This is a genomic window from Pseudogracilibacillus sp. SE30717A (assembly GCF_037071985.1).
Classification (GTDB): domain Bacteria; phylum Bacillota; class Bacilli; order Bacillales; family Amphibacillaceae; genus Pseudogracilibacillus.
The window spans coordinates 1-57,671 of sequence record NZ_JAXHDF010000013.1; the positions used below are offsets into that span (position 1 = coordinate 1).

The window sequence follows — 57,671 nt, forward strand, 5'->3', positions numbered from 1 at the left end:
AAATAGAGGATGGAATAATTACCTTCCATCCTCTACTTGTCGTTTTCGATAAAAAATTAATCTCACGTTTTATTGAAGTATTTTTAATAAAAATAACGAAACCTCCGGAACATATGTGATAATTAATAGTGCCAACAAGTTAAATCCTAAAAATGACAGTAAACCTGGTAGCATTTGTTTCATATTTGTATTCGTAATCGTTTGTGTAACAAATATATTTAGACCAAAAGGTGGAGTATACATGCCGATAGCAAGGTTAGAGATCATGATAATTCCTAAATGAATTGGATCAATACCTAATGCTATTGCCGCCGAAAATACAAGTGGTGCAACTACGATAATGGCTGCTACCCCTTCGATAAACATTCCTAAAACTAACAATAATAAGTTGAAAAACAATAAAAACATTACTGGAGTTGAAATGTTTTCAGCGATTAACGTAGCAATCATTTGTGGCACTTGTCCTCTTGTTAATAGCCAACCAAGAATTTGTGCTGCCGCCACCAAAACCAAAACTTGAGCAGTAGTGATCGCTGACTCGACACAAATTTGATAAAACTTTTTGATTGTCATTTCACGATAGACAAAGAAACTAATTATTAACGCATAAACAGCAGATACCCCTGCAGCTTCTGTTGGTGTAAAAATACCACTATAGATTCCGCCTAAAATGATAATCGGGATAAGTAATGCCCACCCTGCTTTTCGAGTTGTTTCCCATACTTCTCTTTTCGTTGCCTTTTTATCTTTTGGTATATTGTGTTTTCGAGCATAAATATAGATATATAGAATAGATGAAAGTCCAAATACTACCCCTGCGCCGATTCCTGCGACAAATAGACTACCAACAGATACTCCTGTTACCGAACCATAAATAATTAATGTGATACTAGGAGGAATAATTAGAGAAACTGCTCCAGCTGAAGCTAATAAACCTCCTGAGAATGATTTACTGTATCCTCCCCTTAATAATTCGGGGTACATAATTTTACCAATTGCAATAACTGTCGCAGGTCCAGAGCCTGACAGGGCTCCAAAAAACATACTAGAAACTTGTGTTGTCATTGCCACTCCACCAGATAAATGTCCAACAAGTGCTCTGGCAAAGCGCAAAATACGTTCAGACAAACCGCCTCCATCCATAATGTTGGCAGCTAGAATGAATAAAGGTAAGGCCATTAAAGCAAACTGGTCAAGTCCAGCAAATAAACGTTGAATTAACAACATAGCTTGAATATCACTAAAGAATAAAACGGCTATAAATGATGCTAAGCCAAGTGAAACATATATAGGCACGCTACAAAGTAAAAAGATTATAATTAATGCTATTAATGCGGTAATCATTGTTTTGTCTCCTTTCTAATCTAACTAGTTTTAAAATTTCGGATCATCTCATATGTTTGGATTACTAAATGTATGAGGGAAAGGAGTGCACCTATTGGTATCGCTAAATAGACCCAAAACATCTTAATTTGTAATGCTGGAGTTAATTGTCCTGAGTTCATACTGAACATTACTAGATCAGAACCATATTTTATTAAACAGATCATCAAAGCAATCGCCATAATATTAATGATAAGGCTTAATATCTTCTTACCTTTCTCAGGTAAGTAATCAATTAGTACATCAATTCCAACATGTATACCACGCCGGAAACAAATACTAGCCCCAATAAACGTTATCCAAATAATGGTGTATCTAACTAGTTCTTCAGTCCAAGATATCCCAGCACTAAAAAAGAAACGAAGTACTATATTTACAAATAATAGAAGTGTAACCGCCATCATACTTATGCCAACAAACGCTTCTTCTGTCTTATAGAATATTTTCATTAGACTTTTTCCTTTCTTTGAATGATGCTTAAATGAAAAATAAAACAAAAAAACAAGGAATTAGTCGCATAAAAGAAGTGAACTAACTCCTTGTATTTGATAAAGTTTCTAAAAAGGACTATTTGGATACTTCTTCGATCTTATCTTTGATTTTCTTAAGAATTTCAAGTTGTTCAGGAGTTCCATATGCTTCTTCTTGGAAAGGTACTGAAACCTCTCTGAATTTCTCAATTTCGTCATCTGTTAATTCATAGTAGTTTACGCCAGAATCAATAATTGATTGACGATATTCGTCTTCTGTTTCTGCAAGAACCTGTCTCGCTTCAGTTTTACCAGCTTCTTCCGCTTCCATGATCATTTCTTGCACATCTTCTGACAAGCCGTCATACCATGCCTTATTTGCCATAAATAAGTAAGACATGATTCCATGATAACTCTCAATGACATTATCCTGTACTTCTTGATAGTTATTTAAATAAATAGATTGAAGTGGGTTTTCATGTCCATCCACAACACCTTGCTGAAGTGAATTATAAACTTCCGCATATTCAATCATAGTTGGATTCGCACCCCATAATCTATATTGATCTTCTAAAAGTGGGGAAGACATAACACGAATATCCAAACCTTTAAAATCTTCAGGTGAATGAATTTCTGTTTTACCAGTAGTAAATAATTTAAATCCTCCTGGCCAAAATCCTAATCCTTTAAATCCACCAGCTTCTAACGTATCTAAAACTGCTTGTCCTGCATCACTATCTAATACTTCATATGTTTGCTCTGTATCAGCTGGCCATAGATATGGTAGATCAATTACTTTAACGTCATCAACAAAAGGAGTTACAAACGCTGTCGGTTGCATTGTAATATCGATTTCACCCATTTGAGTACCTTCGATTTGTTCCCTTAAGCTTCCAAGTTGAGAAGCAGGATAAATTTCAACAGTTACATTTCCTTCTGATTTTTCTTCAATAACTTCTTTAAACTTTTCAGCTCCTGCATGTTCAGGACTTTCAATTGGTTGGTTATGACTTAGACGAATAACAACTGATTCACCGCTTGAACCTGAATCAGCTTCACCGTCATCATTATTATCACTTTTTGATCCTCCACCACACGCTGCTAGTACAAGTACAACTAACATTGTCATTAATGCTAAAATTCTCTTGAAGTTCATACCAGTTTTCCCCCTAAGATGTTATAGATTTTTGTTCACATTGTAATCAAATAATAGATTAGACTATTTGAACTAATATGATCCTGATGCTAAATTACTATATGTTAAATCTAATTATAATTTATTTTCTGACGATTATAATAAGCCAATAAAACAATTTTATAGCCTTATTTTTGTCGATTTCGACTACGAGGAGCACTTTGCTTTATCTTCGCTTTGTCGTATAATCCATATTATTCCTGCTGGTATGTGAGGAGTTCAAAGGCTTTTAAGCCCAAATATAGATTCATTTTATCTTCTGTTTTTCTAAGATTTAGTCCTGTAATTTCTTCTATTCTATTCATCCGATATTTTAATGTATTTACATGAATGAAAAGTTCGCTAGCCGTTATCTTCAACGCCTCATTGTTAGCAAAATATACTCGTAATGTTTTAACAAATTCACCTTTCGGATCCTGATTCACAAGCTTTCCAATTGTCTCTTCATAAAAGTCATTCAATTGTGGTTTACCAATCAAAGGTCCAAGTAAACGGTATGCTCCAAGCTCACTATAATAAATAATTTGTATCGAGTCCTTGGCCATTTTTTTTAGTTTGAATGCTTGTTCAGCCTGAAAGAAACTTTTCCTTATTCCTTGAGGTCCTTCATAGACTTCCCCAATACCTGCACAAAGATCAAGCTCTTGACCGAATACATCTTTTACTTTCCTAAATATTTGCTTACAAGTCTTTTTAATCTCCCGATTCTCTACGGGTAAAATCATACATATTTTATTTCGGATAATACCTAATAACATTTTCGGCCAATCTTTCATTAACAATGAATTAATTTCTGCTTTTTCAATCACATTGTTAATATTTGCGAGATTGTCGACTCTTTCTCCAAGTAACATACAAAAATATTTCGTATCCTTCTTAATAAAATATTTTGAACCCCATTCAATCAGGTTCTCATCACTAATACTTACATTAAATATTAGTTCTCTCATAAAATCATTTTTGTACTGCTGCTCCATATCGTACTTAACTTTTACTTTTAAAAATTCTAAAGATAATAGCGTAGATGCTTTTTCCAATATCGCCAAATCAATAGTTAAATGTTTATTGTTTACCGCCCAACATGTAACATTACCAAAAAATTCACCGTCAACGATCAAAGGAGCTACAATACAAGGGATATCCTCATCACCGTACTGTCGTTCATACCTAATCGGTCGTTTTATAATTGACAGTTCATGTTTCTGATCCTTTGAAAGAGGTGAAATTGGCTTGTTCGGTTTTGGAACCTTAATATAAGTAAATTCACTTTCCACTGTTATAATATTTTTCATTATTGAGCTAACATTTTCAACAAAGACATCTAAGCCTTGCGAATTTAACGAGATTTCTTGTAGCACATTTGTGGCTTGCTCAATATCTTCCTGTAACACTACCTTTTCATTAAAGATATAGTGCATAACTGGAGAAAGAATATCTAAGTATTTAATATGGTTAGGTATCCATATTACCGGAAAACCAAGCTTATTTGCACTCTCAATAATCCCTTCAGGTATCTCACCCATCGATTCAAAAGGCTTAATTGCAAGTGCAGTTGCACCCGCATAATACAATCTCTGAATTAAAAGATTTTGAGCATCTTTATCATTTTTAATTGCAAAAAGAGAAGTTAATATTAACTCACGACCTTTAAGCCATTTTACGATATCAGGGACTTCCATTATCGTAATGTTTTCTATCATTCTATCCATTCCCTGATGACCAGCTACGACTTCACATTCACCAAATTTTCCAAGTTTCATTGAATTTTTTAACGATAGGCTCATCATCAAATCCCCCTAATAAATTACGTTAGTGAGTCACATTCAAAATTCGATATTTAAGTGACTCTAGTAATTAAAAAAGTTAGCCAGATAGCAAGCGTTCAATTTTGCCACCAACTAACAAGTAATATCTAAAATATGATAGAAACCTTTGTCGTGATGTTAAAATTATTAAGAGCTACTCCAAATAATAAAATTATAGCATAATTTGATGAAAATGATTAAAGAAAAACTTGCTTACAATAATGTTAAAATTTTCAAATAACAAGGAGCGTAAGAAAGGTGCTCTAGATGGAAGAGTGGCTCTCCGGTGCGAAAAAATGGTATGCCTCTAGTAGTCAACTCATCTCAGTGGGATAATGACGAATCTCGCTAAGGGGCTATATCTTGATAAAGATGTAACGGCCATTCACAGAAGAGTCGTTTCCCTTCGATAAATGGCCGCCATATACAACATAGTTGATTACCTTCTAAAAAGCATTTCACTTTTGATTTATATCTGATTTTCAACAGGAAGTTCGTCCTTAGCCTCCTCTTGCATTTGAGGTAAACGCTCATTTTGCTCTTTTGTAATTTTTCTAATGATAATAATTAGAAGAATTCCAGAAATTATTGAAAGTGGTTCAGTTAATAACGATAAGATTGCGTCTTTTTTATAAGCACCTATCGTATGATCAGAAAAAATATTTTGCGATGATAAGAGATTGGAGAAAATATATATTAACCACCATGTAAGGAGAATGCCACTTACAGATTTAGTTTTCCAATCTTCCGTTCCACGTGAATAAAAGGTTGCTTGCCAAATTTCTTTCATTACTTGATAAGGTTTAAAAAGGTGCGCAATCGGGATAAAATACCAACCAACTGCCCAGCCTGGAGAATGACCTAATCCTTTAACTTTTGCGATTTGCAAGTTTTTATATACCCGATACTTCCAGATCAAATAAAAAATAATAAAAAGTATATTAAAAAAAATCCATCCTAAACCTACTATTACGGTAAGCAAAATAAACATTGCTTCAAAGTCAGACATATATTCAACCGGCATATCACTACTATACATTGAATATATTTTTAGTTCGCCAACATTTAAAAACAGTGTCACCACAGAAAATAAAATCATCACACACATGAAAATAACGGATAAAACAGACAATGTTGAAATAGAAGCAAATTTCTTTTCCAATTTTTTTCGCCCTTTCTCCTGGTTCCTGCTTCCCTATTCGGCTTTATATTCATATACTATGAAAATTTGTATGTATGCACAACAGAAGAAAGTCTCAAATTTTAACATTTTATTATTCAAAGAAAGATAAAAGATAGTAATAAAGAACTCTTTTCCTTTCATAGTTCTTATACACCTAATTATTGTATAGTATAATTACGAATGATTTCTATTTGAGGTGCTTGAAATGAACAATTGGTTTTATAATCCAGAAGTAAAATTTCATATGTGGGGAGCTCCTCATCTGTTCACAATAATAATCTTGATCACCCTATTTTGCTCTATTTATCTATGTAGAAGGTTATTACTTCCTTATCGACGTAGAATACGACTCACTGTCGGCTGGGGATTAATTATTAGTCGCATCAGTTTGGACATATGGTATATCCAAACTGGTATGTGGGATATTAATTCTTCACTTCCTTTAGAACTTTGCAGTATTGCTTCTTTGGCATGTGCGATTATGCTACTTACAAAGAACCACTATATATTTGAAGCATTTTATTTTATTGCAATTGGAGGAGCGATCCAAGCAATTGCAACTCCGGATCTATATTTTGGATTTCCACAATATAGGTATATGCAATTTTTTATAGATCATTTTCTACTGATCCTTTCCCCTCTGATTATGATTTGGTTATATCAATTTACGATTACCTTAAGATCCTTATTAAGGGCATTTATCACAATCAATTGTATTGCAGTAATCGTATTTATAGTAAATATTGTCGCATCTGCAAATTATATGTTCTTAATACAAAAACCAAGCGGTAGTAGTTTATTAGATTTCTTAGGGCCGTATCCGTATTATCTACTATCACTTGAAGGAATTACACTTTTCATATTCTTTCTTTTATACTTACCGTTTACCTTTAAAAATAAAAGGATTATATAATTCCTTTAATTGCATCTATAAACTCATATACAAAGTAACTTGCAAAGCCTAATAGAATGATACCCGCAACGATTGATACCCATTTTATCATTGTCTGACTCATTACTTTCCGAGTGATTGAAACAATAGTAAGTAAACCAATATCGTGAAGAAGAATTCCTGTTAATATCCCTGTTCCTATCATTAAAAACGTAGATGGTTGAGTAATGTCGTAGGAATCAGAAAGCACCGCTCCAAACACGGAAATCCAAAACACTAAATTACCTGGAGAAATAGCTACCAATACTCCATTACGATAAGAAGCAAAAAAGGACTTTGTCGGTTTTTCTCCTGCTAATGTTATATCTTTATCTGCGTTTCTGATCGAGTCATATCCTACAAAAATTAAAAATACCGCCCCGATAATCCACATTGGTATTTGTACATATGGTATCGCTAAAAAAGAAGCAAGTCCTAAATATAATGCGGCTATTAATAGAAGGTCTATCGTCATCCCTCCCAATCCAACTGCCCAACCATGAATAAAACCATTTTTCAGTCCCTGTTTTGTCATCTCGATTGTAATTGCACCAACTGGCATTGCTATCGCCAGACCAGCAAGCATATATGTAAAAAACAACCCCACTATAACACTTCCCAACTAATAATTAATTTGCACTTTAGCAAAAGAACCGTTCATAATCGACAACATTTTTTAACACTCTCATATGGTTAACTTAATTTTTAAAAAGTTTTATTCTATTTTAACAGGGTATTTTAAACTTTACATTTCTTTCGTTCCCTGGATAAACAGAAAAATCGGTTAGGAGGCCTCTAAATGGCTGCAGTTCGCGAACAAAACATGAGTGTTGTAATCATTGAGAGTGTTTTCGACCGGTCAAATAGAGTTTCCACAACTTTGTATTTCAATTTGCCCCAAAACTAGGCAAGATACTGCGATACTGCATAAAGATCTTTTTAACCAAACAAAAAGTGCAAAGATTATAAATCAACTTGAGAATACTTCTAGAAATACTTATCCCAATCAAAAGGAGATTAAAATATGGTTTCAAATGATAAAGATAATAAAAGGAACGATTCTGAAGAAGAATCTCAACTACAGTCTGACCAAATGGAGAAATCAATGGGAAATAAATCAAAAAAAGATACAGACTCTAACGGAAACGTCAAAGAAAAATGAAATTTTCACTACTCCAGTAATATGAGACCAAACACCTTGGTCTCATGTTTTATTTAATTAAATTGTTTTTCAATAAGCTGGAAGGGTATCTAATAAATAAACAGGTAATACTAAAACCGATCCAATGATTTGAGGGAGGTATTTGAAATGGAGAGAAAAAAACAACATAAATTTGACGTATGCGAAGAAGTTATTAATGAAGAAGAAGATTCAGAGCAAGGATCTCAGTTGCAATCCAATGAGTTAGAAATATCGATGGGCAACAAGCAAGAAAAGGATTAATTACATGAACTATTTAAGCGAGAACCTATATAACTAGGCCTCGCTTTTCTACAAGGGAAATATTTCTATTCTTAATCAGGAAAATTTATTTAAGACACATCTTTAAGTGCCGTTTTTCTTTTTGTGACGGGCTTTAACTCCGCAATTAATATAGCAGCCATAATAAGTACTGCACCAATTACCATTCGGGCAGTTAGAAGTTCCTTTAAAAATAAAATGGATAAAACCATTCCAAAAAATGCTTCCGTTGATAAAATGATCGCTGCTCGGGTTGCTGTCGTATATTTAAATGCAATATTCTGTGATAAATAAGCAATCGTTGTCGAGAAAATTGCTAAGTAGATTAAAGAATAAATCGCTTCTTTTTCCATAGACATCGGAATATCCTGCCGAAAAATCAACACAACTATTCCGATAAAAGATGCCGTAATAAATTGAACGACTGTAAGCGAGATCGCGTCTTCCTTCTGAACGAAGAGATTCGTGTAAAAAATATCAAAAGCGAAACCAACCGCACAAGCAAGCGATAGGGCATCACCAATATTGATCGTGAAAGAACCTTGTAAAGATAAAAAACCGATCCCTACTAAAGCGATAATCGAACCGATCGCTTCATGCCGATCAATTCTCCGTTTATATATAAAATAAGCAATAATTGGCACAATAACTACATTGACAGCAGTTAAAAAAGCATTTTTAGACGGTGTCGTGTACTCCAAACCGACTGTCTGCAAAGCAAAAGCAATATATAAAATTGTACCTAAAACTGCTCCTTTCCAGATAACAGCAAAAGAAAAACTCTTAAATTTCTTACTAAAAAGAAGGGCAAGAATAATAGTAGCTAAAACAAATCTTCCTGCCATTAATTGATACGCAGTTAAATATTTTAATCCAATCGCTGTTACAACAAATCCGCTTCCCCAAACAAAAGCTGTAAGAAGAAGCATCCCATCCCCCATATATTGCTTTTTCATCGTGCCTTCCTCCCTCTATTAGAATAACACAAGAAGAAAGAGAGAAAGGCATTTATTGTCTTAAAATTACAAATTTATCTGTTATACAATTTTTACACCTAACTTTATTTATTCATGAACTCGTCATTTAATATGATGGTTAACTACCAAAATAACGTATAGCCACTATTTCTAATTGGTGTTACTCATTTGTTATTTCCACTAATCACAAGAGTCATATTCCATTTAATACGGACTAGTGATTCTTATAAAGAAGTTACTTAACTGTTTTAAAATACATGAGTTTAACAATAAGTATAGCTTGATGATTAATTTAAAAATCATTAATCATCAAGCTTATTTGTCATATCTAAATTTCTAAAAATAGCGATAAATTTTGTAGCTAAAACATTGACTTTATATAGTTAGCCTCTATTATCCCAACCAACCCAGTTTTTATAGAATTCCTCTCCCCCGCAAATATTCTAAGATGACCTCTACAGCTTCTTTCACAGTGAATTGATCTGTATTTATAATCAATTCTGGATTATTAGGCGGTTCGTAGGGAGAATCTATTCCAGTAAAATCTTGAATCTCTCCATTTCTTGCTTTTTTATAGAGTCCTTTAGGATCGCGATGTTCACAAATTTCAAATGGACAGTTTATAAATACTTCTATATACTCACCCTCTTCAAATAGATTCCTTATTTGTTCACGATCCTGTTTAAATGGCGAAATGAATGCAGTCATAACGATTTGCCCGCTCAAAACGAAGAGTTTTGCCACTTCTCCTATTCTTCTTATATTCTCGTGACGGTCTTCTGAGCTAAAGCCTAGGTCTTTATTTAACCCATGTCTGACATTATCACCATCTAAAAGATAACTTCTTATTCCTAATAAATATAATTGAGCGTCTAATTCATTAGCTATTGTGGATTTACCAGAACCAGAAAATCCAGTAAACCAAATCACACAACTTTTGTGATTGTTTAATCTATGCCGATCTAGCTTCGAAACTACTGTTGGATGCCAAATAAGATTTTGATTTCCCATTTTAATCCCCCATTTTAATTGGTGTTTTCGCCAATCCTTCAACTAGCTTCCTTGCGACTTCAGGGCGACTAAATTGTTTTGGTGGCATTTTCCCCTCTTTAAGCATCGCTCTAACTTTCGTACCAGATAAGGAGATTCGGGCTGCTTGATCATGTGGACAAGTCTTTGATGTCGCCATGTTTTCGCACTTTCTACAGTAAAAGCTGTTTTCAAAACAAAGGATTTTTATTCCGATTTCTTCTTCAGAAAAGGCTCGAAAAATGTGTTGAGCATCATACGTGCCATAATAATCTCCTACACCTGCATGATCACGGCCAACGATAAAGTGAGTACACCCATAATTTTTTCGAACTAATGCATGAAATATTGCTTCTTTAGGGCCTGCATATCGCATGGCGGCTGGAAATACAGATAATAATACTCGATTTGCAGGATAATAGTTTTTGAGTAACACTCGATAACAATCCATTCGAAGATTACTAGGGATATCACCTGGTTTCGTCTCCCCTACCAAAGGATGAACGAATAATCCATCAACCATTTCTAAGGCAGACTTTTGAATATATTCATGTGCGCGATGAATAGGATTTCTCGTTTGAAAGCCAACTGTTGTTTCCCATTTTAATTCTTTAAATAGAGCTCTTGTTTCTATAGGCGATAAATAGAACTCTTGAAAACAATCCTTTTTCGGAGCTTTTATTAACTTTATCGGCCCTCCTATATACGTATTAGCTCGTTCGAATAATTTTTTAACCCCGGGATGCTGAATATCTGTTGTTTGATAGATAGATTTTGCTTCTTCATATTTATTTGGTGTAAATATATCTTTTACTTTCATAACTCCGTAAGTGATTTTATCATAAACAAGATTAATCGTTTCGCCTACATTGATCTCTATAGCAACTTTTTCATCAACTGGCAATGTAATTGGAATACTCCAAGGAAGTCTATTGGCAAGCCTCATGGACTCTATAACGGATTGAAAATCTTTCTCCCCCATAAATCCTGTCAACGGACTGTATGCTCCATTTGCTAGTAATTCAAGATCACTGAGTGCCATTTTATCCATTACCACTTCTTTGTTATGCGAATTTATTTTCTCTTTACTATCTATTCGATTAACTAAATAGCCTCCATGCGGCTTAATCATTTACATTTCCTCCTGTTTTTTAAACAATACTTTTTCTTTATAAATCGGTAATTTCGAATAAGTTTTTTTATACCCCATCATATAAGCAATACCAACCAAGATAAATAAAGAAGTCAGCCAATACACTTCAAAATCAATAAACACTTTTACCAAATAATATGAAATTACTAAAGAACCAAGGGGGGAAATGACCCACGTCTTCAGTAATCTATTAATAATTGATTTTTTCCAGATTTCTTTTCCCTTTACGGATGCACCAACTCCTAAGATGCTACATGTTGTTACCTGTGTCTGTGGAACCGGGATACCCAATAGAGAAGCAATCATCACGAGCATGGCGCCAACTCCTGATACAGCGCTACCCTGTAATAAACTTAAATTGATAATTTTTTTACCGTTCGTTTCGATTACTCTAGTACCGAGTAGAATAGCTCCAAGTGCCACAAATACCCCTCCAACAAAGACACCTTGCCCTATGCTTATTAGCCCTGTTCCGACTAGAGGCCCCACTGAATTCGCTACGTTGTTCATTCCTGCCGAAACTGATTCCATAAAACCAGTTAATACAACTAAAAGGGCCAATAGTCGCGGCCACTTACCTTTTTTAAGAAATAATGCTTTTCTTTCTATTTTACTTACTAGTTTATCCGTGAAATATGCTACTAAAAATGCAATGAGTGGGGTTACAATCCAAAATAAAACGATAATTGATAGCTTTTTAATAAAAAGAACTTTAAATGCAATTCCTACTCCTACTAAAGAACCTACAGTTACTTCACTCGTCGATAATGGAATACCAGCCAAATTAGCAATAAACAGACATAAACAAGCAGAACTTATAATGATCAAAGCAATTTTAACGGTAATAATATTCTCAGGAATAATCTCCGATCCAAGTGTTTTAACTACTTTTCCTCCTCCTAAACTTGCACCGAGAAAAATACCGATTCCGCAAATCACTAACGCATTACTTCTTTTTTTTATAGCACCTGAACCATATGCAATTCCCATTGTAGCTGCTGCTCCACTTGCCCCAATATTTAAAGAAAAGAAGAAAACCATAATAAATAGTAACGTTATTATCATAAAAAACAGTCCTTATTTAACTTTGATGAAGACCACACTCTTGTTTGTCGAAGTTCGCCCATCGACCGGCTCGAAGATTTTCACTATCTATTATTGGAAGGGTGCACATTTCACAACCTATACTAGGGTAGCTTTTATTATGCAATTCATTGTAAGGTAAGTTGTTTAATCTGATATAATTCCACACCTCATCCCAGGTCCAATGTATTAAAGGACATATTTTAATCCGTTTAAATTTATTATCCTTGTTAATATACTCCGTGTTCTTTCGGCTAGAAGATTGTTCTCTTCTTATTCCGGAAAACCATGCATCTACATTAGCAAGTTCTTTTTTCAATGGCTCAATTTTCCTTATATAGCAACATAGGTTTGGATTTTTCTCCCACAAATTATCTCCATGGAGCTTAGCCTGTTCAGTCAATGTCAGCGTTGGTTGAACGATTTTAATTTGAAGTGCTGGATACCTTTGTTTAACTTTTTCAATCAGTGTATACGTTTCTGTAAAATGTAAGTCTGTATCTAAAAATACGATCTTGGCTTCCGAATTGACCTTTGAAATTAAATCAATTAAAACCATTGCTTCGGCGCCAAAACTGCAGGAATATATGATTCGATCTTCATATTTTTTAAAAGCCCATTTTATAACATCCATAAAATCAGCAAACATGCTATTCATCTCTTTTACTTTTAGACCATCCCAACATTCATAAGTGAGTTTATTTTTCATTTTACTCCCTGCTTCTTCTTTGTTTTGACAATTAAACCTATTCTTTAGAAAAAGGTATCTGTCTTTAGCCCAATGTATTCAATGCCAACTAAAATTGTTAAAGGTTAAACGCCTATATTTACTTAGGAAATATTCATTGTAACGAATATAGGATAGGCGAATATACTTTGTATTGATTACATGAATTAATTAGGAGAATATGACATGCATATCCAAATTTACCAGGGAAGTACAATTCCGACTGAACCAGTTTACACCACCATTGTCATTGACGTTATTCGTGCCTTTACCGTTGCTCATTATGCTTTTTTAAAAGGAATTAAACAAATTTACCTCGCTGCAACCGTTGAACAAGCATTTAAAATCAAATTCGACCATCCCGATTTTCTTTTAGCCGGTGAAGTTGAAGGTCTGCCAATCCGTGGTTTTGATTTAGATAATTCGCCTTATAACATAAGTAATAAAGATATAGTTGGTAAAACACTTATTCAGAAAACAACGAATGGTGTGGAGGCGACGCTAAATTGTTTATCATCTGATCATATTTTGGTCACGGGCTATACAAACGCAAAAACGACAGCAAATTTTGTAAAAGAAAAGCTCTTAAGTAATGAAAATAATACGATTCGTCTCGTTGCCTCCCATCCAAGTGGAGATGACGACCTTGCCTGTGCAGAATATATAAAAAGTATGATTGACGGAACTTCTATGATTAGTAATAAAGAAGTAATCGAACGAATAAAAAAATCCCATGTAGCTAAAAAGTTTTTTGATAAAAATAACAATTTTCTTCAAGAAGATATTGATTGTTGTATAAGGGAGTTGGATACGGATTTTGTCATGAAGGTGAATAAAGAAATGGAAATACCAATGATAGAGAGGATAAAAATACAATGAAAACAGATTTAATCCTTCCTTCTAGAACAAAAAAACCGAGAGAAAACGGCTTAACTATTTTAATCGACAACGGGGTGCCCTTACAGTTATTTAAGGATTCGATTAAAAGTGCTCACCCCTATATTGATTTTGTAAAATTTGGTTGGGGAACATCCATTGTCACTGATTGTCTACATGAAAAAATAGCTTGGTTAGGTGAACATACAGTCGATTTCTTTTTCGGTGGAACCTTATTCGAAAAATTTCTTAGTCAGGGTAAGATTGATTCCTTTTATGACTTTTGTAAAAGATCCAGTTGTAAATACGTAGAGATATCAAACGGAACATTATCAATTACAAATAAAGAAAAGTCTACATTTATTAAACAATTTTCAAGAGAGTTTATCGTCTTTAGTGAAGTAGGAAAAAAGGAGAACTCTTCTTCAGAAGAACAAGATTCATCTTCATGGCTTGATTCCATTGAGGAAGATTTTGAAGCCGGCGCTTCTAAAGTTATCTTGGAAGCAAGAGAAAGTGGTACAAGTGGAATATGCCAAATAGACGGGAACATTCGAAGAGATATTTTCGATTTTATAATAGAAGAAAAGATCCCTATCAATAAACTTCTCTTCGAAGCTCCAACTAAAAAATTACAAACATTTTTCATTAAGAAATTAGGAGCTGATGTTAACCTGGCAAATATAGCTTTTCAAAATATTATTTCCCTCGAAACGTTACGATTAGGTTTACGAGCCGACACCTTTAATGTATTTTTAATGGAGGATATAAAATGAGAGAAACAAATAAAGTGTTTCATCTAGCGATACCATGTAAAGAACTAGATGAAACAGCAGAATTTTATGCAAAATTAGGTTGCCGTTTGGCAAGAAGATATGATGATCGAGTCACCTTTGACTTTTTCGGAGACCAATTAGTTTGTCATTTAAGCCCCGAAAACATTGATCCTAAACCTAGCATGTATCCACGCCACTTTGGCATCACGTTTTTAAATAAAGAAGAGTACGATCAGACATTAACCTATGCATTAGAACAAGAACTTCCTCTCTTTAGCAAACCAATGACCCGATTTGAGGGTCGGCAAGAAGAGCATATGACATTTTTCTTAATCGACCCAGCTAATAATTTATTGGAATTTAAATACTATCATGATCCAGAAATGGCTTATTAATAGTAAGGCTCTGCATTTCCTTATGAAAGGAATACAGAGTTTTACTATATTTATTCTGTCTTCTATACTCCGATTTTTTCTAAGTAGGGATAGTTTTTATAATAAAGTAATAAGTTGATTGGAAATTTTAATTGATACATATTTACTAAATACATGATTTTTTGTTCCATTTCATCGTTTTTCATAAAATACTCCCAAATTATTTCCGGGGAAATAATTTAAATATCAACATATTTAGATCTTTTACAACTGTTTTTTCTTTGCAACTCTCAATGATATTGTCGATTTTAGACATATAAAAACAAGGTTATCATATTCATAATTATTGTCCTATGGGATGGTAATGGAAATTGTCTTTAAATAAACATTGCTCTGCTTTGGAAATTAAACAAGTATACGTTTCGTCTTTCATATCTTTCCTGCAATAATAAAGATCACTTACTTAAAATATTTCATTTTTCCTCATATTTCATTATAATACACCTATATGTAATTGAACGATTTCACAAGGAGACTACAAATGAAACAAAACCCAGAACAATGGACATCAAAATTAGGTTTCATATTAGCTACTGCCGGCTCAGCCATTGGCCTTGGAGCTATTTGGAAATTCCCATATATGGCAGGTATTTCGGGAGGTGGCGCATTCTTTTTCATCTTCTTACTTTTTACGATTTTTATAGGACTACCTATCCTGCTTGCTGAGTTTATCATAGGCCGTGGGGCGCAAAAAGATGCTGTTTCGGCGTATACAGTCTTTGCTCCAAATACACGATGGAATCTTATCGGAATTCTCGGAATGGTAACATGTTTTATCTTACTGTCATTTTATAGTGTTGTTGGCGGATGGATATTGATTTATCTTTTTCAAACATTAACAGGCAACTTATCTGGATTAACTGATCAGGGATATGGTGATTTATTTAATCATTTCATTGCCAATCCGGCATTTGCTATTTCTGCTCAATTTCTTTTTATAGCTATTACTATCATCGTTGTAGCGAAAGGGATTCAAAAAGGAATAGAAAAAACAAGTAAAATTATGATGCCTGCCCTGTTTATTGCTTTTATCATTTTAATCATTCGTTCTCTGACATTAAGTAATATTGGTGAAGGACTTGCTTTTTTCTTATATCCCGACTTTTCAAATTTAAGTTCAAAGACAATTCTTTTTGCGTTAGGACAATCTTTCTTTTCCATAAGTGTCGGTGTTTCGGTAATGGTAACATATAGTTCTTATTTATCTAAAAACGAGGATCTACCAAAATCAGCATTTACCATTGTCATGATGAATATATTTATTTCAATTTTAGCTGGTCTTGCTATTTTTCCAGCAGTATTTTCATTTAATTTTGAACCGACTGAAGGACCAGGACTATTATTTGTTGTTCTTCCAGCCGTATTTAATCAAATGCCACTCGGCTCTATCTTTTTATTTATCTTTTTATTATTATTTTTATTCGCAACATTCACATCGGCATTTTCTATGCTAGAAATAATTGTTGCTGCTGTCACAAAAGGAGATTCTATAAAGCGAAGAAAAGTCACATGGGTTACGGGTATACTTATTTTTATCGTTGGTATTCCCGCTTCATTATCGTATGGTTTACTTAGTGATTTTACTATTCTAGGGAAAACAGTTTTTGACTTGTCTGATTATCTGGTCTCTAACATATTAATGCCTTTGGGAGCACTGCTCATTTCCATTTTTGTCGCATTTAAAATTCCTAGGAAAGTCTTGTTAGAAGAATTAAGTTCAGGGTCTGGTTATGGAAAAAGACTGTTTGCAGTTTGGTTTTTACTCATTAAATATGTCGCACCTATTGCAATCATTATTGTATTTTTAGACGCAATCGGACTGTTAAAATTATAGATCTATTAAAAAACTGTTTTGGAAATTGTAATTTATAATAAAAACTGTTCTAAAGATCAGGTTTTAGCTCAAATCCTGTCTTTTATACTTAAATAGTATCCTTAATTTATTTTCTGATCGGTGTGTGCAGCATATGGAAAAACTAAAAGAAGTACTTGGTTTCGCTCTATTCACCTTATTTTTTGGTCTCATTACATCTTTTCTTACAATTGAATATATGGATGAATACGATATTTTATCTGCTGAAAAAGTAGATGTTCCTATTATCCAAAAAGTCGGAGAAAAAAACTTATTTACTCCGCCATCCTATTTTGTTCGAGTAGAATTGCCCCATGGAGAAGAATCCGAATATTTAAGTCGGATTTCTAAACATCAAATGAAGGAAGTAGAGCCGGGAGATCATCTTAGCGGTTTTACTACGAATGGTAGGGATTTCTTGACATGGAGAGATTTTATAATTGATGGCTTTATATTTTTAGGAGCTATTTTACTATTTGGGGCATTCACACTTCTCGGTGTCTTTATGTTACTTTCAGCCATACCTGCAGTCGATCGATTTTTTGAAGAAAAAACATTTTTAGGAAGACGGACAATAGGAAATGGAATGAAACTATTAACGATTGCAATCTCAGTATTTGTTTATTTTTCTGGAAGATTTCTACACAACTTACTTTTAAAATTATTTCCTTTTATGAAAACTAGTACAGAAGCCAAAATTATTGACTCGTATTCTTATTTCAGTTATCGCAAATACGAAGACTCTGTTTATGAATTCACCATATTATTTGAAGATGTAAATGGAAATGAAATAGAAGTCATAAAAGAAGTAACAAGAAGTACGTTCAATCATTATACACTCGGTGAATCACTACCTATCTCATATAGAACGCAAAATCCGTATGATGTATTTGTTAATCAAACCACTTTTGCAGACATATTTGGAATGGTCGTATATCTTGAATTATTTATGTACCTATTTTTCATTGCCACCATAATTTTTACCGGGTATGTATTATTAAATAAAAGAAAGAAGAATAAATCACGTGCGGATTAAAAGGGAAAGATCTGGTTTTAGATAACCAGATTTTTTTGATAGGCGTTAGTAAATCTACAACGAAAAGTCATTAGTTATTTACTTCTTCTTATTCTAGTAAATGAATTTTTTATCAATAAATAAAGTAAGAAAAGTGAGTTTAAAAATAAAGCTGTCCATAAAACTAACTTACTATCCGCATCCACGACTTGACTGCCAGCTCCTACGCCAACCATAAAGATGATTAATCCTAAAAATAAATTGCGAAAATCTATACGGGCTTTTTTGTCTTTATCAAAAACAACATCATATAATCTATTCATCATGTTTTTCGTGTTACCTGTCATAATGCCATTATTAATTGTTGTCGTCCCTATTTTTCTAAACACCGAAAGTTCATATCCTGCTAATATACCGAGCAGGAAAACCATCAATGAACCAGGAATGTGTAATTGAACAAGAGCAAGTATAAATAAAAACACTTCCTGAATCAGCAAAAATATACCAAACTGACTAAAATCGATTTTTTTAACTTTCTCAATAATTGCTTCACCGAAAAATGCACCAGCCATGAAGCCCCCTAACACAGATAAATGTCCTGCCGCTGCTTTCCACTCTGCTGAAAATAATTTTGTACTCATCACAACGATATTTCCTGTCTGTGCACTTACAAAAACTTCATTATATTCTAAGTATGTAAAAGCATCAATAAAGCCCATTAAAAATATAGAAAAAATTGTTAGTATACTTTTTGCCAGTTTGGAACAATCGTTCTTTTTCGACATACGTTATCCTTCCTTTTCCGCTGTATACTATCAGGAAAAATTCACATATATCGTTTTACCCGTTCATGAAAAAAGTAATCAAGCCTACTTTCTTAGTAAATTATTTTAAGAAAGCAACAACCTATCTTTTCTTCAAAAGAATCAAGTGTTAGTTTTTTTCAAAAAGGGTAGATGGTAGTACAAGCCAAATTAGAAAACTTAATCGGATTATTTACAGAAAGGAGCTAGAATAGTATGGAGGATAAAAATCATTTGGATTCAAATTCCCTACCTCAACCTAGAAAAGAAGAGCGAGGTGGGGATATACTTGGAGCGCGTAATCTAGAGGTGGAAAGCCAGAACCCGGATTTTTTTGTTTCACCTGATGTAGACCATGGAACAATGCCTAACTTGAAATGGCCATTTGCCATGAGTCATATGCGTGTTGAATCTGGTGGTTGGTCCAGAGAAGTTACAGTACGGGAAATGCCAGAGTCCACACAAATCGCTTCGGTCAATATGCACCTCGAACCCGGAGGAATACGGGAACTGCATTGGCATAAAGAGGCAGAATGGGCGATGATGATTAAAGGTTCTGCTCGAGTAACGTCAATCGATACAGAAGGAAACGTCGCTATCGACGACGTAGAGGAAGGTGGATTATGGAATTTTCCTTCTGGGATACCTCATTCTATCCAAGCTTTGGAAAATGGGGCCGAATTCCTTTTAGTATTTGATGATGGAGCTTTTTCTGAGAATAGTACATTTGCTATATCAGATTGGATTGCACATACACCTAAAGAGGTGTTGGCAAAAAATTTCGGAGTATCAGCAGATTACTTTGATAAATTCCCAGATGGAGAAAAATATATGTTAAAAGGTAAAGTACCCGGACCATTAATACAAAATTTGCCGGAGAGCCCAAATAAAGCAGTAGACCCGCCTTTTACTTTCAGTTTTTATGATGGAAAAAAAGTGGAGACAGAAGGCGGTACTGTGTATATTGTTGATTCAACTAACTTTAAGCAAGCGACTACAATAGCAGCTGCATTAGTAGAAGTTGAACCAGGTGGTATCAGAGAGCTACATTGGCATCCGAATGCAGCTGAGTGGCAATATTATTTAGAAGGCCAAGGACGAATGACGGTATTTGCAGCAACCGGAAAAGCTCGTACGTACGATTACCAAGCTGGAGATGCCGGTTATGTTCCTTTTGCAATGGGACATTATATTGAAAATACAGGGGACACACCATTACGCTTTTTAGAAATGTTCCAAAGCGATCATTTTGCAGACCTCTCATTAAGTCGCTGGATGTCTCAAACACCTCCAAGTCTATTAAAAGAACACTTACCTATTGACGATGATTTTATTAAGAATCATTTACACAGTGATTTACGACCAGTTGTAAAATGGGGAAGATCAGCTAAATAAAAGGCGTAAAAAGTTGGATGTAACTAGGAGAACTGTAAAGTTATCATTGTATATCAAAACACCCCTTCCTCTTGAACGGAGGAAAGGGTGTTGATTTTTGGATTTGCATTTTTAGTTTAAGAAGTTTACCATTAAGTCTTCTTACTTATCTTTATAGTTTTCCTTATATTCATTCACTTTTTTCATTACTTTTTTCTCAACTCTTTCTACAAGTTCATCTTGCAATTTACGTTTTGGCTTAGGATGAAACCATTCGATATTCTCATCATATAGTATTCCTTTATACTCATCCCCATCAATCGTTAATTTAAATTGATGGCGTTCATTTACTTGGCTTTCAAACAAAGGAGTTACTTCTATCCCATCCATTTTTTCTTTCACATGGTGTTCCCTAAGCATCTTATAGATCTTTGCTTCCAACCACTGTAAATCATCTTTATTAAGATCTTGTTTTGGATGTGGGTGAAGCCAATGAATTTCTCCTTCATGATAATCCCCTTTAAACTGTTTACCTTCTATGGATAAAGTAAATTGGCGTCGTTCATATGTCCGCTCTTCATAAATCGGCTCTACATCAAATTCATCGACCAGAGTAAATCCCTCCGAGAACTGTTTTTAAGATATAATGTTAGTTAAAAAACTTTTGAATTTCCTGGATATACTTTAAGAAAACCAACCATTTTAATAAACTTCTTGCTACTCTTTATTATTAACCAAATCATTAAAGTTTATTACTCGGTGGCTTACTCTCTGCAATAAGTGAAGATTATGGCTAATAGCTAAAACACCTAACTTACAATCTGCAGTCATCCTTAACAATTTTGTCCATACTTGGGCTTGCGTAACTGCATCAAGCATTGTAGTTATCTCATCTGCGATAATATATTTCGTTTCTGGACCTAAGGAACGGGCAAGACAAAAACGTTGAAGTTCACCACTCGAAAGTTCCTTTGAACGGCGTTGTAACCATTCTTTTTGAATTCCCAATTCACTAAGTAATTGATTATCTTCATCATAACCCACTTCCTGCAGAACTTTTTTCATCTTCCATGTTGGATTAATTGCTTTTTCAGGATGTTGCCACACTAACTGAACCGGTTGAATACCCGTCTTAGGATATAGAGATCCATCTATTGTTATTCTGCCTTCATTTGGTTTCATATACCCGGAAATAATTTTTGCAAACGTTGTTTTTCCAGTCCCACTTTCTCCGTATAGACCAACTACTTCACCCGGTGAGATAGTAATATTTATTTGTTTAAATAAAAAGGAGGATTTCCCATAGCGATAACTTACTCCATTTGCCTCAAGCATAAAAACACCTTACCATTCCATCGATTACCTTTTTAATACTTACCATTCCTTGCCTACACCTGTCTGTAGCAATTGGACAATGATTTACGAAAGAACATCCGGATAATGGAGCAGGCCACGTCTCATCAACGCCTTTTAGCGTAGTAAAACTATTTTGCGGCAATGCATTCCATAGTGCTTTTGTGTAAGGATGTCTGAGCCGCTCTCCTTTTCCTGTAAAATCAGTAATATTTGCTATTTCAACAGTTTGTCCAGCGTAAAATACGACAACTTTATGTGCAATCTCTAAGGCTGCAGTAATGTCATGAGTGATGAATAGCAATCCTCTCTCTTTGGTAACGAGTTGCTTCAGATGATAGAGCATTTCTTGAAGAGATTTTTCGTCTAATCCTGAGGTTGGCTCATCAGCAACGATTAGTTTTGCATCACTTGCCATTGCGGTTGATATTAATACTTTCCTTGCCATTCCACCAGATAATTCAAAGGGATAACGTTCCGAGGATGTATCTGGTAAACCTAGTTTTTGAAAAACTTTCTGCTGTATCATTCGTTTATTCTTCTCTTTTATAATCGATTGGACCTGTTTACCAACTTTCATTAAAGGATCTAATGCATCAATGGATTGAGGTATAAGAGAAATTTCTTTGCCGCGTAGTATCTTTTTTCTTTCTTCCGATAATGCTTTCCCTTTATAATTAATCGTTCCATAAAGCAGAGCGTTTCTTGGCAGTATGCCCAAAATAGCATCGACAAATAAGCTTTTTCCTGAGCCACTTGCTCCAACTAGGGCAATAATTTCTCCTTCATGGATTGAAAAGTCTAGATTACGAATAACATATGTCTCCTCTTCGCGCAATCCTTCTCCATATTTCTTAAAAGATAATGAAAGATTTCTCACTTCAAACAAAGGAGTTGTCATAGTTATTTTGTTATTTAGTCGTGAAGTCAACTCCCGTCCCCTCCTTTCAAAGTCCAAGAGTATTTAATGACTCTTATCGACCATAATATGGATGAATGAATCTATTTATACTTTTACCAAGAAGTTCAAATGCACTTATCATTATTAATAGGGAAAGACCAGGAAAACAAGCAAGCCACCACATACCTGTAGAAAGGTATTGCATCGATTCGGATAAAATAATTCCAATTGCCGGTGATTCGGTTGATAGGCCGAATCCTAGAAATGTAATGGCCGCCTCATGTAATATCGCATGTGGAAATAATAAAACTAGTCCCACAAAAAGCTGAGGCATTAAATTAGGAATATAATGATGTATTACAATCCAGCTAAATGATTTTCCTAATTTAGTTGATACGTTGATATATTCAGATGATTTGATTTGTAAAATTTCAGCTCTAAGTAAGCGTGCTAAGCTTGGCCAATGTGTTAATGCAATCCCGATAACCACTCCTTTCCCTCCGCCTCCAAGTACAAAAGAAATTAAGATTAGTGATACTATATGAGGGATACTAAGAAAAAGATCAATCATCCATGTGATGATTCCATCAGCAACTTTGCTCCAAGATGAAAGTAAACTAAAAATTAGTGCAATGAGCACACTGAATATTGCAGCAAATAAACCAACCCTGAAACTAAGTGTTAAACCTTTCAGTGTACGCGCGAACATATCCCTTCCTAACCAGTCCGTACCAAAGAGGTGTCTCAAGGATGGTGGTTGACTCTTATTCTGTAAATTGATCCCCAACTCACTAGGACCAATAAACAATCCACTTATGGTTATTACTAATAAAATTATGATGGTAACAACGATCGTAACCAAAGTCAACTGTCGCTTATTAAACTGAGTTGTTTGAATATGGGGTATCATTTAGACTTCCCCCTCTCTTATTCGCGGATCAACGATACGATAAAGTATTTCTGCTATGATGTTTCCTATAAAAACAAACAACGCACTAAATAATACGATGCCTAATAATAGAGGGACATCTCCACCTAAACCAGCCTGAACAATAGTTTGACCGAGACCCGGATAGGAGAATACTTGCTCCGCAAGTACAGCACCACCAAAAAGCTCTGCAAAAGAAGCAAAATGTAACGAAATTGCCGGCAACGATATATTCCGTAAACCATGTCTCCATAAAAGTGTACATCCACTTTCTCCTTTTGCTCTACCAAATCGAATATATTCAGTTTCTAGAACTTCTATTAGTTTTTCTCTTGTATGAAGCGTCACATTTGCCACTCCAACAATACTTAATGTAATAGCTGGTAAAAAAGCATGATATAACTTGTCTAAGAAAGTTACATGTTCAGCTGATAAACCAATCGGAGTTCCGAGTCCGATAGGAAACCAACCAAGCCAAACCGAAAAAACCATTAAAAGTAATATACCTAACCAAAATCCTGGAGTTGATGCAAGGATAAAACAATAAGTTTTTATGAATCGATCAAGTAAACTTCCTTCGTTCATACCTCCTAGAACACCCAAAAAGAAGCCAAGTATTCCTGACAGAATCCAAGCAATCGCCATAAGTAGAATAGAAGACAAAAAACGTTCAGCAATAATATCCGCTACAGAACTACGATAAATATAGGAGGTCCCAAGGTTTCCCTCTAATATCGCTTTTCCCCAGTTTAACAACTGCTTCGTTTTTGATTCATTTAATCCCCAATACTCGACAATATTCTCTGTCTGCTCTGGACCGACTCTTGTCAAATCCGCACCAATGTACGTTTGAACAGGATCAATAGGTGAATAGCTAACAAGCAAGAAGGATAATATGCAAATTGCAATTAGTAATGAGATCAGCCTCATACATTTACGTATCAAGTAGTATACAATTGATAAAAGTCGCAAGTTACACCTTCTCTCTATAAAACTATAAAAATCTAATTTATACTTTTTAATCCCAGTGCCAGTTTTCAATAAAATCAGTTATTGGCCATCCATGACCATGAGGCTGTAATTTCTGCTCACCAATATTTAACTTTTCATGCACAAAATACAAATGTTTAAGATTAACAAGCCAAACCCAAGGAGCATCTCCAAGTGCTGAAAAACCTGTATTTCCGTCCCACTGCGCTTTCTGCCAATATTTATTTGCTTCTTCTTGAGTAGTTGCGCGCATTGCCTGCTCCATATATTGATCAACGAATGGATTGGTGTAAAAATTAATATTGTAATAGCCTACACCCTTTGTTGAACTACTATAGATATTATACATTTCAAGCGGATCATGACTTCCCCATCCCATCATAACAGGAGAATTATGCATTAGCCTTTCTAGTTCATTCCAACTTTTACCTTCTGGTATTACTTCTATTCCTAGCTCTTTCATCTCATCGGCAAATGCGATAGATAAAGATTGACGAATAGCATCTCCCGCTGGATAAAGCAATGTAAAGGTTGCTCTTATTCCTGCCTTTTCCCTTATTCCTTCTTCCGTTTCCTTCCATCCTGCTTCATCCAATATTTCCTTTGCTTTCTCTTTATCCATATGAATCACGGTATCCGGATTCCACCATGGCAGATAGTCTGCTACCGAATAAGCCGGAGTACCATACCCATCTAGTACACCGGCTACAAGAGCATCCCGATCAATTGCAAGGTTCATAGCTTTTCGAATAGCGATATCTTCGGTCACATTATTTCCAACTGGAACTCCATCAATTGTTTCCTCCCCGTATTTGATATACGGGAAAACAATCCCACGATTATCAACGCTTTCTAGTTCAATTAACCTCATTCCTTTTATCTCTTTTGTCGCAAAACTTGGTGGGACGGACACAATATCCACTTCACCCGTTTTTGCTGCAGCATATGCCGCATCTTCCGATAAGAATAAAAAGGTTAGTTTTTTAAAATATGGACTTTTACCATAATAATATGGATTTTCTTCAACGATCAGTTGCTGCTCCTTATCCCATTGTACTAATTTATAAGGACCTGAACCGATTGGATTTTCATTATAGGAATCAGTATACGCATGCTGCGGTACAATACCAGTCGAAATAAGCAATGTATTAAAAGTTGATTCGGGTTTTTTCAAACGAAACCTAACAGTATACTCATTCACCTTTTCTACCTTTTCCATATTACTTAAATCAATGATTGAACCACTCGTTTTAGCAGTTTCATAAGTGAAAACGACATCATCAGCAGTAAGTTTCTCACCATCTGAAAATTTAACATCTTTTCGGAGTTCAATCGTATATTCGAGCCCGTCCTCACTAACTGCATAGCCTGTCGCTAAATCATTTATAATCTGGAAATCCTTATCATATTTGAACAGCGTACTTTGAAATAAAGGAGACCCATGTCTTCCCCAACCGGTGGTAGGATCATACCCATCATCTTGCTCTCCACCAATAGCCAATATAAGTTCATCCCTTGATTTGTCTACATCTATGGATTCTATCTGATTATTTTTAGTGCAAGCACTTAATAAGAGGAGGAGTAAAATAATTAACAAACAGCCTCGATTCATCTACATACCCCCAAATCATACTTGTTTCTTATTAGTATTTTCTTAAAAAACTTGGTTTCGAGTGAAACCAAGCTTGATTAATTATATGATGACAAGTTCTAAAAATTCGTTCTATTACTTGCGTTTGATTTGCCATCACTCGAATCGAGCATCCAGGGACCGTTAAGCTTGACAATCCCGCTTTAAAATCTCCATCCAATTTATAAATTTCTCGATGAAGTTGATCAATTAGTTGCCTTTCGAACATATCGCTAATAATAAAGAAAGAACCTAAGTGGGTATATCCTTCCATAAATCCTAATCCATTAATATGCTGTTCTTTAGAAGATAATTTGAGATGATCAAAAGCGATGAGTTCTTCTTCTAGGTAGATTTCATTTACCAATCGTAACTTGTCATAACTAAAAAGTTCCCCCTCTGGTGACCAGCCAGGTGTAATAATATCTGAATATAGAAAAGTGGATCCTTTTTCCATTTTTATAGTGTTTTTTTGAAAATAACGTGCATCTTTATAGGCAATAAGTGGATCAGCCAAGAACTCTAAATAACTATCTTTAGCTAAATGAATTTCTGTTTCTTGATATGCTTGTGTTTTTGGTGTTTTATATACTTTTGTAGCAGACTGTGTGGTCAAAGTAAGTCTAGCTTTTTCCCGTAACGAAACTACCATTCGATACGTATCCCCGTCTAAATAACCACCACCTGGATTAAGAATATAAAAACAAGGTTGATTAGATTGATTATGGTACACTGGGCGCATTACCTTAAACGCGCCTTGAAAATAAATATTTTTAGCAACTGATTTCCCTTGACGATTTTCTATATCCAATTCTAAAATCCCTGTCCAATTGGCCATTTATAGGGAACCTAAACCTTTTAATAATGCGTGTTTTTCAATCCATTCAACTACTTGATCAAGACCTTCATTTTTTTTTAAGTTTGTAAAAATGAATGGCTTATCGCTACGAAAGGTTTTCGTGTCCTTTTCCATTACTTCCAGACTGGCACCGACATATGGTGCTAAGTCTGTTTTATTAATGATAAACAAATCAGATTTTATCATCCCTTGTCCACCTTTACGTGGGATCTTTTCTCCTTGAGCAACATCGATAATATAGATAGAAAAATCAACAAGCTCTGGACTAAATGTCGCTGCCAGGTTATCTCCACCACTCTCTACAAAAATAAGTTCTACATCTGGATGCTTTTCTATCAATTCATCTATTGCCGAAAAGTTCATAGAAGCATCTTCACGTATCGCAGTATGTGGACATCCACCCGTTTCCACACCAATAATTCGATCCTCTGGCAAAATTCCGTTTGCTACTAAAAACTTCGCGTCTTCTTTCGTATAAATATCATTAGTTATTACAGCCATACTTACTTTATTATTTAATTCCCTTGTTATTTTTTCGATTAACATTGTCTTACCTGCACCAACTGGGCCACCAACACCTATTCTTACTGGCTCCATATAAAACACTTCCTTTACGAATATTTTTCTTTGAAAATAGATTTTAAGATGAAAAAATACGAATATTTATTTGTTCATGCGCCATTTGAGATCGTTCAATACCAGGGGCAACGATTCCAAAATCGTTTTCAGAAAGTTGATTAATTACCTTTACCGCTTTTGATATTTCTTGTTGATATTCATAAATTATTTTTTGTCCTGTTGTTTGTCCCAAAGGAATAGCTCGAACTGCATTCTGTACGAGACTGACAATAGCTGAATACAAATACAATTGATTGGTCGTTTCTTTTTCTACCCCTAAACAATAACCCACCATGGTAAATACAATTGCGGGATGGCCAAACGATTGCTTTTTTTGGATACGTTCCCTGTACGACCTAAGTAGCTCCGCATCAAAGAGTGATTCTACCATCGCTAACATACGTTCGCCAATACGCACTGTTCCTTCTCTAGTTTCTTCAGAAAAATTTTGAACCGTTAATAATCGATCTAAATGCCAAATAATAGCCAACTTGTCTTCTTCTAATGCCTCATAAACAAGTCGTGCTGCTAGTCCATCCGAATAAACAAGTTGATTATGCAAGTATAGGCTTAACCACTTAGAGAAGGTGTCTTTATCGTAAACGACACCTTCTTGTATATAACTTTCCATTCCAAATGAATGACTAAAAGCCCCTGTTGGAAAATTTGAATCACATAACTGAATGAGAGCTAATAAGTTTTCATTCATGACTATGTCCTATATGTCGAAAGGCTTTTTTCACCTTTCGTTTTTCTCGTTTAAATGGTATATCAACTTCTTCTAATAATTGCTCAATAAGATAATCATATTGAATAAGCATATCATCCGCTTCAAACTGCGCAGGAAGATGACGGTTCCCAAGCTGATGAGCAATCATTCCCATCTCTTGCATATTACGTGGGCTAATAACTAATAGATCATCTAATAATACATCAATAACAATCATATTTTTCTCGTCCATATAAAGTACATCACCGGCCACAAGATCACGTGGCTCCTGTAAACGAATACCAAGTTCTCTTCCATGGTCAGTTTTAACTCGTTGAATTCTCTTTACTAAGTGCGCACTTTCCAATAAAACTTTCTCTACATGTCTTTTTTCTATTTCTTTTGTATTTAATTGTTCAATATTGGTAACGATACGTTCGATAATCATTACTTCACCTCTAAAATAAGAAATAACGCTGCCCTATAGGCACCACATCAACCGGCTCACACGTAATTATTTCCCCATCAATTTTTACTTCATATGTTTGTGGATCAACATCAATATCTGGCGTTTCCGTATTTAATTTCATATCCTTTTTTGTCAAATTACGAATTCCCCGTACTGGGCGAACTTGCTTTTCCAGTCCAAGTCTTTCATGCAATTTATTATCGTATGCTGCCTGAGAGATAAATGTAAAAGAACTTTTACCAAGTGCTTTACCTAATGCCGCGTACATTGGACGATAAATCATTGGCTGAGGAGTTGGAATTGTTGCATTTGCATCTCCCATCAGGCTATTTACCACTAATCCGCTCTTTAAAATCATTTCCGGTTTTGCTCCAAAAAACTTCGGATCCCATAGAACTAGGTCGGCAACTTTTCCTTCTTCAATCGAACCAACATACTCGGAAATACCATGTGTAATTGCTGGATTAATCGTATATTTGGCAATATAACGTTTTGCTCGATTATTATCTGCATATTCATTATCCCCTTTCATTGTGCCTAATTGCTTCTTCATCTTATCCGCCGTTTGCCACGTTCGCATGACTACTTCACCGATACGTCCCATTGCTTGCGCATCTGAACTAGTCATACTAAATACACCCATGTCTTGTAAAACGTCCTCAGCAGCAATTGTTTCTCGGCGAATCCGTGAATCAGCAAATGCAATATCTTCAGGCACAGACGGATTTAAATGATGGCAAACCATTAACATATCAAGATGTTCATCAATTGTATTAATCGTAAATGGTAACGTTGGATTCGTAGAAGATGGTAATACATTCATCATTCCAGCAGATTTAATTAAATCCGGTGCGTGACCTCCTCCAGCGCCTTCCGTATGATACATATGAATAACCCGGCCCTTAATTGCTTTCATTGTATTTTCAAAAAATCCGCCTTCATTCAACGTATCCGCATGTAGTGCTATTTGAACGTCAAATTCTTCTGCAACTTGTAATGAATGATCCAATGAGGATGATGTTGCTCCCCAATCTTCATGTACTTTTAAACCAATTGCACCAGCAAGGATTTGTTCAGCAAGCGGGGCTCTTGTAGCAGCGTGGCCCTTTCCCGTTAACCCAACATTGATTGGTAGACTTTCTACAGCTTCTAACATACGGTGCATATTCCATTCACCCGGTGTAACTGTTGTCGCTCTAGAACCTGCCCCGGGTCCAGTTCCTCCTCCAATTAAAGTCGTTAATCCAGCTGTCAAAGCAACTTCTACTTGGTCAGGATTAATGAAATGTACATGGGTATCAATACCCCCGGCTGTTAGTATCAACCCTTCACCAGCAATAACCTCAGTAGAAGAACCTAAAATAATATCAACATTGTCCATGATAAGCGGATTTCCACTTTTGCCAATTTTGTAAATAAGGCCATCTCGAAGTGCAACGTCGGCTTTATAAATCCCTGTATAGTCTAGTACAATAACATTCGTAATAACCGTATCCGGAACTCCGTCAGCTCTTGTAGCTAAAGGATGTTGACCCATTCCATCACGAATTACCTTTCCACCACCAAAAACTACTTCTTCACCATACGTTGTATAATCTTTTTCTATTTGGATAAATAAATCAGTATCCGCTAAACGGATCGAATCACCAATCGTTGGTCCGTACATTTGTGAATATTGTTCTCTAGACATTCTAAAGCTCATTTAATATCCCTACTTTCAAGTGAACCATCTACTTTATTATTAAAACCATAAACTTCTCTTTGCCCTGAAAAATCTATTAACTCTACCGTTTTTTCATCTCCTGGTTCAAATCGAACCGCAGCACCTGCTGGGATATTAAGGCGCTTCCCAATAGATTTCTCTCGTTTAAACTTCAACGCATCATTTACTTCAAAAAAATGAAAATGAGAACCAATTTGAACAGGTCTATCACCAGTATTCATAACGGATATACTTATAACTTCTTTATCTTGATTACAAATGATTTCCTCTTCTTTTAAAATGAATTCACCAGGAATCATTTAGGTCCAACTCCCTTCATAATTTACTTCACTCATTTCGTTTATCGGATCGGATTGTGCACAGTAACTAGCTTTGTCCCGTCTGGAAAAGTGGCCTCAACCTGTATATCGTCAATCATCTCGGCTACACCCTCCATAACATCGTCTCTTGATAGGATCGTTGCACCAAATTCCATTAACTCCGCTACTGTCTTGCCATCCCTTGCTCCTTCAATGACTTCATATGTAATTAAAGCCATTGCTTCTGGATGGTTTAACTGCAACCCTCTTTCCTTTCTACGTCGAGCAAGATCCGCCGCTACAACAATTAAAAGTTTATCTATTTCACGCGGTAATAACTGCATTAATTTTCCCCTCCTAAATCGGCTGACATAAGCTTATTGCTATCATTTCCAAAATCTATAGCCATTATGAGTAAATTTACGCCCCGAAAAAATATTGACTTTTCGATCAATTCAGTCAATTGCTTTGTGTTAATTTGCGTTGTATTTTTGTCCACCAAAAAAACGCCTATTTGTGATTAAATAAACGCCTTACGAGCATTGCGAAATTATTAAGTTGTTTTAAAAAAGTGTGTTATTTTAAGGTTATTTTTAGAATTGTTTTTGAATACAATCGATGCATTGGAGAAGGTGATTCTCCTAAATAAAGTAGGGGGAGTGCACTTTTACAATCGGTAGATTAACCGTTGTGAAAAGAGTTTGAGAAAGTGAAAATTCTGTTCATCCTATTAAATTATATTTTATAGAGTTGGCCTCCTTTACCTCTCAATTTCTGAACACTATAATAGTATATGGTTATTTTATAGCTCGGTCAACAATTACGTTTATTATAAGTACAGGGTTGATAAAAGAGAATCTATGAATGATGAATGTTATTATTTAAATAGAAGAGTTCATTAGAGTATGGTAAAGATACTGTATCTAAACAACTTTTCCGAAGGAGTGCTTTTTATGAATTCCACAGCAAACAAAATTTTAAGCCATTATTTCGGATATGAAACGTTTCGTGCAGGCCAAGCAGAAACAATTGATTATATACTTCAGTCAAAAAATACCCTAGCTGTTATGCCGACAGGAAGTGGGAAGTCATTATGTTATCAGATTCCAGGACTTTTATTAGACGGAACAGCCCTTATTATTTCACCACTTATCTCGCTGATGAAAGACCAAGTCGATGCGCTGCAATCTTTAGGGATAGCTGCTACATATGTAAATAGTTCATTATCTCCTTCCGAACAGAGTGTGCGCCTAAATGATATAAGAATGGGAAAATACAAATTTGTTTACGTAGCACCTGAGCGATTTGAATCGTCTTATTTTATGAATAGTATGAAGAACTTGCGCTTATCTCTAATCGCATTTGACGAAGCACATTGTATCTCCCAATGGGGGCACGATTTTAGACCGAGTTATCGTTCAATTATTCCCCGTTTAAATGAGATGCCTCGTCTTCCAGTACTAATTGCTTTAACCGCAACAGCGACACAAGACGTTATTACAGATATTCAGAATTTATTACAAATCGATCCCCATCATATCGTCAAAACTGGGTTTGAACGTGAAAATTTATCCTTCCATCTTGTAAAAGGAAAAGACAAATATTCGTATGTTCGATCTTTTTTAGACGAGCATAAAGATGAGTCAGGTATAATTTACACAGCAACCCGAAAGCAAGCAGACATGCTTTACGACCAATTACATAAAAAAGGGATAGCCGTTGAAAAGTATCATGCAGGACTCTCCGAAGAGGAAAGAAAACGTGCGCAATCAGCGTTTATCCGTGACGAGATACCAATTATGGTCGCAACCAATGCATTTGGGATGGGAATTGATAAATCGAATGTTCGGTTCGTTATTCATTATGCCATGCCGATGAATATCGAATCTTATTATCAAGAAGCAGGAAGAGCGGGTCGTGACGGGGAGCCAAGTGATTGTATCTTGCTATTTTCCCCTCAGGACATCCAGCTACAAAAATTTTTAATTGAGCAATCGGATTTTTCGGAAGAAGCAAAACAAAATGAATACCGTAAATTACAAGCAATGATCAATTACTGTCATACACATAGCTGCTTAAGTTTGTACATCATCAATTACTTTACGAATGAAAGTGAAGCAGGAAGTGAACCTTGCGGACGCTGCGGCAATTGTATGTACCAATCGGAAAAAGTCGATATAACCGAAGAAGCACAAATGATTCTCTCTTGCGTGAAACGAATGGGAGAGCGATTCGGCGTTGGAATGACAGCAAAAGTATTACGTGGATCTAAAGATAAAAAAATTACTTCTTTTAAGCTAGATACACTCTCTACTTATGGAATTTTATCTGCTTATACGGAAAAAGATCTTACAGAACGGATTCAATTTCTAATTGCAGAGAATTTTCTTGGGAGTGAAGAAGGAAAATATCCGATCTTAAAATTAAACAAACAGTCTGTGGATGTGTTAAAAGGTAAACAGAGCGTTTGGATGTATACTGCTCCAATTCCTTCTATAGAAGAAGCCGATTTTCAGAAAGAGCTGTTTGACCTATTACGCGCATTAAGAAAACAAATCGCTGATGAAACAAATGTACCACCTTATGTATTGTTTTCTGATGCAACATTAAGAGATTTATGTCGTTATTTCCCGACAACCAAAGAAGAAATGCTAGAAATAAAGGGTATTGGAGAAAAGAAGTATGAACAATATGGGGAAATATTTTTACACGAAATTAACGAGTGGAAAGCAGCTCACCCGGAAGTAAAACCGAAAATTCAAATAAACAGTTCGCCAGTTGTTCGACGTGTGAGAAAAACTTCAGAGCATGAAGGGCCAAGTCATCTGGCTAGCTATAAAATGTTTCAAACAGGTAAATCGATTAAGGAAATTGCGATTATTCGAGAAATGAATGAACAAACAATTGAAAAACATTTATTCAAAGCTTTTGAAGACGGATACCCATTAGCCTGGAACATCTTTTTTAATGATGAAGAGGAAAAAGTGATCCTACAAGCGCATGAACAATTGGAGGAAAAACGCTTAAAACCTTTGAAAGAATCACTCCCTGACTCTTATGATTATCGAAAAATACAAGCTGTACTAGTCAAAAATAATCTTACATGAACTTCTTATCCCAAATTGATGTTCAAACGTATTCACTCATTTTGTAGATCGGATAAATTAAGTGTTCGATCGAATGCTTAAACAATATGAGAAAAGGAATAATAGGTGTAGAGGTGAATCCATTATGGCTGATATCTTTTTAAGTTATTCTATTCGACTTATCTTAACAATAGTTGTGATCATTATTTTAGCCTATATTCTTTTTAAATTTCGAGCCAAGAAAAACGCTACAAGAAGTTCGCTTGATATTATGAAGGAACGCTTAGAAAAAGGGGAAATAACAGAAGAAGACTATCGACGAGCTAAAGAAAAACAAGGAAAAAAGTGACGCTCTTTGAAATGAACCCCTTAAGATAAACAAATGTACTGTATTATCTTAAGGGAGTTCTTTACTTTGACAAGATAGAATACTCATCAACATCACTATTTTTAAGACTTTTAAAACGAGACGCAAAATACGAAATTGATCCAATGAATGCAATAGATAAAAAGACCATTAAATAGCGTATATTTTCCCACATAATTACCATGTTTTCACTGCCTATTAACGACCTGAATCCGGAAATAGAATAAGTCATTGGTAGAAAACTGCTTACCTTTTGTAATATAGATGGAACCATTTCTGTCGGGAAAGTTCCACCGCTACTCGTTATCTGTAAAATAAGCAGTACAACCATTAATAATCTGCCAGCATCTTTAAATAAGACAGATAAACAATGTAAAGTTATTGCAAAAACAATACTGACTAGTATCGTGAAGAAGACAAAGTTCACCGTATTACCTACCTCAATACCAAGTATGTTTAATAGTACTACATCGGCTATTACTGCTTGTAATATCGCAGCTGTGATGACTACTATATATTTACTACCAAACCATCCAAGGAAACTGTTTGGCTTGGTAAAAGTCTGTACTGCTGGGAACACCATGGTTATGACCATTGCTCCAATAAATAGCCCTAATGAAAGGGTAAATGGTGTAAAACCATTTCCATAGTTTGAGACCTTAGTATATGGCAGTGTATCTAATTTCAACGGACTTGCGGCAATTTCAAGATTCGCTTCATTGAATTGAACGTTACTCAATTCCTGTGTACTGGCTTCTAATTCACTTGATAAATTACTGGACCCTTCTGTGATGGCCGTAATGGCAGAAATCAATTCTACTTTTTCAGTTTCTGATACATTAGGATTAGAATGAATCGTTTGCTCAATTGGTTCATTTATCTTCTCTATTCCGTCCGCTAAACTCCCTACACTATTATTTAGTTGCTGTACCCCTTCTGAAATTTTTTCAAAATTACTTGCAAAAAACTGCATATAGCTTTCTACCATACTATCTGCAATATTACTTCTAAGTTGCTGTACCATACTTTCTTCTATCATGCTGAACATATAATTTTTACTTTGATTTGGCACATATTCAATCACTGGCTGCTTCGGATCCTTATCAAATACTGTACTAGCCTTCTCGGAAAAGTCACTCGGTATAAAGATCATCATGGAATACGTATTATCGTTTAAACCTTCTAGCGCTTTTTCTTTTGTCACAAAGTCCCATGTAAATGTCTCGTTTTCTCGTAAATTTTTCTCGATTTCTTTTCCTAGAGTTAATTCATTCCCTTGAAACGTAACTGGCTCATCTTCATTCACAATGGCTACCTTCATCGATTCCATATTTTCGTATGGGTCCCAAAAAGACCATAGGAATGTGGCGCTATACAAAGTGGGAATAAACAATGCAATAATGAGTCCTGCAACAACTAATTTGTTTTTAAACAGATGAGATAATTCTTTTTTGAACATTTTATTCATCTCCATTCTTATTTGCACGTATGTACATGCTTACTTTAATAATGCAAGTACTTGCTTTCAGTATAGATAAAAAATAACCTGTTGATTACTACAACAGGAACTTTCTATTTTAACGAATCAATGAACATAGATAGATAATTATCAGTAAATTTATTTAGTGTAATTTTTTCGTTTTTTTCTAACAGTCTATCCTGTAAAAAAAAGTATCCGAAATTAAAATAGATAAAGTTATTTGCAGCAACTTCAGGATCAATTTTCTTCATCTTTTTTTGTTCAATCATCGTTATAAAATAATCCTTAATAATATTTCGATATGTAGTTGGGAGCTTTTGAATGGCTTCGTCTAACTCCGGAAATCTTCCTTCCTCTCGTAAACTGATTAGAATAATATTTCTTTTTGAAGCGACAATCTCTTGGTATTTCTCACTCAACATCTTTAAGTCTTTTTCTAAATTCCATGTTATACCTTTCCTCATTGTTTCCGTTATTTCATCAAAAAAAGAATACTTTTGGATCGCCGCATCAAGAATTCCTTTCTTATTTCCAAAATGACGAAATAGCGTTACCTCATTTACCTCTGCTCGTTCCGCAATTGCACGTGTTGTTGCACCTTTATACCCTTTCTCATCAACGAGTTCTATTGCCGCCCGAATGATTCTATCTTTTGTGTTTTCCACGATCTATCCACCTTCACATGCAAGTACTTACTTTCATTTATAGTATATGGATTTATTTGGAGTTTGTCAATGACTACTTTCTTTCCGAACTTCTAACTAAAATAAATAACCATTCTTCTGCGAAATAATGAATGGTTATTTATGATTCGTATGAAACGATAACTAATTATTGAATAAATAATCCCGCTACCTCATCATTATCATTAAAAGACACGGTAAAAACTAGATTTTCTTTACTATAATTTGCTGCTAGAACGGTAATATAAAAGCCATCTTTCTCCTCAACAGAAGATTTATTAATTTTTTCAAAATCACCTGATTGGTTTAACACAGGAGTTAACTCTTCCATATCACTTAAAGGTAATCCTTCCTTCATTTTTTCATCAAACATCGCATGAACTTCTTCATAATCTCCAGCATTCATTAAGGAGACGATCTCTTCAGCTTTTGTTATATACTTTTCCGCTGTTGAGTCATCCACTTTACTTCCACCACATGCAACGAGCATCAACACTGTGACCACACTAAACATCATTAATGCAAATTTTTTCATTGTAATACTCCCTTCTTTTTAATAGTGAACTGTAAGCAAAAACAGTGAGCGCGATAATCGCTAACGCCAATTCTAAAACGAATACTACATGATCTTTTGGTACATAAAGTGGCAAAATTCCAACCAATGCATCTGTAAAGCCATGAATAGCAATGGCAAGCCACACGCCTATAAATCTTTTTTGCACAACTGCCTGAAGAACAATAATGGAGAGCCCGATATGTAATAGCATTGCAAAAAATCGCTCTATCCCCCCAATAAAATATGCTTCATTTTCAATAAGCATTGTTTGGGAAACGAATAATGTCAGAGCGGGAATGCCAACAAATATTACCGCTTCTATTCCACTATGTCCTGCACCAAATAAAAAGCCAGACTGCCAATTCCGTTTCGACATAAAAAAGCGTATACAGATAAAACGTGCTAGTTCTTCAACGATTCCTGCTGATAAACCGACTACTATAGCAAATAAAATTGGCTGTGTTACACGTAACATGATAAATTCCGTACTGTGATTCCCTAAGAATTGTAATAATGGAATACGGAATAATATCTGTGATCCAACAAACGCTAGAGCACCTAAAATAAATGCCATATACCTTTTTTTAAAACATGCATATACGAAAAGTACCAGTGGTAACCCTATGCTTATTAATATAGAAAAAATAACACCGATCAATCTTACTCACCCCTGATCAGTGTATAAAAATCTATAAAATAAGTATAGAGTATGTTCATTTTTGGTTCATTTTACATCAAGAATGGTCGGTTTCTATTCCTTTTTAAGAATCAATGTTTGGGTAAAGTAGGGAGCGATAAACGTAGTCTCCAGAGTAGCATTTTTTGTTTTATCAATCATTCGCTTTAAAGAGAATAATCCATACCCTTCATTATTTTCTTTTCTAGTATACTTTTTCTCATACAATTTTTGTAAATCAATTTCTGTTTGTTGACAACTGTTACGAACAACGAAATACTGTAAGTTTTCCATTTCAAAGAAAGCTAGTTGCATCACTTTTTCTTTACTAAGTACTGCTTCCTCCATTGCATTATCGATTAATATAGAAATTATTCGAATAAAAGAAATCATTGGCATTGCAATTTCTTCAATCACATCTGGTATATCAACCATTACTTTCACTTGTTGCTGTTCGGCAATCGTCACTTTTACATGTAACATACTTTTAACTTCGGGTACTGAGATTCGTGATAACTTAACGATTCCCAATTCATGATTGTCCATTAATTTTGACGTTGGTGCAATGACATCCTCATACACTCGTGCAATTTGCTCGATGTTCTTCGTGCGGACCCCTTCATTTAAAGTGAGTAATACATTAATATAGTCATGACGAAAGCTAGCCAATTCATCATGCATCAATTCTAATTTTCCAACATAGTCAAGTAACTCTTTATCTAAACGCTTTTGTTGTTCTTCAAGAATTCTTTCTTTTGCCAAATGAGAGCCAATTAATACAATTAACAATAAGATAAAAAATATAATATAAGCAGAGATGTAACTTAATTGTCCGTATTGTTGATTTAAATTGGACAAAAGAACCGAAGAAGGCATCGTCAAAATAAGTGCTATAATGAGTCCGAGAATAAGGAACACATAGCTTATGTAATATAAAGGGCTTTCAACAATAAATTGAGCAAATTTCTGAATCGGCGCGCGCCATAATAGAATACTAACGAATAAGATAGTTGATACAATAAGGTGAATAACACTACCTGTCCATAAATATAAGTTAAAAGGAGACAGCATAAACAAATTCATGCCTAGTTCCACTAAAACTAATCTTATTAATGTAATTAGAACCATACTGACTAAAGCAAAATAGACATTTTGCATGAAGGAAAGCTCTTCCTTCATCAAACCTAGAGTCAATAGAAAAAGGAGCAATAAAATGGTATTAAACTCTGGATAACCGGTTACCGTTACAACAATACCTAGCAAGATAAAAAAAATAATACTTAATGCAAATACCATTTTATAGGACAGACGATTGTACCTGATTAAATGGATATATAATAAAACATGGCTAATACCAATTAGTGTAAGTGCAACCAGATCATAAATATACATTACAGTTCACCCTTTATGATCTGTCTTACTTTTCGTATTAATCGACGAGAAACTGGTATCCGTTTACCACTTTTTAAAACGATCATTTTTTGTGCTGTATCGTAAGAATACAATTGTATTCTATTAACGACATACGATTGATGACAGCGGAATAATCGTTCATCTAATAATTCTACTTCCTTTAATGTTCCATAAAAATGAATTAATCGATTTGTCGTTACTAATACTAAACGGTGGGGTTCATCTGTCATCATATATTCTACTTCACTAAATGGAACGCGTATCGTTGTACGTGAATTTTTTACAATGAAATCATCTGTAGCAACATGATTATTATTTCGATTTTCATAATGGAGTAAGCACTGCTTAAATAGGTCATATCTGTCTTTGTAGGGGAGTCCCTTATCAATAAACGTCAAAGCCGAAACCATATATTGATAGGAGATTGGTGCAAACTCAGAATGGGTTGTTACAAAGACAATAATGCCTTCAGGATCATACTCCCTGATTTGTTTAGAAACTTCTAACCCTTTCCGTTCTTCACTTTTAATTTCAATATCTAAAAAATAAATCGGTACATAAGTGGTCAACGGGATTTTTTCAATGATATTTTCACTTCTGCTCGTTACTTCAATAAAATCATATGCTATCTCGTGTTTCTCACAAATTTCCTTCACGAGCCGCTCTATCTGTTGCGCTTGCATCACGTCATCTTCTAAGATAAAAATACTCATCGTCTCTCACTCGCTTTATTTCATCTACTATTAGGATACCATATATGATTTATTCGTTGAGTAAAATCCTATATAACGAACCACTCTCTAGATAAATTTCTTCGATAGGAAAACGAAAGATATTATAGCTCCTAAAAAGCGACGACATTTTCTGCTCACTATTAACTATCATTATATACAAAAATGCCTGCATACTGATTGATAACAGTATGCAGGAAGATAAGTGATAAACATATTTTCTATCTTAATCCAAATCAATGACCTTCAGAATGGACTCCTCATTTTCATCGGTTTGAGGAGCAGATTTTTCTAAATCTTTTATTCTTTCCTGAAGTTTTCTATTCTCTTGTTCAGAATATTCAAGAAAGGGCTTATATGATGCACTATAGCTAATTCCAAGCAGTTCCTTATCATATCGAGAGAGCGTCATTAACGCAATTTCCCCATTTTCTCCTGTGATGTCAAAGGAAATAGTCGGATCATTATTCGAATAACCTTGTCCATTGTAGTCAACCAATTTGACTGATCCATGAACAACATTATATTTCTCCGCTAGTTCCTTCACAACTGTAACGAATTCTTGAGGGTTTTTATCAAGTTCTGCATCAAACTCTACTGAAACATCCTCGTCAAGCGTTCTATCCCCACGTCCTATACTGAATACCTCTCCCGTGACAGAGTCCACAGAGAAATAATAACTGAGCTTCCCATTTATAATTGCTTCGCCATACCATGTCGAACGAGGAAGGCTATCGGATGCCCGTTCATACCCCATTTCGATAACCTGTTTCTCCAAATTCACGTCAAATATATCCCAGAGAACCTGTGCTCCAATTTCTGCTGCCTCTTCTTTACTCATGTCTTTACTCGTTGGTGTTTGATTTCGATAATATTCTAGATCGATATCTCCTACTGAATAGTTTGCATGTTTATACCCTTTTGGTAAACTTACTCCTTCAGTTTGGTTTGAATCTAATGTATAATTTGCATAATTAGTAGGGACTATATTTGTATTCTTAAGTTCTGCAGCTGTAATTACTTGTGAAATCCCTAAAGAAAGTAACGTGCTTGCGCCAATTAATACTGTTGTCGTAATGATCATTTTTTTAAAACCTTTTCTTCCAAATTTAGTTTTTATCATTCAATCCCCTTCTTTATCATTTTTTGTGATCACATAAATAGTATAAAATAGTTCTGTAATCGAATTATTATAGATTTATTATGAAGTTGTAAAAATAACTTTAGCTATCATTCCTTTGCCGGGATGACTAATAAATTCTAGGTCCGCATTGTGACGCAAAACGATTTGTTTGCAGATTGATAGTCCTAATCCGGTCCCTCCGTCTTTGCGACTTCTTGATTTTTCTACACGATAAAAAGGCTCAGTAATATACTCTGTTATTTCAGGGGACATTCCCTTACCATTATCTTGGATACAAACTATTTTCTTTCCATCCTCTAAAACAGCCCGTATCATGACATGTCCATCCATTTCACACGCCTTGATTGCATTATCCATAAGGTTAACAAAGAGACTTTTCAACAAACTGGCATCTCCCTTAATCCCATCAATTTCACTATAAAAGTCTGTTTTAATTTTCTTTTTTCTTATCTTACTATGCAAAGTCTGTTTTACCGATTGAAATAGCTCGTTTACATTTTGTTCTTCCCAAACAATTTGATCGTTTTTAAGATTTGCGAGATCTAGCAACTGGTTACTCAACGTTTGCACCCGCTTACTTTCTGACATAATATAACTGATTGCAGACAACCTATCATCATCCGTCAAAGCTGCCTTTTGCAAATATTCGGCATACCCATAAATAGCTGTTAATGGAGTATGGAGTTCATGGGCAAAGTTATCTATAAACTGCTGTTTTTTTTCTGCGGCGGTAATCAATTCCTTCATCTGACGATGGATTTCCTCCGCCATATAGTTGAAGCTTTGTGACATTTTGGCAAGTTCATCATTTCCAGACACAGAAAGTCTTGTTTCATATGCTCCTGCTGCAATTTCACGTGAAGTTTGTGTTATTTGTGACAATGGCTTGAAAATGCGATTAAGTAATAAAAGAAGTCCGAAGGCTAGTAAAGTGACTAGGGTTAGTCCCACTAAAAATAACGTATTCTTCATTTTTGCCCATGAGGTAATTGTGTCTGTCGTATCAAATAAATACACCAATGTATAAAAATCGTATGGAGATGGTAGTTTACCAGAAACTATAACATAAGTACGATTGTCTGTTTCTTGAAAGGAGACTAGTCGATTCCCGTCCTTTGGGGGTTTCAATGACTTGCTCAATAACGTTTCTTTGCTAGTAGAATAAACTTGCTGTTCTTCCTTGTATAGGACTAGGCTAGACTCTGTATTGCTCGAAAAATAACGATAAGGCTGGAAGAGAGAATCTACGGACTCCTCAATATCACTTCCGCGGCTTTCAATCGCATAGAAATCCTTTACAATCGCGGACGTAATCATATAATGTTCTGCTAAACTCCGTTCTTCCGCTTGTCTAAGCGTATCTTTGAACATGACATAAGTTATAATAAGTATCCCAAGATTGAAAAAAAATAGGAAAAGCAAAAATGTTGTTAAAAAAGTTCGATATTTCATTGATTTACCTCCAAGCGGTAACCAATCTTGTACACCGTTTTTATCAATTTTTCCCACCCTAATTTTTTTCGAAGTTTTTGGATATGAACATCAATCGTACGAGAATCGCCTATATAGTCATATCCCCAAACAAGTTCCAAAAGTCTTTCCCTAGATAATGCAATATTTCGATTGTTAACCAAAACTTCTAATAATTTAAATTCTTTTGGAGTACATTCAATAAGCTGTTCCATAATAAATACTTGATGGCTATCAAAATCAATTCTTACGTCACCTAGTTCAAAACATTGGTTGTTCTTTTGTGTCCGGCGTAATACTGCCTCCACGCGAGCCAACAATTCTAACATTTCAAAGGGCTTTGTCAAATAATCGTCCGCACCCATAGATAATCCTTTAACTCGATCTGACAAACTATTACGAGCTGTTAAGAAGATTGTTGGTGTTGTTTGTACTTTTTCAAATACTTCAAAACCGTCTTGCTCAGGTAACATAATATCTAAAATAATCAGGTCATATATATGGGATTTTAGTTCAGAAAGGGCGGTCTCTCCATTAAAAACAGAAGTACATTGATGTCCCACAAGCTGTAAATTTTTCTTAATTAGTTCATTGATTGCTATCTCATCCTCAACAATTAAAATGACTGCCAAACATTTTCACCACCTCTAAATTCTAAGAACTTCTTGATCTCTGTAATAACGGGAGTTATATTAAAAATCCACTTCTACTGAATACATACTAATAGTACTATCAATTTATTATAGAGTTGTAAAATACAATAAACCTTTTTATCTTATTAAAAAGTATTACTATTTTTTAAATAGATACTTATTGTAATTCACATCTCTCTCATTATCTGATATATTAGGATATTTCTTCACATGTAGCCTTTCGACAATTACAAATATAATAATATTTCCATTAACTCATCTTCCGCTCATTCATCATAAATAGGTATAAATAAATTATAAATCCAATAAAATACGTTAATATAATGATTAATAGAAAAAATAAAAGGAGTTGACACTTATTGTTTATTAGTGTCGATCCTTATCTTAAATAAATATAGACCTGTTAGAATGGAAAAGAACTAGATAAAGTTTGCTCACTACAATTCATCCAGATTTTAATCCCCATTTTCTTTAGATCTTATTAAATTTAAAGCTTAACTATTTTTCATGTTCTTTTGAAAGGTGTAAACTGCTAATAGACTTATACCTAAGCCATAACCTACTACCCACCAAATATGTGGAAATATGTTTGCATAGTCTCCATCAATCACTGCTCTACCCATATCAACAGCATGTACAAATGGTAGAACATTCGCAATTTTTTCGAACCAGCCCCCTACTAATTCTAAACTAAACCATGTACCTGAGAACCAAGCCGTTAAATTGGTTAGCAAAGCTCCGCAAATACCTGCTACTGCTTTTTCATTAAAAATACTGCCACATAGAAGTCCTATTCCATTGAATAAAATTGCCACTGGTAATATAGTAATAATTGCAAATAAAATATGTAATGTGAACGTCATCCCTAACATAATTGACACAGCATAACAAATGATTACCTGTACCAACGCCATCGGAATTAAAGGTAGTGTATAGCCGAGTATAAAATCATACGCTGTCATCGGAGTTGTATATAATCTTGTTAAGAAGTCACTAAATCGATCTTTTGCTATCATTTGAGCTGAAAACAAGGTCATAAAGGACAAACCAAAGACCGCAATACCAGGCGTTAGACTATTAATATTGAATAAGTCATTCGGGACATTTTGATTAATGAGTGTCATTAAGAGTAAGATAATTATCGGGAAAGCTAGACCAAAGAACAACGAGATTGGATCTCGTATAATTTCTTTCAATGTGCGAGTGCTAAACATCATCATTTTCATAGGTTCACCTCTTCGACTAAAGAAGCAAAAGCTTCTTCAAATGATAATGTAGATGTTTGAGCGATTAATTCTTCAGCTGTCCCAAGCGCTTTTAGTTCACCTTGTTTTAAAATACAAACACGATCTGATAAACTTTCCGCTTCCTCCAAGTAATGTGTCGTTAAAATAATAGTAATATTTCCTTTTAATCCTTTCACTACATTCCAAAGTTCACGTCTTGCTAATATATCTAGCCCTAGAGTTGGCTCATCTAAGAATAAAATATCCGGTTCACTGATCAGTGCCATTGCAATACTTAAACGACGCTTCCATCCACCTGATAACGTTTTACTTCGCTGCTTTTGAAGCGGCGTAAGCGAAAATGTATCTATTATTTCTCTAACTTTTTGTGCACGTTCCTTTTTTGAAAAATTATGCACTCCTGCCATTAGCTCTAAATTTTCTTCTACAGTTAAATTCGGTGCAATTGCTGTTTCTTGTGGAGAGACAGCAATATAATGTTTCACTCGATCTGTTTGTTTCATCACATCATAACCGAAAATAAAGGCTTGACCACTTGTTAACTTCTCTAAACCTGACAGTATTTTAATAAGTGTTGATTTTCCAGCCCCATTTACTCCAAGTAATGAAAACACTTCCCCTTTTTTAACTATTAGTGAAACATCATTAAGAGCTTTTTTATCACCATATGTTTTGGTTACATTTTTTACCTCGATTGCGATCATTCCTCATCCCCCTCTTTATTTAGGAGGACACTGGGTGGAAAAAAGCCCTGCATGTAACTTTTTGGGACAATTGCAAGTCCTCGATCCTCATCTCCCACTATAATAAGTGTATCGCCAGCTTTAATATGAAATAAATCTCTAGCCTCTTTCGGAATGACAATTTGTCCTCGCTCTCCAACTTTCGTTGTACCAAAAAAATGCTTTCCCTTTGATGGAATGGATATACCAGATTCCTGCTCATCGTAGTGTACTAAACTATCAATCGTAACATCGTATAATTCTGCTAATTTGATACAGAAATGTATATCTGGTGTAGACTCTCCTTTTTCCCATTTTGCAACGACCTGGCGAGAAACTCCCAAATCTTCTGCTAATTTTTCCTGTGTAAATGAATGTTGCTGCCTAAGCCTTTTTAAATTCATATTTATCATACATTTCACACCTCCTTCACTAGTATGCTATATATTGTAAACCCGGTCTATCAACAAAGAATAACATTGATGGTATAATTTATTGCCTATGACTTTCCCACAAACTAAAGGCTATCACATGAAAAAAGCGATAGCCTGTAAAGTTAATATGCTTAGTCAATTCAGAATGCTGAATTATTCCAAGGCTGTAAAAATATTAATAGCCTAATTCCTCTTTTGCAATGTCAGTAATAAACTTTAGCTTGTCCCACTGTTCTTCTTCTGTTAATTTATTTCCATGATGAGTAGATGCGAAGCCGCATTGTGGGCTGATACAAATTTGTTCTTTCGGAATATATTGTGTTGCTTCTTTAATTCTTGCTTTAATATTTTCCTTATCCTCTAATTGACCAGATTTGGATGTAAATAAACCTAGCACTACTTGTGGTCCCCCGTTTGGAATATATTCCAGTGGTTTAAAATCTCCGGAACGATCGTCATCATACTCAAGGAAAAACCCATCCACTTTTTCTTTTGCAAATAGTGTTGGAGCAATCAATCCGTAGCTACCTTCAAATGCCCAATTCGAACGATAATTCCCACGACAAAGATGAGTCGTTACATAAAGATCTTCCGGCTTTCCTTCAAGCACCCCGTTAATTACCTTTAACGCTAATTCAATCAATTTCTCTCTTGAATATTTACCGTCATTAAAAGGAATGTCTGGTGAAGATAGACCAGCAATATAAACATCATCAAATTGCAGATAACGTACACCTGCATCATAAAATGCTTGTAACGCATCTCGATACGTCTGTATAATGTCTGCAGCATATTCTTCAATATCCGGATAAATTTCTTCGTTGCGAATACCCTTATTAAATAACTGGTTCGGACTTGGGATTGTCTGCTTGGCAACAGCACGTCCATCTACAATTTCATTGAAGACAATAAAATCTTTTATATGTGGATGGTTTGGATTGAATGAGATTTTACCGACATTTCGTACATCATATCTCTCTGTTTCCTCGTCCCCATTAAATATAAAACCTGTTTCCGGCACATACCCTTCTACCCCATTTAGATGCTCCAGGAAATCAGTATGCCAAAATCTACGTCTAAACTCTCCGTCTGTTACAGCAGACAAGCCAATTTCAATTTGTTTATCAACAATACGTTTTATTTCCTGTGTTTCAATGTCGTATAACTCTTCTCGTGATATATCTCCTGCTTGAAAATCTTTTCTCGCTTGATGAATGATTTCCGGTCTTAATAAACTCCCTACATGATCTGCTTTAAATGGTGCTTTCGTTAATGTAATTGTCATTAATTATTATCCTCTCTCATATTGTTTATTAGAATTAATTCGCTCTTTTTTAAACATTGATGATAATCGTCTTTTCCACCCCTCCTGTAGCCTTGAATTTTTCGGGGTTTTTTAACATCAAAAAACCCCTTCTTGAATAAGAAGAGGTTAATATCACGATAGTCCTTCACTCTTCTCATCTTCAAGCATTTACGCTTCTGGAATTGGCACAGTACTTGTAAAAGTCTGTTGCCGAGGCTTCAAAGGGCCAGTCCCTCCACCTCTCTGGATAAGAAATTAAAACTATTTAATTATTGATTACTAATTTAACTTGACTGAGTAAAAAAGTCAAGGAAAAAATAGTTTAAGATTTTACCTATTCATTATTGCGTGCCTAACATATAGTGTCAAATGACTGTTCATTTGTTTTTTGCGACCTATTTATCCCTATCTACCAGCTTAGCATGAACAACGAAACGTCCTTCATCCGGGTCAAGCGTGTAATCACATGTTGATAACGTCAATATCGTATCATCTTCTTGAACAGAAACATCGGTTGCATAGACGGATCTATTTTTCATTTCATCTACTAACGATTGAAATTCTTCTTCTGTATCAAAATCAGTTTGTATATAATCAAAATCCGTCGTTGTATAATAAGCGGAAAAAACAATAGCATCGTAACTATGATATAACGTATCAAAATGGATGGTTGAATGAGTGTCAAAAAAGTCTTCATCCAAGTATTTTGTTAACTGATTAAACATTGTCTCATCTTTCATCCGATGGCCATATAAAATAAAATTTTTATTTTCTTCTGTTAAATAATTTCGATAATCGGCAAAAATACTTCCTGCTCTAGATTGTTCTCTTTTATAATTACGATCTAAATAATAGGTATTATTTTCTGCTTGTAAGATAGGATAATTTATCTTTGTATCATTAATCTGTATCCATCCGATAATATCTTCGTTAATTTCTTGTAATTCAAGAAATTGTTTTCGAACCGATTGATCATCGCTTGCACTCTTCTGCTCAATACCATTATTATATATTTCTTGGGCTTCAGCTAGTACTTGTCGATTATAGTAATAATCAAGGCCAATCCCACTTAATTCATACAGAGAATAACTAAAAACTACGATACAAATCATTGTAAAAATTCTCGAAAATAATTTTTTTATTTTATTTGGCTTTTTTCTTTCCATTTGATCACCTTTAAATACCTATAGGGATTGTATAAAGACCCGTGTCTTTTTCATTTTTGATCATCATATCAATACCGTAAACTTCCTTCATTAAATCTACCGTAATAATTGTATCAGGATCACCATGGACAAAAACTGTTCCATTTTTCATCACAATAATTTTATCACTATAACGTATCGCTTGATTAATATCGTGTAAAACCATCACAATCGTCATCTCGTATTCCTTATTTAAGCGATTAATTAGATCTAATACTTCATATTGATAGTATATATCTAAATATGTTGTAGGTTCATCTAAAAATAAAAATGGGGTTTGCTGAGCTAATGACATTGCAATCCATACCCGCTGTCTCTCTCCTCCCGACAGTTGATCAATTGTTTCATGTCTTTTATGTTGGATATTTGTTTCAGATAAAACCCATTCAATCGCTTCCTTATCTGCATCCTTGTCGGATGAAAAAATGGTTTTATACGGTAATCTACCATAACTAACGAGCTTTTCTACCGTCAAATCGTTTGGAGCACTATTTTGTTGATTTACAATCGCAATCTTTTTAGCCAATTCTTTTGATTTATAGGCTGATAATCCCTTGCCATCTAGTATGACATTTCCTTTACGAGGCGTATAATGTTTTGCCATTATACCGAGTAATGTTGATTTTCCAGAACCATTCGGACCAATAATCGTCGTTATTTTACCTAACTCGATACCCGCATTAACATTTTCTAATACGTTCTTTTTATCATGGTACGAATAGGTAATGTTTTTAATTTCCATAAATTCTATCACTCTTTCTTAATAAGAAAATGAGAAATGGTCCGCCGATTAACGCCATAATTATAGAGGCTGGAATTTCATTAGGTGCAATGATCAATCGTCCTAATGTATCAGATAATAAGATTAATACCGCTCCTAGAATCGCTGAAAAAGGAATCAACTTTTTATGATCTGTGCCAACTAATAAGCGCCCTATATGAGGAATAATTAAGCCAACAAAAATGAACATCCCCGCTGTTGCGGTAGCAATAGATGTTAATAATACAGCAATTGCAGAGACAATAAAACGAGCTAAATTAACATTAAACCCTAAGCTTTTAGCTGTTTTATCTTCTAACACTAAATAGTTACACCAACTGAAAACTAGAAATGCAACTAATAAACCGAGCGTTCCATACGTAACAATTATCTCTACTTCACTCCATTTTTTCATCGCCAAAGTAGATGTCGTTACTTCTGTCACAAGACTCGATGTATAACTTCCCCGATAGTTAAATGTCTGACTCAAACTTGTAAATATAGCATTTACTGCTACTCCAACTAAAATCATCCGTAACGGGTTTAAACCAGACTTCCATGAAAAAGAATACACAAGCGCAAAAGCAATCGCACCGCCTATAAAAGCAAATAAAGGAGTAAAGAAGAATAATGTAGGAAAAATTGCTACCATTAACATTCCCATAAATCCTGCACCTGCTGAAACTCCAATAATTCCAGGCTCCGCAAGAGGATTTCGTAAAACAGCTTGTAACAATACTCCTGCCACAGATAAAGATGCTCCAGCAAAGGTTGCGATAATGATGCGAGGGAATCGTAAATCTTTAATGACTTGCACATCTGCATTCGTGCCAGATACTAATCCGTGTATAAGCTCAGACATAGATACATCGATACTTCCAGTAAAGACAGAAAAATAAACGACTCCAAAAAACAAAATGATGATTGCAATAAAACTAATGATTGTTTTTTTCATAACCGACATCCTTCTAACTATCATGTTGAGCATCTTCATATAGTAAATCATATAATACATCTAACGCTTCAGAAGCTGCTAGATTACCTGTCGTACCAAACAGTAATTCTTCTAAATCATATACACGATTATTTTTGACTGCATCAAAATGTTTCCAAATATCGTTTTCTTTAAATTCTTTATCAAACATTTCCACAACTTCATCAGGCATCCCATGTGCAGCTCGTAAAATAATGTCAGGTTTGGATTGTTGTAAATACTCAGTATTAGAAGCAAGATATTCTACCTCTTCGCCCGAATAGACATTTATACCACCACATTTTTCAACTAAGTCCCCAATATAGGAACGATCCGTTGCAACTAAGTAACTGCCGGGAACTCCCATTAAAATAAGAACTTTCGGGGACTTTTTATCTGCAGTTTTTTCTTCTATTTGTTCTATTTTTTCATTAAATTCCTGTACAATATCTTCCGCTTGTTGAGAACGATCATATTTCTCGCCCAATCGTAAAATTTCTTCATGCATATCGTCAATACTTTCTAAGTTAACGTAAGTTGTTTCAATTCCAGCATCTTCAAAAATAGTTTCTAAATCATATTTCAACGTCGTAACAGACAATACTTCTTTTGGCTGAAGCGACATAATTAACTCCATATCTGGACTCATTGGATTACCCACTTCCGTTACTCCATTATATCTTTCTGGCAACTCTTTATAGCTTGTTGGAATACCGATCAAATCGACTTCTAATACATCTAATATTTCCGTTACCGCTACAGTCGTAGCGACGATTCGATTGCCATCGTGGTCATTATTTTTCTTAGACTCTTTTACATTTTCATTTGATGAACATCCCGCTATTATTACACTTACTGTAATCATTAGAGTCACTAAATATTTTTTCATTAAAATTCGAACCCTCCATCATATGAGAGATTGTCTATATAGGCGTCTTGACATTAAAATTCGAGGTATTAAGTGACCAAACCTATATGCCTTCATAGAAATTGGCCACTTAAAAACCTCTAATAACAAGACTTGATGTACTTTAACTCACCATACGAAATTTGGAACGTAATTTAATCATTAATGGAATGAGGGAACAGATGAATAAACTGGAAAATAAGATGATTTTTGCTTTATCAGCCGTTTTCGGATTAGTACTGTCCGTCTTATCTTTATTGTCAACATTGCCACCTGTGCCGTCATTTCGATCGAAATCTAGCCCATCTCCATGATCAGATGTCGGAGCTTTAGGCTCTTTTGGATCGTTTCCATTATCATCTCCGCCACCAATGACGTTACCATTGCTATCAACTTTACAATCGTTTATTGGAAGATCACTTGTATCAAATTTAAAACGAATATCGTATTTATTGTCATAATCTAATCCAGGAATTCCCGTTACAATAATATGGACTTTTGCATGTAAGACTTCATGAGGATTTTGATTATTAAATTGTACAACACTTGTATCTTCAACCTCATTTTTACTAATTTCATTAACATCTACAAACCCATCTTTTGATGCTACTTTAAATTCTTTCCACCAAGGACTGTTTTTCAAGGTTGCTTCAATAGTGAACTTACCATCTTTCACAATTAACTTTGCAGGTTTTTGTAGGTACTGATCTGCTACAGATACTTCATTTTTATCTGCTTGCAATACGTCAAATGGTAAATGATATTCTCCATCTTTACATATTTTCTGATCTGCATCATTATTTCCGTTGTTTCCGTTGTCGCTGTTGTTATTCTCGTTATTACCACTGTTTCCATCGCTGGAATTGTTATCATTGTTGTCATTGTTGTCATTGTTGTCATCGGCTAATGGTATGTCACTTGTGTCAAAGTGAAAGCGGATATCATATTTATTGTCGTATTCAAAACCAGGAATCCCTGTCACAATAATATGAACTTTTGCGTTTAAAATCTCATCGATATCCTTCACATCAAATTCAACAACACTTGTATCAGCAACAGAATCTTTACTTATTTCTTTTACATTAATAAATTTACCGTTCGATTCCACTTTAAAATATTGCCACCATGAACTGTTTTTCAAGGTTGTTTGGACTGTATACTTCCCATCTTTTACAATTAGTTTAGCTGGCTTTTCTAAGTAGCCATCTGCTACCGATGTTTCATCTTTATTTGCTTGCCACACTGCGAATGGCAGAGTATATTCACCATCTTTGTATTTAGCGCCAGGGTTTTCAGTATCACCTGGCTGCTCTTCAATCACTTTTTCTACTAAACTATCTTTATCAAATGCTAAACGTAGTGGTTGGTTGCCATTATGTGCACCTACAGTGTATTGAACTTGTGCCTTTACAATTGTTAATAATTTATCCAACTCATATGTTACTTCTCTTTTGTTAGTAAACTCATGGATCTTTTCTTTACTTGGCTCAATAAGTTTACCGTCTTTTTCCATCTGAAAACCTGTGACTGTTTTATGGTCGTTTATCGTTAGAGTAACTAATACTTTTCCATTCTCTATCGTTAATGAAGCTGGGTTATCCAAATATTTAGCCATGCCTGAAGCTTTATCTTCTTCTGCATGTAATGCTTCATAATCGATCGTATAGTTCCCATCTGCAATTTCCAATGCGTTAGGCTGTTCAGGCTGAGTAGGTTCCTCCATTTCTTTTTCTAATAAACTATCTTTGTTGAATGCTAAACGTAATGGCTGATCACCAGTGTGTGCGCCTACCGTGTATTGTACTTGCGCTTTGACAGTAGATAATAATTCTTCTAATTCATACGTAGCCGTCCTAGTATTCTCTTCTTCATTTACTTTTTGTTCTTTTGGTTCGATTAATTTTCCGTCACTTTCAACTTGAAAACCTGTGACCGTTGTATGATCTGTCAACGTGAGTGTAAGTAATGTTTTACCATCTTTTACAGATAAAGAAGCTGTCTTATCAATATACCTAGCCATACCCGAAGCTTTATCTTCTTCTGCATGCAACGCTTCAAAATCGATCGTATAGTCACCATCTACTATGTCTATAACTTCTGGTTGGTTCAGTTGTTCCGGTTGTTCAATTTCTCCTGGCTCTTCTGTTTCACCCGGTTTTTCACCTTTATCCGGATTTTCAATTTCGTCCGGGTTTTCTGTTTCTCCTGATTTTTCACTCTCGTCAGGGTTTTCTGTCTCAGTAGGATCTTCTGTTGGTTCTTCACTCTCACCCAAGTCCTCTTCCGGTGCTAAAGGAATACCGCTTGGATCAAAATTAAAACGAATATCATATTTATTATCGTAATTAAATCCTGGAATCCCTGTAACGATAATATGGACTTTAGCATGTAGAATCTCATCTAGATCATCTACTTCAAATGCCACAACGCTTGTATCTGAATCCTCATCTTTACTAATTTCTGTAACATCTACAAATGTACCCGTAGATTCAACTTTAAAATATTGCCACCATGAATCATTTTTTAAAGTTGTTTGAACCGTGTATTTTCCATCTTTCACAATTAGTTTGGCTGGTTTTTCTAAGTAGCCATCTGCTACTGAAGTATCGTCTTTACCAGCTTGCCATACGACAAAAGGTAGCGCATACTCTCCATCTGCATACACTTTATCTGCCGTTTCGGCTGATACGGAAGGGAGGGCTGGTGAAATTGTCGTAAATATTAATGAAAAAATTAACATTAACGAATAGAATTTCTTCATTCAATTCTCCTCTTTCAATTATTTTTTTATACTATCTTGTTACTATTTGGCGTGCTAAAAATACTCCTGATCCAAGTAAAATAATCCCTAATAATAAAACTGGTGTATGGTCTCCAGTTGGTGGGTTTTCTTCCGCTGTTTTCCCTCCAGCTGTTGAATTGCCATCGTTTTGTTGCCCATTATCATTAGATCTTGTTTCGCCACTGTTTTGAGTACCGCCAGCGCTAGGTATGCCAGATGCATCAAATTTAAAACGAACAGTATACTTATTGTCGTAATCAATATCTGGCACAACGACATGAATATTTCCACTTAACAATTGATTTAAATCCTGTACGTTAAATTGAACGACACGTATATCGTTCGAATCACTCACCACTGATATTCCGCCGGAAGATACCGAGAAGCTTTTCCACCAAGAACTATTTTTCAATGTTAATTGAACCGTATTTTTTCCATCTTTTACGATTAACTTAGCTGGTGAAACTAAGTAATCATTTGTCATTGACCGTTCGTCACTATCACCTTTTAATACAGTGAAAGGTAAACTATATTCTCCATCCTTATATGTAGAAGCGGCATCTGTGGGTAAGGCCGGTTGAAATGACAATAACCCAACAACAATGACTAAACATGATAATAATGCTTTCAATTTATTACTCAAACCTCATTCTCCTTATCTGTTTTTATTTTTTAACCGTTCTCCATAAGACAATTACAAATAAAACGGATGTAATTAATAAAGTAATTGCGAGAGTAATTGAGATTGTACTAGTTGACTTATCGTCTTGCTGTTCTTTCCCCCCATCATCATTTACAGGAGCTTTGTCTTGATCATCCTCTACCTTTTTAAATACTTCCTTCGATTCCGTTTCTTCTAAACTATCTAAATTAAAGTCAAAACGAACCGTATACCGATGATCATAAACAGGATCCATTGTTTCAATTAACACATGCATTTTAAACTCAACAGGTTCTGATAAATCTCTGTCTACCTTGAACTGTACTAACCGAGTATCTTCTGCCTCGTCTTCCTCTACAACATCTACATCAACAAATGCATCGCCTTGTGGTGCTTGCAGTTCTTTTGTCCACTGACTATGATTTAATAAAAATTGTATGTATTGCTCTCCATCTTGGACAATTAAATTTGCCGGCTTTTCAAAGTAATCATTCGCAATGGATACCGAATCATCTTCGGCTCGTAAAATAACGTAGTCAATTGAATATGTGCCTTCTTCTATCGTTGTTGAATCTGCTTGGACTTTTGTGTTAAAAGCAATACATTCAACGGTAAAAACATATAGAAATAAAATGCCTATAATTAAATATTTAAGTATCGGCTTTATCACTCACTTCCCTCCAAATCTTTTTTGTTATGCCATGATAATGATAGTCATTCTCAATTGAGTAAAAAAATAAAAGCTTTAACAGCTACTTGCTTGAAAGCTTTCGGTCCTCCTTCAACTTTTTAATACGCACTTAATAGATAATGATAATCATTATCAGTTATATTCGACTCCTATCATAGCGAATAAAAAATAAAAGTCAATACCAAACCTGTCTTTTTTTCAATTATTTTGAAATGTGAAAAATTCATGTTGACATTGAGAATGATTTTCATTATCATAATGTGTAATTGAGAAGCACTCTCATTTAATCTAAGTAGGAGGTTTATGATGTACCACTTTCGCAATTATTTATGCTTACTTCTTCTTTTACTGTTAGTTGGGTGTAGCGTAAACAATGAGGCAGCAGATACAAATAATAAAACTGAAGCGTCCAATCATCCTTCTCTTTCTATAACAGATTTCTCAGATAGAACGATTGGCTTTCAACATCATCCAGAAAAGATTGTTTCTCTTGGAAATGGAGAAACCGATATTGTTTATGCGTTAGAGGGAAAGGTAGTTGGGCGTCCGACTGGAGAAACAGTCATAAAAGAGGCGGAGAATGCACTAGAAGTTGGTTCTACTCATAGTGTTGACCTTGAAAAAATAACATCATTAGAACCTGATGTTGTCTTAGGGAATCATCCTATGAATAGTAAAGACATACAAGCAATTGAGAGTATTGGTGCAGAAATGGTCTTAACAAGCGCCAATTCTGTTGATGATATCACAAGACAAATAATGTTACTTGGGGATCTCTTAGGCCAAAAAGAAAAAGCAGAGGAATTAATACATACAATTAACGAAAAAATTAAAGATTTACAAAAACGTTCATTTGAAAATAAGCCAAGAGTTCTCTTAATATATGGAGCTCCAGGAACAAACATGGCCGCATTACCAAATTCACTTGGAGGTAATATTCTCGAGCTAGCTGGCGGAATAAATATCGCAAGTGATTATCCAAGTTTAGAGCAATATCCGCAATATGCTCAACTCAATACGGAAAGAATTATTGAAGCAAATCCAGAAATAATTTTATTAATGAGTCATGGGAATCCGGAAGAAGTAAAAGACAGTTTTATTCAGGATATGTCAAAAAATGCAGGTTGGTCTGATCTAGATGCGGTTAAAAATAACCAGTTTCATATTCTACCTTCCAATCTGTTTGGAACAAATCCGGGAACGAAAGTAATCGATGCACTCGATTATATGTATGAACTATTGGAAGATGTGAACAAATAATTATGTCCATTAAGAAACGGCGTTTACGAAGAAAACTAATGATTATTATTACTCCGATTATATTAATTCTTGCAACTTTTCACGGGTTAATATATGGGCCCATCCCAATTACATTGTCAGAAGTAATTCTTGTATTTTTACAAACTGGGGACTCAGTTCACGAAAAAATTATTATAGATGTTCGGTTGCCAAGAATACTAATCGGCATTTTTGTAGGTATTTGTTTAGCAGCTTCCGGAGCCATCTTACAGGGGGTGATGAAAAATCCTTTGGCAGACCCCGGGATTATCGGTGTATCTTCAGGTGCTGGGTTAGCAGCAGTTATTACAATGGTTCTTTTACCGCAATATAGCTATCTATTACCGTTTACGGCTTTTTTAGGCGCTTTACTTACATCACTACTGATTTACTTATTAGCATGGGGGCAAGAAACATCCCCGGTAAAAATCGTATTAGCCGGTGTAGCAATTAATGCTTTATTAGGCGCGATTATGAATGGAATCATGGTCGTCTATAGTGACCGAGTGCAATCGGTTCTTCCATGGCTATCAGGTGGTTTAACTGGGAGGGGGTGGCATCACCTCGAATTTATGGCACCATATGCTGCAATCAGTATCTTACTAGCTTTTTTAGCAATTAGACCTGCTAATCTCTTACTTCTTGGTGATGATAATGCAAAATTACTAGGCCAAAAGGTGGAATTACAACGGTTTTTACTTATCGCTCTCGCATCCTTATTAGCAGGGGTTGCTGTTAGTGTTGCAGGACTTGTTGGATTTGTTGGGCTCGTTGTCCCTCATTTTGTTCGGATAATTATTGGTGATGACTATGCTTTTTTACTACCATTAAGCATGATTAGTGGCGCAATCTTAGTAGTTTTAGCTGACACGATTGCACGAACCGCTTTTGATCCTATAGAACTTCCAGTAGGTATTTTACTCGCATGCTTAGGCGCACCTTTCTTTTTAATGTTATTAAGGAAACGGAGAATGTTTTAATGAATGCGATTCAGACAGATGAAATTACCTTAAAAGTAGAAAATTTTCAATTAGCGAATATTTCTCTATCGATTCCAAGTAGAAAAACAACGTCCATTGTCGGACCTAACGGTTCAGGGAAATCAACATTATTAAAAATAATTAGTAGACTGATCACAGCAAATAATGGGTCTGTTTATGTACTTAACAAAAATAGTAGATTATATAAATCGAAAGAATTCGCTCAAATAATTACCATGTTACCCCAATCAAAAGATACATTACCTAATTTAACGATCAAAGAATTAATATCTTTTGGTCGATCTCCACATAAGTCTTTTCTTGCGAGTCGATTTACAAAAGAAGATGAAATGATTATCGAGGAAGCGATGGAAATGACGAACACAACAAAACATAAAGACCGCTTATTTTTCAGTCTTTCAGGAGGTGAACAACAAAAAGCTCGAATTGCAATGGCTC

59 protein-coding genes and 1 riboswitch (1 of these 60 running past the window's edge) are annotated in these 57,671 nt (G+C 34.9%); of the genes, 14 read left to right on the plus strand and 45 right to left on the minus strand.

The window, feature by feature from the left end:
* Positions 1-69: 69 nt before the first annotated feature.
* From SPD48_RS17545 to SPD48_RS17565, 5 genes are all read right to left on the minus strand, one after another.
* Positions 70-1,344 (minus strand): TRAP transporter large permease, encoded by a 1,275-nt coding sequence (locus SPD48_RS17545; RefSeq protein ID WP_336259430.1) that lies wholly within the window; start codon positions 1,342-1,344, stop codon positions 70-72.
* 20 nt (positions 1,345-1,364) lie between these two features.
* Positions 1,365-1,832: a TRAP transporter small permease gene (locus SPD48_RS17550; RefSeq protein WP_336259431.1), complete on the minus strand. Its 468-nt coding sequence runs from the start codon at positions 1,830-1,832 to the stop codon at positions 1,365-1,367.
* A gap of 118 nt (positions 1,833-1,950) precedes the next feature.
* Positions 1,951-3,009 (minus strand): TRAP transporter substrate-binding protein, encoded by a 1,059-nt coding sequence (locus SPD48_RS17555; protein WP_336259432.1) that lies wholly within the window; start codon positions 3,007-3,009, stop codon positions 1,951-1,953.
* Between the two features lie 233 nt (positions 3,010-3,242).
* Positions 3,243-4,832: a PucR family transcriptional regulator gene (locus SPD48_RS17560; RefSeq protein WP_336259433.1), complete on the minus strand. Its 1,590-nt coding sequence runs from the start codon at positions 4,830-4,832 to the stop codon at positions 3,243-3,245.
* Positions 4,833-5,322: 490 nt separating this feature from the next.
* On the minus strand, positions 5,323-6,015 hold the full coding sequence (locus tag SPD48_RS17565) for a DUF4328 domain-containing protein (RefSeq protein WP_336259434.1): 693 nt from the start codon (positions 6,013-6,015) through the stop codon (positions 5,323-5,325).
* 226 nt (positions 6,016-6,241) lie between these two features.
* Here SPD48_RS17565 and SPD48_RS17570 point away from each other — a divergent pair, with 226 nt between their 5' ends.
* Complete coding sequence (locus SPD48_RS17570) at positions 6,242-6,949, plus strand: YwaF family protein (protein ID WP_336259435.1); 708 nt, start codon at positions 6,242-6,244, stop codon at positions 6,947-6,949.
* Here SPD48_RS17570 and SPD48_RS17575 read toward each other — a convergent pair.
* On the minus strand, positions 6,942-7,574 hold the full coding sequence (locus SPD48_RS17575; protein WP_336259436.1) for a LysE family translocator: 633 nt from the start codon (positions 7,572-7,574) through the stop codon (positions 6,942-6,944). The genes SPD48_RS17570 and SPD48_RS17575 overlap by 8 nt on opposite strands.
* Positions 7,575-7,991: 417 nt before the next feature.
* Here SPD48_RS17575 and SPD48_RS17580 point away from each other — a divergent pair, with 417 nt between their 5' ends.
* A complete protein-coding gene (locus SPD48_RS17580) occupies positions 7,992-8,129 on the plus strand; it encodes a hypothetical protein (protein ID WP_336259437.1) in 138 nt (45 codons plus the stop codon).
* A gap of 147 nt (positions 8,130-8,276) precedes the next feature.
* Positions 8,277-8,411: a hypothetical protein gene (locus tag SPD48_RS17585; RefSeq protein ID WP_336259438.1), complete on the plus strand. Its 135-nt coding sequence runs from the start codon at positions 8,277-8,279 to the stop codon at positions 8,409-8,411.
* A gap of 89 nt (positions 8,412-8,500) precedes the next feature.
* Here the strand turns inward: SPD48_RS17585 and SPD48_RS17590 are convergent, their stop codons facing one another.
* The 5 genes from SPD48_RS17590 to SPD48_RS17610 form a co-directional block, all read right to left on the minus strand.
* Positions 8,501-9,385: a DMT family transporter gene (locus SPD48_RS17590; RefSeq protein WP_336259439.1), complete on the minus strand. Its 885-nt coding sequence runs from the start codon at positions 9,383-9,385 to the stop codon at positions 8,501-8,503.
* A gap of 435 nt (positions 9,386-9,820) precedes the next feature.
* Entirely contained in the window at positions 9,821-10,417 is a 597-nt protein-coding gene (gene cysC, locus SPD48_RS17595) for an adenylyl-sulfate kinase (protein WP_336259440.1), read from the minus strand.
* Position 10,418: 1 nt separating this feature from the next.
* Positions 10,419-11,567: a sulfate adenylyltransferase gene (gene sat, locus SPD48_RS17600; protein ID WP_336259441.1), complete on the minus strand. Its 1,149-nt coding sequence runs from the start codon at positions 11,565-11,567 to the stop codon at positions 10,419-10,421.
* Positions 11,568-12,653, minus strand: a complete 1,086-nt coding sequence (locus SPD48_RS17605; protein WP_336259442.1) for an inorganic phosphate transporter — start codon at positions 12,651-12,653, stop codon at positions 11,568-11,570.
* Positions 12,654-12,669: 16 nt separating this feature from the next.
* On the minus strand, positions 12,670-13,380 hold the full coding sequence (locus SPD48_RS17610) for a phosphoadenylyl-sulfate reductase (RefSeq protein ID WP_336259443.1): 711 nt from the start codon (positions 13,378-13,380) through the stop codon (positions 12,670-12,672).
* A 204-nt stretch (positions 13,381-13,584) separates the two neighbouring features.
* Between SPD48_RS17610 and SPD48_RS17615 the strand changes: the two genes are divergently transcribed.
* The 5 genes from SPD48_RS17615 to SPD48_RS17635 all read left to right on the plus strand — a co-directional run bounded on the left by SPD48_RS17615 (position 13,585) and on the right by SPD48_RS17635 (position 18,372).
* Positions 13,585-14,277: a 2-phosphosulfolactate phosphatase gene (locus SPD48_RS17615; RefSeq protein WP_336259444.1), complete on the plus strand. Its 693-nt coding sequence runs from the start codon at positions 13,585-13,587 to the stop codon at positions 14,275-14,277.
* A complete protein-coding gene (locus SPD48_RS17620) occupies positions 14,274-15,050 on the plus strand; it encodes a phosphosulfolactate synthase (protein ID WP_336259445.1) in 777 nt (258 codons plus the stop codon). Before SPD48_RS17615 ends, SPD48_RS17620 begins: the two co-directional genes overlap by 4 nt.
* Positions 15,047-15,445, plus strand: a complete 399-nt coding sequence (locus tag SPD48_RS17625; RefSeq protein WP_336259446.1) for a VOC family protein — start codon at positions 15,047-15,049, stop codon at positions 15,443-15,445. Before SPD48_RS17620 ends, SPD48_RS17625 begins: the two co-directional genes overlap by 4 nt.
* Positions 15,446-15,965: 520 nt before the next feature.
* Positions 15,966-17,318: a sodium-dependent transporter gene (locus SPD48_RS17630; RefSeq protein ID WP_336259447.1), complete on the plus strand. Its 1,353-nt coding sequence runs from the start codon at positions 15,966-15,968 to the stop codon at positions 17,316-17,318.
* Positions 17,319-17,451: 133 nt separating this feature from the next.
* Complete coding sequence (locus SPD48_RS17635) at positions 17,452-18,372, plus strand: hypothetical protein (RefSeq protein ID WP_336259448.1); 921 nt, start codon at positions 17,452-17,454, stop codon at positions 18,370-18,372.
* Between the two features lie 74 nt (positions 18,373-18,446).
* On the opposite strand, the gene SPD48_RS17640 is transcribed toward SPD48_RS17635, so the two are convergent.
* On the minus strand, positions 18,447-19,136 hold the full coding sequence (locus SPD48_RS17640) for a YoaK family protein (RefSeq protein WP_336259449.1): 690 nt from the start codon (positions 19,134-19,136) through the stop codon (positions 18,447-18,449).
* Positions 19,137-19,370: 234 nt separating this feature from the next.
* Between SPD48_RS17640 and SPD48_RS17645 the strand changes: the two genes are divergently transcribed.
* Positions 19,371-20,549, plus strand: a complete 1,179-nt coding sequence (locus SPD48_RS17645) for a cupin domain-containing protein (protein ID WP_336259450.1) — start codon at positions 19,371-19,373, stop codon at positions 20,547-20,549.
* 141 nt (positions 20,550-20,690) lie between these two features.
* Here the strand turns inward: SPD48_RS17645 and SPD48_RS17650 are convergent, their stop codons facing one another.
* The 13 genes from SPD48_RS17650 to SPD48_RS17710 form a co-directional block, all read right to left on the minus strand.
* Positions 20,691-20,930, minus strand: a complete 240-nt coding sequence (locus SPD48_RS17650) for a hypothetical protein (protein WP_336259451.1) — start codon at positions 20,928-20,930, stop codon at positions 20,691-20,693.
* 315 nt (positions 20,931-21,245) lie between these two features.
* Complete coding sequence (locus SPD48_RS17655) at positions 21,246-21,863, minus strand: ABC transporter ATP-binding protein (protein WP_336259452.1); 618 nt, start codon at positions 21,861-21,863, stop codon at positions 21,246-21,248.
* Entirely contained in the window at positions 21,856-22,812 is a 957-nt protein-coding gene (locus tag SPD48_RS17660; protein ID WP_336259453.1) for an ABC transporter ATP-binding protein, read from the minus strand. The genes SPD48_RS17655 and SPD48_RS17660 overlap by 8 nt, the downstream gene beginning before the upstream one ends.
* 43 nt (positions 22,813-22,855) lie before the next feature.
* Positions 22,856-23,692, minus strand: coding sequence for an ABC transporter permease (locus tag SPD48_RS17665; protein ID WP_336259454.1), 837 nt, complete (start codon positions 23,690-23,692; stop codon positions 22,856-22,858).
* Complete coding sequence (locus SPD48_RS17670) at positions 23,693-24,640, minus strand: ABC transporter permease (protein WP_336259516.1); 948 nt, start codon at positions 24,638-24,640, stop codon at positions 23,693-23,695.
* 88 nt (positions 24,641-24,728) lie between these two features.
* Complete coding sequence (locus tag SPD48_RS17675) at positions 24,729-26,312, minus strand: ABC transporter substrate-binding protein (RefSeq protein WP_336259455.1); 1,584 nt, start codon at positions 26,310-26,312, stop codon at positions 24,729-24,731.
* 31 nt (positions 26,313-26,343) lie between these two features.
* Complete coding sequence (locus SPD48_RS17680) at positions 26,344-27,168, minus strand: urease accessory protein UreD (RefSeq protein WP_336259456.1); 825 nt, start codon at positions 27,166-27,168, stop codon at positions 26,344-26,346.
* Positions 27,169-27,786: an urease accessory protein UreG gene (gene ureG / locus SPD48_RS17685; protein WP_336259457.1), complete on the minus strand. Its 618-nt coding sequence runs from the start codon at positions 27,784-27,786 to the stop codon at positions 27,169-27,171.
* A gap of 43 nt (positions 27,787-27,829) precedes the next feature.
* Positions 27,830-28,516 (minus strand): urease accessory protein UreF, encoded by a 687-nt coding sequence (locus tag SPD48_RS17690; protein ID WP_336259458.1) that lies wholly within the window; start codon positions 28,514-28,516, stop codon positions 27,830-27,832.
* Positions 28,509-28,964, minus strand: coding sequence for an urease accessory protein UreE (gene ureE, locus SPD48_RS17695; RefSeq protein ID WP_336259459.1), 456 nt, complete (start codon positions 28,962-28,964; stop codon positions 28,509-28,511). Before ureE ends, SPD48_RS17690 begins: the two co-directional genes overlap by 8 nt.
* 10 nt (positions 28,965-28,974) lie before the next feature.
* A complete protein-coding gene (ureC, locus tag SPD48_RS17700) occupies positions 28,975-30,687 on the minus strand; it encodes an urease subunit alpha (protein WP_336259460.1) in 1,713 nt (570 codons plus the stop codon).
* Positions 30,684-31,007 carry an urease subunit beta gene (locus SPD48_RS17705; RefSeq protein ID WP_336259461.1) on the minus strand — a complete coding sequence of 108 codons (324 nt, stop codon included), beginning with the start codon at positions 31,005-31,007 and terminating at the stop codon, positions 30,684-30,686. Before SPD48_RS17705 ends, ureC begins: the two co-directional genes overlap by 4 nt.
* A gap of 41 nt (positions 31,008-31,048) precedes the next feature.
* The gene (locus tag SPD48_RS17710) at positions 31,049-31,351 is read right to left on the minus strand and encodes an urease subunit gamma (RefSeq protein WP_336259462.1); all 303 of its coding nucleotides are present in this window, start codon (positions 31,349-31,351) and stop codon (positions 31,049-31,051) included.
* Between the two features lie 609 nt (positions 31,352-31,960).
* Here SPD48_RS17710 and recQ point away from each other — a divergent pair.
* The gene (gene recQ / locus SPD48_RS17715; RefSeq protein ID WP_336259463.1) at positions 31,961-34,114 is read left to right on the plus strand and encodes a DNA helicase RecQ; all 2,154 of its coding nucleotides are present in this window, start codon (positions 31,961-31,963) and stop codon (positions 34,112-34,114) included.
* Positions 34,115-34,238: 124 nt separating this feature from the next.
* Positions 34,239-34,442 (plus strand): SHOCT domain-containing protein, encoded by a 204-nt coding sequence (locus SPD48_RS17720; protein ID WP_336259464.1) that lies wholly within the window; start codon positions 34,239-34,241, stop codon positions 34,440-34,442.
* Between the two features lie 61 nt (positions 34,443-34,503).
* Here SPD48_RS17720 and SPD48_RS17725 read toward each other — a convergent pair whose 3' ends face one another.
* The 20 genes from SPD48_RS17725 to SPD48_RS17820 all read right to left on the minus strand — a co-directional run bounded on the left by SPD48_RS17725 (position 34,504) and on the right by SPD48_RS17820 (position 54,933).
* Entirely contained in the window at positions 34,504-35,919 is a 1,416-nt protein-coding gene (locus tag SPD48_RS17725) for a YhgE/Pip domain-containing protein (protein ID WP_336259465.1), read from the minus strand.
* Between the two features lie 113 nt (positions 35,920-36,032).
* On the minus strand, positions 36,033-36,605 hold the full coding sequence (locus SPD48_RS17730; RefSeq protein ID WP_336259466.1) for a TetR/AcrR family transcriptional regulator: 573 nt from the start codon (positions 36,603-36,605) through the stop codon (positions 36,033-36,035).
* 166 nt (positions 36,606-36,771) lie between these two features.
* Positions 36,772-37,158, minus strand: coding sequence for a DUF3887 domain-containing protein (locus SPD48_RS17735; RefSeq protein WP_336259467.1), 387 nt, complete (start codon positions 37,156-37,158; stop codon positions 36,772-36,774).
* Positions 37,130-37,837 carry a YhfC family glutamic-type intramembrane protease gene (locus SPD48_RS17740; protein ID WP_336259468.1) on the minus strand — a complete coding sequence of 236 codons (708 nt, stop codon included), beginning with the start codon at positions 37,835-37,837 and terminating at the stop codon, positions 37,130-37,132. The genes SPD48_RS17735 and SPD48_RS17740 overlap by 29 nt, the downstream gene beginning before the upstream one ends.
* A gap of 93 nt (positions 37,838-37,930) precedes the next feature.
* On the minus strand, positions 37,931-39,247 hold the full coding sequence (locus tag SPD48_RS17745; protein WP_336259469.1) for a GHKL domain-containing protein: 1,317 nt from the start codon (positions 39,245-39,247) through the stop codon (positions 37,931-37,933).
* Positions 39,247-39,981, minus strand: a complete 735-nt coding sequence (locus SPD48_RS17750) for a LytR/AlgR family response regulator transcription factor (protein ID WP_336259470.1) — start codon at positions 39,979-39,981, stop codon at positions 39,247-39,249. Before SPD48_RS17750 ends, SPD48_RS17745 begins: the two co-directional genes overlap by 1 nt.
* A gap of 244 nt (positions 39,982-40,225) precedes the next feature.
* Entirely contained in the window at positions 40,226-41,122 is an 897-nt protein-coding gene (locus SPD48_RS17755) for a hypothetical protein (protein WP_336259471.1), read from the minus strand.
* A gap of 78 nt (positions 41,123-41,200) precedes the next feature.
* Positions 41,201-42,595: a HAMP domain-containing sensor histidine kinase gene (locus tag SPD48_RS17760; RefSeq protein ID WP_336259472.1), complete on the minus strand. Its 1,395-nt coding sequence runs from the start codon at positions 42,593-42,595 to the stop codon at positions 41,201-41,203.
* Positions 42,592-43,245: a response regulator transcription factor gene (locus SPD48_RS17765; RefSeq protein WP_336259473.1), complete on the minus strand. Its 654-nt coding sequence runs from the start codon at positions 43,243-43,245 to the stop codon at positions 42,592-42,594. The genes SPD48_RS17760 and SPD48_RS17765 overlap by 4 nt, the downstream gene beginning before the upstream one ends.
* A gap of 515 nt (positions 43,246-43,760) precedes the next feature.
* The gene (locus SPD48_RS17770) at positions 43,761-44,492 is read right to left on the minus strand and encodes an ABC transporter permease (protein WP_336259474.1); all 732 of its coding nucleotides are present in this window, start codon (positions 44,490-44,492) and stop codon (positions 43,761-43,763) included.
* Positions 44,489-45,217 carry an ABC transporter ATP-binding protein gene (locus SPD48_RS17775; RefSeq protein ID WP_336259475.1) on the minus strand — a complete coding sequence of 243 codons (729 nt, stop codon included), beginning with the start codon at positions 45,215-45,217 and terminating at the stop codon, positions 44,489-44,491. The genes SPD48_RS17770 and SPD48_RS17775 overlap by 4 nt, the downstream gene beginning before the upstream one ends.
* Positions 45,214-45,648, minus strand: a complete 435-nt coding sequence (locus SPD48_RS17780; RefSeq protein ID WP_336259476.1) for a helix-turn-helix domain-containing protein — start codon at positions 45,646-45,648, stop codon at positions 45,214-45,216. The genes SPD48_RS17775 and SPD48_RS17780 overlap by 4 nt, the downstream gene beginning before the upstream one ends.
* Before the next feature lie 196 nt (positions 45,649-45,844).
* Positions 45,845-46,954 carry a 5-methyltetrahydropteroyltriglutamate--homocysteine S-methyltransferase gene (locus SPD48_RS17785; RefSeq protein ID WP_336259477.1) on the minus strand — a complete coding sequence of 370 codons (1,110 nt, stop codon included), beginning with the start codon at positions 46,952-46,954 and terminating at the stop codon, positions 45,845-45,847.
* 172 nt (positions 46,955-47,126) lie between these two features.
* Positions 47,127-47,229: riboswitch (SAM riboswitch) on the minus strand.
* 141 nt (positions 47,230-47,370) lie between these two features.
* Positions 47,371-48,141 carry a class B sortase gene (gene srtB, locus SPD48_RS17790; RefSeq protein ID WP_336259478.1) on the minus strand — a complete coding sequence of 257 codons (771 nt, stop codon included), beginning with the start codon at positions 48,139-48,141 and terminating at the stop codon, positions 47,371-47,373.
* A 10-nt stretch (positions 48,142-48,151) separates the two neighbouring features.
* Positions 48,152-48,922 carry an ABC transporter ATP-binding protein gene (locus tag SPD48_RS17795; protein WP_336259479.1) on the minus strand — a complete coding sequence of 257 codons (771 nt, stop codon included), beginning with the start codon at positions 48,920-48,922 and terminating at the stop codon, positions 48,152-48,154.
* Positions 48,912-49,895: a FecCD family ABC transporter permease gene (locus SPD48_RS17800; RefSeq protein WP_336259480.1), complete on the minus strand. Its 984-nt coding sequence runs from the start codon at positions 49,893-49,895 to the stop codon at positions 48,912-48,914. The genes SPD48_RS17795 and SPD48_RS17800 overlap by 11 nt, the downstream gene beginning before the upstream one ends.
* Positions 49,896-49,908: 13 nt before the next feature.
* Positions 49,909-50,802: a heme ABC transporter substrate-binding protein IsdE gene (gene isdE / locus SPD48_RS17805; RefSeq protein WP_336259481.1), complete on the minus strand. Its 894-nt coding sequence runs from the start codon at positions 50,800-50,802 to the stop codon at positions 49,909-49,911.
* A 142-nt stretch (positions 50,803-50,944) separates the two neighbouring features.
* Positions 50,945-53,581, minus strand: coding sequence for an NEAT domain-containing protein (locus SPD48_RS17810; RefSeq protein WP_336259482.1), 2,637 nt, complete (start codon positions 53,579-53,581; stop codon positions 50,945-50,947).
* Between the two features lie 31 nt (positions 53,582-53,612).
* The gene (locus SPD48_RS17815) at positions 53,613-54,245 is read right to left on the minus strand and encodes an NEAT domain-containing protein (protein WP_336259483.1); all 633 of its coding nucleotides are present in this window, start codon (positions 54,243-54,245) and stop codon (positions 53,613-53,615) included.
* A 22-nt stretch (positions 54,246-54,267) separates the two neighbouring features.
* Positions 54,268-54,933 (minus strand): NEAT domain-containing protein, encoded by a 666-nt coding sequence (locus SPD48_RS17820; RefSeq protein WP_336259484.1) that lies wholly within the window; start codon positions 54,931-54,933, stop codon positions 54,268-54,270.
* Positions 54,934-55,260: 327 nt separating this feature from the next.
* Between SPD48_RS17820 and SPD48_RS17825 the strand changes: the two genes are divergently transcribed.
* The 3 genes in view from SPD48_RS17825 to SPD48_RS17835 are tightly spaced (at most 2 nt apart) and all read left to right on the plus strand, a layout consistent with a single transcriptional unit that may run on beyond the window.
* Positions 55,261-56,214 (plus strand): ABC transporter substrate-binding protein, encoded by a 954-nt coding sequence (locus SPD48_RS17825; protein ID WP_336259485.1) that lies wholly within the window; start codon positions 55,261-55,263, stop codon positions 56,212-56,214.
* A 2-nt stretch (positions 56,215-56,216) separates the two neighbouring features.
* On the plus strand, positions 56,217-57,212 hold the full coding sequence (locus SPD48_RS17830) for a FecCD family ABC transporter permease (RefSeq protein WP_336259486.1): 996 nt from the start codon (positions 56,217-56,219) through the stop codon (positions 57,210-57,212).
* Positions 57,212-57,671, plus strand: partial view of an ABC transporter ATP-binding protein gene (locus tag SPD48_RS17835; protein ID WP_336259487.1) — the 5' portion only. 320 nt of this gene lie beyond the right edge of the window; only the first 460 of its 780 coding nucleotides appear in the window; it begins with the start codon at positions 57,212-57,214; its stop codon lies beyond the right edge, outside the window. The genes SPD48_RS17830 and SPD48_RS17835 overlap by 1 nt, the downstream gene beginning before the upstream one ends.

Excerpts from the sequence above, each read along its gene's own strand:
- SPD48_RS17680 (WP_336259456.1), bottom strand. The coding sequence starts at position 27,168 with ATGGCCAATTGGACAGGGATTTTAGAATTGGATATAGAAAATCGTCAA.
- SPD48_RS17735 (WP_336259467.1), bottom strand. The coding sequence starts at position 37,158 with ATGAAAAAATTTGCATTAATGATGTTTAGTGTGGTCACAGTGTTGATG.
- SPD48_RS17745 (WP_336259469.1), bottom strand. The coding sequence starts at position 39,247 with ATGTATATTTATGATCTGGTTGCACTTACACTAATTGGTATTAGCCAT.
- SPD48_RS17690 (WP_336259458.1), bottom strand. The coding sequence starts at position 28,516 with ATGAATGAAAACTTATTAGCTCTCATTCAGTTATGTGATTCAAATTTT.
- SPD48_RS17800 (WP_336259480.1), bottom strand. The coding sequence starts at position 49,895 with ATGAAAAAAACAATCATTAGTTTTATTGCAATCATCATTTTGTTTTTT.
- SPD48_RS17570 (WP_336259435.1), top strand. The coding sequence starts at position 6,242 with ATGAACAATTGGTTTTATAATCCAGAAGTAAAATTTCATATGTGGGGA.
- SPD48_RS17710 (WP_336259462.1), bottom strand. The coding sequence starts at position 31,351 with ATGCAGTTATTACCGCGTGAAATAGATAAACTTTTAATTGTTGTAGCG.
- SPD48_RS17620 (WP_336259445.1), top strand. The coding sequence starts at position 14,274 with ATGAAAACAGATTTAATCCTTCCTTCTAGAACAAAAAAACCGAGAGAA.
- SPD48_RS17645 (WP_336259450.1), top strand. The coding sequence starts at position 19,371 with ATGGAGGATAAAAATCATTTGGATTCAAATTCCCTACCTCAACCTAGA.
- SPD48_RS17665 (WP_336259454.1), bottom strand. The coding sequence starts at position 23,692 with ATGATACCCCATATTCAAACAACTCAGTTTAATAAGCGACAGTTGACT.
- SPD48_RS17750 (WP_336259470.1), bottom strand. The coding sequence starts at position 39,981 with ATGAGTATTTTTATCTTAGAAGATGACGTGATGCAAGCGCAACAGATA.
- SPD48_RS17610 (WP_336259443.1), bottom strand. The coding sequence starts at position 13,380 with ATGAAAAATAAACTCACTTATGAATGTTGGGATGGTCTAAAAGTAAAA.
- SPD48_RS17770 (WP_336259474.1), bottom strand. The coding sequence starts at position 44,492 with ATGAAAATGATGATGTTTAGCACTCGCACATTGAAAGAAATTATACGA.
- SPD48_RS17615 (WP_336259444.1), top strand. The coding sequence starts at position 13,585 with ATGCATATCCAAATTTACCAGGGAAGTACAATTCCGACTGAACCAGTT.
- SPD48_RS17675 (WP_336259455.1), bottom strand. The coding sequence starts at position 26,312 with ATGAATCGAGGCTGTTTGTTAATTATTTTACTCCTCCTCTTATTAAGT.
- SPD48_RS17605 (WP_336259442.1), bottom strand. The coding sequence starts at position 12,653 with ATGATAATAACGTTACTATTTATTATGGTTTTCTTCTTTTCTTTAAAT.
- ureC (WP_336259460.1), bottom strand. The coding sequence starts at position 30,687 with ATGAGCTTTAGAATGTCTAGAGAACAATATTCACAAATGTACGGACCA.
- SPD48_RS17795 (WP_336259479.1), bottom strand. The coding sequence starts at position 48,922 with ATGGAAATTAAAAACATTACCTATTCGTACCATGATAAAAAGAACGTA.
- isdE (WP_336259481.1), bottom strand. The coding sequence starts at position 50,802 with ATGAAAAAATATTTAGTGACTCTAATGATTACAGTAAGTGTAATAATA.
- SPD48_RS17810 (WP_336259482.1), bottom strand. The coding sequence starts at position 53,581 with ATGAAGAAATTCTATTCGTTAATGTTAATTTTTTCATTAATATTTACG.
- recQ (WP_336259463.1), top strand. The coding sequence starts at position 31,961 with ATGAATTCCACAGCAAACAAAATTTTAAGCCATTATTTCGGATATGAA.
- SPD48_RS17585 (WP_336259438.1), top strand. The coding sequence starts at position 8,277 with ATGGAGAGAAAAAAACAACATAAATTTGACGTATGCGAAGAAGTTATT.
- SPD48_RS17775 (WP_336259475.1), bottom strand. The coding sequence starts at position 45,217 with ATGATCGCAATCGAGGTAAAAAATGTAACCAAAACATATGGTGATAAA.
- SPD48_RS17560 (WP_336259433.1), bottom strand. The coding sequence starts at position 4,832 with ATGAGCCTATCGTTAAAAAATTCAATGAAACTTGGAAAATTTGGTGAA.
- SPD48_RS17630 (WP_336259447.1), top strand. The coding sequence starts at position 15,966 with ATGAAACAAAACCCAGAACAATGGACATCAAAATTAGGTTTCATATTA.
- SPD48_RS17705 (WP_336259461.1), bottom strand. The coding sequence starts at position 31,007 with ATGATTCCTGGTGAATTCATTTTAAAAGAAGAGGAAATCATTTGTAAT.
- SPD48_RS17625 (WP_336259446.1), top strand. The coding sequence starts at position 15,047 with ATGAGAGAAACAAATAAAGTGTTTCATCTAGCGATACCATGTAAAGAA.
- SPD48_RS17755 (WP_336259471.1), bottom strand. The coding sequence starts at position 41,122 with ATGATAAAAACTAAATTTGGAAGAAAAGGTTTTAAAAAAATGATCATT.
- SPD48_RS17825 (WP_336259485.1), top strand. The coding sequence starts at position 55,261 with ATGTACCACTTTCGCAATTATTTATGCTTACTTCTTCTTTTACTGTTA.
- SPD48_RS17635 (WP_336259448.1), top strand. The coding sequence starts at position 17,452 with ATGGAAAAACTAAAAGAAGTACTTGGTTTCGCTCTATTCACCTTATTT.
- SPD48_RS17640 (WP_336259449.1), bottom strand. The coding sequence starts at position 19,136 with ATGTCGAAAAAGAACGATTGTTCCAAACTGGCAAAAAGTATACTAACA.
- SPD48_RS17655 (WP_336259452.1), bottom strand. The coding sequence starts at position 21,863 with ATGCTTGAGGCAAATGGAGTAAGTTATCGCTATGGGAAATCCTCCTTT.
- SPD48_RS17670 (WP_336259516.1), bottom strand. The coding sequence starts at position 24,640 with ATGAGGCTGATCTCATTACTAATTGCAATTTGCATATTATCCTTCTTG.
- SPD48_RS17720 (WP_336259464.1), top strand. The coding sequence starts at position 34,239 with ATGGCTGATATCTTTTTAAGTTATTCTATTCGACTTATCTTAACAATA.
- SPD48_RS17760 (WP_336259472.1), bottom strand. The coding sequence starts at position 42,595 with ATGAAATATCGAACTTTTTTAACAACATTTTTGCTTTTCCTATTTTTT.
- SPD48_RS17725 (WP_336259465.1), bottom strand. The coding sequence starts at position 35,919 with ATGTTCAAAAAAGAATTATCTCATCTGTTTAAAAACAAATTAGTTGTT.
- SPD48_RS17555 (WP_336259432.1), bottom strand. The coding sequence starts at position 3,009 with ATGAACTTCAAGAGAATTTTAGCATTAATGACAATGTTAGTTGTACTT.
- sat (WP_336259441.1), bottom strand. The coding sequence starts at position 11,567 with ATGATTAAGCCGCATGGAGGCTATTTAGTTAATCGAATAGATAGTAAA.
- SPD48_RS17580 (WP_336259437.1), top strand. The coding sequence starts at position 7,992 with ATGGTTTCAAATGATAAAGATAATAAAAGGAACGATTCTGAAGAAGAA.
- SPD48_RS17830 (WP_336259486.1), top strand. The coding sequence starts at position 56,217 with ATGTCCATTAAGAAACGGCGTTTACGAAGAAAACTAATGATTATTATT.
- cysC (WP_336259440.1), bottom strand. The coding sequence starts at position 10,417 with ATGGGAAATCAAAATCTTATTTGGCATCCAACAGTAGTTTCGAAGCTA.
- srtB (WP_336259478.1), bottom strand. The coding sequence starts at position 48,141 with ATGGAAAGAAAAAAGCCAAATAAAATAAAAAAATTATTTTCGAGAATT.
- SPD48_RS17545 (WP_336259430.1), bottom strand. The coding sequence starts at position 1,344 with ATGATTACCGCATTAATAGCATTAATTATAATCTTTTTACTTTGTAGC.
- ureG (WP_336259457.1), bottom strand. The coding sequence starts at position 27,786 with ATGGAGCCAGTAAGAATAGGTGTTGGTGGCCCAGTTGGTGCAGGTAAG.
- ureE (WP_336259459.1), bottom strand. The coding sequence starts at position 28,964 with ATGATTATCGAACGTATCGTTACCAATATTGAACAATTAAATACAAAA.
- SPD48_RS17590 (WP_336259439.1), bottom strand. The coding sequence starts at position 9,385 with ATGAAAAAGCAATATATGGGGGATGGGATGCTTCTTCTTACAGCTTTT.
- SPD48_RS17550 (WP_336259431.1), bottom strand. The coding sequence starts at position 1,832 with ATGAAAATATTCTATAAGACAGAAGAAGCGTTTGTTGGCATAAGTATG.
- SPD48_RS17785 (WP_336259477.1), bottom strand. The coding sequence starts at position 46,954 with ATGACAATTACATTAACGAAAGCACCATTTAAAGCAGATCATGTAGGG.
- SPD48_RS17780 (WP_336259476.1), bottom strand. The coding sequence starts at position 45,648 with ATGATAAATATGAATTTAAAAAGGCTTAGGCAGCAACATTCATTTACA.